This window comes from Archangium sp., assembly GCF_057119385.1.
This window is the reverse complement of the sequence record NZ_DBNGVP010000003.1, coordinates 115,344-171,980: the sequence shown is the minus strand read 5'-3', so window position 1 is coordinate 171,980 and position 56,637 is coordinate 115,344. Positions and strand designations below refer to the sequence as shown.

At 70.1% G+C, this 56,637-nt stretch carries 46 protein-coding genes (1 of these 46 cut by a window edge); 30 read left to right on the top strand and 16 right to left on the bottom strand.

Annotated elements, in window-relative coordinates; all coding sequences use genetic code 11:
• From AC16DP_RS01860 to AC16DP_RS01830, 7 genes are all read left to right on the top strand, one after another.
• Positions 1–1,604: RHS repeat-associated core domain-containing protein (locus AC16DP_RS01860; protein ID WP_483956604.1), on the top strand; the 1,604-nt coding region annotated here is incomplete at its 5' end.
• The gene (locus AC16DP_RS01855; protein WP_329725918.1) at positions 1,594–2,097 is read left to right on the top strand and encodes an SMI1/KNR4 family protein; all 504 of its coding nucleotides are present in this window, start codon (positions 1,594–1,596) and stop codon (positions 2,095–2,097) included. The genes AC16DP_RS01860 and AC16DP_RS01855, both read left to right, overlap by 11 nt.
• Positions 2,098–2,233: 136 nt before the next feature.
• Complete coding sequence (locus AC16DP_RS01850) at positions 2,234–2,542, top strand: hypothetical protein (protein WP_329725919.1); 309 nt, start codon at positions 2,234–2,236, stop codon at positions 2,540–2,542.
• Positions 2,543–2,828: 286 nt separating this feature from the next.
• Positions 2,829–3,377: a hypothetical protein gene (locus AC16DP_RS01845; protein WP_329725920.1), complete on the top strand. Its 549-nt coding sequence runs from the start codon at positions 2,829–2,831 to the stop codon at positions 3,375–3,377.
• 49 nt (positions 3,378–3,426) lie between these two features.
• Complete coding sequence (locus AC16DP_RS01840; protein WP_329725921.1) at positions 3,427–3,864, top strand: hypothetical protein; 438 nt, start codon at positions 3,427–3,429, stop codon at positions 3,862–3,864.
• 568 nt (positions 3,865–4,432) lie between these two features.
• The gene (locus AC16DP_RS01835) at positions 4,433–5,458 is read left to right on the top strand and encodes an NAD(P)H-dependent amine dehydrogenase family protein (protein ID WP_329725922.1); all 1,026 of its coding nucleotides are present in this window, start codon (positions 4,433–4,435) and stop codon (positions 5,456–5,458) included.
• A gap of 104 nt (positions 5,459–5,562) precedes the next feature.
• Entirely contained in the window at positions 5,563–7,041 is a 1,479-nt protein-coding gene (locus tag AC16DP_RS01830) for a potassium/proton antiporter (RefSeq protein ID WP_329725923.1), read from the top strand.
• A gap of 9 nt (positions 7,042–7,050) precedes the next feature.
• On the opposite strand, the gene kefC is transcribed toward AC16DP_RS01830, so the two are convergent.
• Complete coding sequence (gene kefC, locus AC16DP_RS01825; RefSeq protein WP_329725924.1) at positions 7,051–8,835, bottom strand: glutathione-regulated potassium-efflux system protein KefC; 1,785 nt, start codon at positions 8,833–8,835, stop codon at positions 7,051–7,053.
• 269 nt (positions 8,836–9,104) lie between these two features.
• Here kefC and AC16DP_RS01820 point away from each other — a divergent pair, with 269 nt between their 5' ends.
• From AC16DP_RS01820 to AC16DP_RS01795, 6 genes are all read left to right on the top strand, one after another.
• The gene (locus tag AC16DP_RS01820; protein ID WP_329725925.1) at positions 9,105–10,484 is read left to right on the top strand and encodes a sigma-54-dependent transcriptional regulator; all 1,380 of its coding nucleotides are present in this window, start codon (positions 9,105–9,107) and stop codon (positions 10,482–10,484) included.
• Between the two features lie 206 nt (positions 10,485–10,690).
• Complete coding sequence (locus AC16DP_RS01815) at positions 10,691–12,343, top strand: chemotaxis protein CheA (protein WP_329725926.1); 1,653 nt, start codon at positions 10,691–10,693, stop codon at positions 12,341–12,343.
• Between the two features lie 24 nt (positions 12,344–12,367).
• Entirely contained in the window at positions 12,368–14,062 is a 1,695-nt protein-coding gene (locus tag AC16DP_RS01810) for a methyl-accepting chemotaxis protein (protein ID WP_329725927.1), read from the top strand.
• Positions 14,063–14,074: 12 nt separating this feature from the next.
• On the top strand, positions 14,075–14,593 hold the full coding sequence (locus AC16DP_RS01805) for a chemotaxis protein CheW (RefSeq protein ID WP_329726041.1): 519 nt from the start codon (positions 14,075–14,077) through the stop codon (positions 14,591–14,593).
• Positions 14,594–14,668: 75 nt separating this feature from the next.
• A complete protein-coding gene (locus AC16DP_RS01800; protein ID WP_329725928.1) occupies positions 14,669–15,574 on the top strand; it encodes a CheR family methyltransferase in 906 nt (301 codons plus the stop codon).
• 3 nt (positions 15,575–15,577) lie between these two features.
• Positions 15,578–16,639, top strand: a complete 1,062-nt coding sequence (locus AC16DP_RS01795; RefSeq protein ID WP_329725929.1) for a protein-glutamate methylesterase/protein-glutamine glutaminase — start codon at positions 15,578–15,580, stop codon at positions 16,637–16,639.
• 83 nt (positions 16,640–16,722) lie between these two features.
• Here AC16DP_RS01795 and AC16DP_RS01790 read toward each other — a convergent pair whose 3' ends face one another.
• The 3 genes from AC16DP_RS01790 to AC16DP_RS01780 are packed head-to-tail and all read right to left on the bottom strand — an operon-like array spanning position 16,723 to position 17,830.
• Positions 16,723–17,064, bottom strand: a complete 342-nt coding sequence (locus AC16DP_RS01790) for a carboxymuconolactone decarboxylase family protein (protein WP_329725930.1) — start codon at positions 17,062–17,064, stop codon at positions 16,723–16,725.
• Between the two features lie 30 nt (positions 17,065–17,094).
• Positions 17,095–17,337, bottom strand: a complete 243-nt coding sequence (locus AC16DP_RS01785) for a carboxymuconolactone decarboxylase family protein (RefSeq protein ID WP_329725931.1) — start codon at positions 17,335–17,337, stop codon at positions 17,095–17,097.
• Between the two features lie 31 nt (positions 17,338–17,368).
• A complete protein-coding gene (locus AC16DP_RS01780) occupies positions 17,369–17,830 on the bottom strand; it encodes a carbonic anhydrase (RefSeq protein ID WP_329725932.1) in 462 nt (153 codons plus the stop codon).
• 139 nt (positions 17,831–17,969) lie between these two features.
• Between AC16DP_RS01780 and AC16DP_RS01775 the strand changes: the two genes are divergently transcribed.
• The 12 genes from AC16DP_RS01775 to AC16DP_RS01720 all read left to right on the top strand — a co-directional run bounded on the left by AC16DP_RS01775 (position 17,970) and on the right by AC16DP_RS01720 (position 38,613).
• Positions 17,970–18,677, top strand: a complete 708-nt coding sequence (locus AC16DP_RS01775; RefSeq protein WP_329725933.1) for a hypothetical protein — start codon at positions 17,970–17,972, stop codon at positions 18,675–18,677.
• Positions 18,674–19,240 carry a hypothetical protein gene (locus AC16DP_RS01770; protein ID WP_329725934.1) on the top strand — a complete coding sequence of 189 codons (567 nt, stop codon included), beginning with the start codon at positions 18,674–18,676 and terminating at the stop codon, positions 19,238–19,240. Before AC16DP_RS01775 ends, AC16DP_RS01770 begins: the two co-directional genes overlap by 4 nt.
• Positions 19,237–20,214 (top strand): hypothetical protein, encoded by a 978-nt coding sequence (locus tag AC16DP_RS01765; protein WP_329725935.1) that lies wholly within the window; start codon positions 19,237–19,239, stop codon positions 20,212–20,214. The genes AC16DP_RS01770 and AC16DP_RS01765 overlap by 4 nt, the downstream gene beginning before the upstream one ends.
• Before the next feature lie 115 nt (positions 20,215–20,329).
• On the top strand, positions 20,330–25,549 hold the full coding sequence (locus AC16DP_RS01760) for a hypothetical protein (protein WP_329725936.1): 5,220 nt from the start codon (positions 20,330–20,332) through the stop codon (positions 25,547–25,549).
• Between the two features lie 45 nt (positions 25,550–25,594).
• The gene (locus AC16DP_RS01755; protein ID WP_329725937.1) at positions 25,595–26,869 is read left to right on the top strand and encodes a hypothetical protein; all 1,275 of its coding nucleotides are present in this window, start codon (positions 25,595–25,597) and stop codon (positions 26,867–26,869) included.
• A gap of 124 nt (positions 26,870–26,993) precedes the next feature.
• Positions 26,994–30,149, top strand: a complete 3,156-nt coding sequence (locus tag AC16DP_RS01750) for a TonB-dependent receptor (RefSeq protein ID WP_329725938.1) — start codon at positions 26,994–26,996, stop codon at positions 30,147–30,149.
• 15 nt (positions 30,150–30,164) lie between these two features.
• Positions 30,165–30,875, top strand: coding sequence for a hypothetical protein (locus AC16DP_RS01745; RefSeq protein ID WP_329725939.1), 711 nt, complete (start codon positions 30,165–30,167; stop codon positions 30,873–30,875).
• A gap of 136 nt (positions 30,876–31,011) precedes the next feature.
• Positions 31,012–32,244: a TolC family protein gene (locus tag AC16DP_RS01740; RefSeq protein ID WP_483956603.1), complete on the top strand. Its 1,233-nt coding sequence runs from the start codon at positions 31,012–31,014 to the stop codon at positions 32,242–32,244.
• Positions 32,241–33,314 carry an efflux RND transporter periplasmic adaptor subunit gene (locus AC16DP_RS01735; protein ID WP_329725940.1) on the top strand — a complete coding sequence of 358 codons (1,074 nt, stop codon included), beginning with the start codon at positions 32,241–32,243 and terminating at the stop codon, positions 33,312–33,314. Before AC16DP_RS01740 ends, AC16DP_RS01735 begins: the two co-directional genes overlap by 4 nt.
• Positions 33,314–36,421, top strand: a complete 3,108-nt coding sequence (locus AC16DP_RS01730) for an efflux RND transporter permease subunit (RefSeq protein ID WP_329725941.1) — start codon at positions 33,314–33,316, stop codon at positions 36,419–36,421. Before AC16DP_RS01735 ends, AC16DP_RS01730 begins: the two co-directional genes overlap by 1 nt.
• 117 nt (positions 36,422–36,538) lie before the next feature.
• A complete protein-coding gene (locus tag AC16DP_RS01725) occupies positions 36,539–37,222 on the top strand; it encodes a response regulator transcription factor (protein ID WP_329725942.1) in 684 nt (227 codons plus the stop codon).
• Positions 37,219–38,613, top strand: coding sequence for a HAMP domain-containing sensor histidine kinase (locus AC16DP_RS01720; protein ID WP_329725943.1), 1,395 nt, complete (start codon positions 37,219–37,221; stop codon positions 38,611–38,613). The genes AC16DP_RS01725 and AC16DP_RS01720 overlap by 4 nt, the downstream gene beginning before the upstream one ends.
• Here the strand turns inward: AC16DP_RS01720 and AC16DP_RS01715 are convergent.
• Positions 38,596–39,276, bottom strand: a complete 681-nt coding sequence (locus AC16DP_RS01715; protein ID WP_329725944.1) for a hypothetical protein — start codon at positions 39,274–39,276, stop codon at positions 38,596–38,598. The genes AC16DP_RS01720 and AC16DP_RS01715 overlap by 18 nt on opposite strands.
• A gap of 58 nt (positions 39,277–39,334) precedes the next feature.
• Between AC16DP_RS01715 and AC16DP_RS01710 the strand changes: the two genes are divergently transcribed.
• On the top strand, positions 39,335–40,060 hold the full coding sequence (locus AC16DP_RS01710; RefSeq protein ID WP_329725945.1) for a hypothetical protein: 726 nt from the start codon (positions 39,335–39,337) through the stop codon (positions 40,058–40,060).
• A gap of 9 nt (positions 40,061–40,069) precedes the next feature.
• Here the strand turns inward: AC16DP_RS01710 and AC16DP_RS01705 are convergent, their stop codons facing one another.
• A complete protein-coding gene (locus tag AC16DP_RS01705; protein ID WP_329725946.1) occupies positions 40,070–40,723 on the bottom strand; it encodes an MBL fold metallo-hydrolase in 654 nt (217 codons plus the stop codon).
• Between the two features lie 135 nt (positions 40,724–40,858).
• Here AC16DP_RS01705 and AC16DP_RS01700 point away from each other — a divergent pair, with 135 nt between their 5' ends.
• Entirely contained in the window at positions 40,859–42,466 is a 1,608-nt protein-coding gene (locus tag AC16DP_RS01700; protein ID WP_329725947.1) for a lipase maturation factor family protein, read from the top strand.
• Positions 42,467–42,478: 12 nt separating this feature from the next.
• Here AC16DP_RS01700 and AC16DP_RS01695 read toward each other — a convergent pair whose 3' ends face one another.
• Positions 42,479–43,255, bottom strand: a complete 777-nt coding sequence (locus tag AC16DP_RS01695; protein ID WP_329725948.1) for a lysophospholipid acyltransferase family protein — start codon at positions 43,253–43,255, stop codon at positions 42,479–42,481.
• Positions 43,256–43,445: 190 nt separating this feature from the next.
• Between AC16DP_RS01695 and AC16DP_RS01690 the strand changes: the two genes are divergently transcribed.
• Positions 43,446–44,294, top strand: coding sequence for an Ig-like domain-containing protein (locus tag AC16DP_RS01690; protein WP_329725949.1), 849 nt, complete (start codon positions 43,446–43,448; stop codon positions 44,292–44,294).
• Between the two features lie 96 nt (positions 44,295–44,390).
• Here AC16DP_RS01690 and AC16DP_RS01685 read toward each other — a convergent pair whose 3' ends face one another.
• The 9 genes from AC16DP_RS01685 to AC16DP_RS01645 all read right to left on the bottom strand — a co-directional run bounded on the left by AC16DP_RS01685 (position 44,391) and on the right by AC16DP_RS01645 (position 55,792).
• On the bottom strand, positions 44,391–46,106 hold the full coding sequence (locus AC16DP_RS01685; RefSeq protein WP_329725950.1) for an OmpA family protein: 1,716 nt from the start codon (positions 46,104–46,106) through the stop codon (positions 44,391–44,393).
• Complete coding sequence (gene traA / locus AC16DP_RS01680) at positions 46,103–48,109, bottom strand: outer membrane exchange protein TraA (protein ID WP_329725951.1); 2,007 nt, start codon at positions 48,107–48,109, stop codon at positions 46,103–46,105. Before traA ends, AC16DP_RS01685 begins: the two co-directional genes overlap by 4 nt.
• Positions 48,110–48,246: 137 nt before the next feature.
• The gene (locus AC16DP_RS01675; protein ID WP_043412376.1) at positions 48,247–48,609 is read right to left on the bottom strand and encodes a helix-turn-helix domain-containing protein; all 363 of its coding nucleotides are present in this window, start codon (positions 48,607–48,609) and stop codon (positions 48,247–48,249) included.
• Positions 48,610–49,142: 533 nt separating this feature from the next.
• Positions 49,143–49,571 carry a hypothetical protein gene (locus tag AC16DP_RS01670; RefSeq protein WP_329725952.1) on the bottom strand — a complete coding sequence of 143 codons (429 nt, stop codon included), beginning with the start codon at positions 49,569–49,571 and terminating at the stop codon, positions 49,143–49,145.
• Positions 49,568–50,575, bottom strand: a complete 1,008-nt coding sequence (locus AC16DP_RS01665) for a hypothetical protein (RefSeq protein ID WP_329725953.1) — start codon at positions 50,573–50,575, stop codon at positions 49,568–49,570. Before AC16DP_RS01665 ends, AC16DP_RS01670 begins: the two co-directional genes overlap by 4 nt.
• 23 nt (positions 50,576–50,598) lie before the next feature.
• Positions 50,599–51,150 (bottom strand): hypothetical protein, encoded by a 552-nt coding sequence (locus tag AC16DP_RS01660; protein ID WP_329725954.1) that lies wholly within the window; start codon positions 51,148–51,150, stop codon positions 50,599–50,601.
• Between the two features lie 145 nt (positions 51,151–51,295).
• Positions 51,296–53,038, bottom strand: a complete 1,743-nt coding sequence (locus AC16DP_RS01655; RefSeq protein WP_329725955.1) for a GTPase — start codon at positions 53,036–53,038, stop codon at positions 51,296–51,298.
• 84 nt (positions 53,039–53,122) lie between these two features.
• Positions 53,123–54,424 carry a protein kinase domain-containing protein gene (locus AC16DP_RS01650; protein WP_329725956.1) on the bottom strand — a complete coding sequence of 434 codons (1,302 nt, stop codon included), beginning with the start codon at positions 54,422–54,424 and terminating at the stop codon, positions 53,123–53,125.
• A 3-nt stretch (positions 54,425–54,427) separates the two neighbouring features.
• Positions 54,428–55,792: a sigma-54-dependent transcriptional regulator gene (locus AC16DP_RS01645; protein WP_329725957.1), complete on the bottom strand. Its 1,365-nt coding sequence runs from the start codon at positions 55,790–55,792 to the stop codon at positions 54,428–54,430.
• 82 nt (positions 55,793–55,874) lie between these two features.
• Here AC16DP_RS01645 and AC16DP_RS01640 point away from each other — a divergent pair, with 82 nt between their 5' ends.
• Both AC16DP_RS01640 and AC16DP_RS01635 read left to right on the top strand, forming a co-directional pair.
• Positions 55,875–56,072 carry a thioredoxin domain-containing protein gene (locus AC16DP_RS01640; protein ID WP_329725958.1) on the top strand — a complete coding sequence of 66 codons (198 nt, stop codon included), beginning with the start codon at positions 55,875–55,877 and terminating at the stop codon, positions 56,070–56,072.
• Between the two features lie 15 nt (positions 56,073–56,087).
• Positions 56,088–56,637 carry the beginning of a thiol reductase thioredoxin gene (locus AC16DP_RS01635; RefSeq protein ID WP_329725959.1) on the top strand. Its footprint extends 587 nt past the window's final position, so only the first 550 of its 1,137 coding nucleotides appear in the window; its start codon is at positions 56,088–56,090; its stop codon lies beyond the right edge, outside the window.

Below are 56,637 nucleotides of genomic sequence, written 5' to 3'. Positions count from 1 at the left end.
AGGCGGAGAACGAGTCGGGGAAGGTGGCCCTGACGAGGGACTCCCTGGGACGGGTGGTGGCCGAGAAACAGGCGGAGGGGGAGGTGACGTCGCGCTACTCGCCTTCTGGCCACCGTATGGAGGTGGAGAGCAGCCTGGGCGCGCACCAGAAGCTGCTGCGGGACGCACTCGGGACGGTAAGGGGGGTGACGTACAGCTCACCCGGCAGGCCGGAGTGGGCGGTCCGCATGGAGCGGGACGCGGGCGGGCTGGAGGTGTCGCGGTGGATGCCGGGCGGGGTGGTAGCCACCTGGAAGCATGACGAGGCGGGCCGCCCCACGGAGCGGCGCACCCTGGTGGGCGGTGGGACGGTGGCCCAACGCACCTGGCGCTGGCGTCCCGAGGGACAGCTGGCGGCCATGTCGGACGCGGCGCATGGCCACACCGAGTACGTCCATGACGCCTGGGGACGGCTGGTGGGGGAGAGACTGCCCGACGGCAGCCTCCAGCACCGGGCCATGGACGCGGTGGGCAACCTCTACCGACACCCCGGGATGAAGGACAGGCGCTACGGCCCGGGTGGACGGCTGCGGGAAGCGGATGGCACCCGTTACACCCATGACGCCGATGGCAACCTGACGGAGAAATACACGCCCGAGGGCACCTGGCGTTATGGCTGGAATGGAGCGGGCCTGCTCTCCGAAGTGCAGCGGCCGGATGGCCTGCGCGTGCACCTGGAATACGACGCGCTGGCCCGGCGCACGAGGAAGGTGGTGCTGGGCACGGAAGCGGAGGATCGGCCAGTACCCAAGCGCGAGGTGCGCTTCCTATGGGACGGAGATGTGCCCCTGCACGAGGTGGCCTCCTCCGAAGACGTCACCACCTGGCTGTTCGAGCCGGAGAGCTTCGCCCCACTGGCCAGGGAGGACGCCACGGGGCGCTACGCCGTGGTGGCGGACCACCTGGGTGCCCCCACTGAGATGTATGACGAGCTGGGGCAGCTTGCCTGGCGGATGCAACTGGACGCCTTTGGTGTGGGCAAGGCCGACGTGGCCCTGAAGCCGTGCCCCTGGCGCTGGCCGGGACAGTACGAGGACGAGGAGACAGGCCTCCTCTACAACCGCTTCCGCTACTACGACGCCTACGCCGGGCGCTACATCAGCCAGGACCCACTGGGGCTCGCCGCCGGGCCCCGCCTCTATGGCTACCCCGTGGATCCGCTCTCCGCCACCGACCCCTTGGGGCTGAGTGAATGTGATAATGCCGCAAAGAAAGTAAAACCCTTCGATATCGTTCCGTATCGTCCCACCAACTCCGGCTTGGAGCACCACCATGGCGTACTGGATGTATGGGCCAGCAAAAACATTGCAGGCTATATCTCCAGAGCCAGCGACTCCGTTTCCATGGCCCTGACGAAGACACAACACGACGCCACAAAAGCCGTATACAGGGAGTGGCTATTCGAACGGACCGGAAAGCGCGTGGGAGGAGCCGTGGATTGGTCCAGTGTTTCACCACGGGAGGCCCAAGCACTGAGTGAAAGAATGTTTGATGCGGCTGGCGTTCCCGCAGCAGCGCGCTCCGAGTATTACCAGGCATTCAATAGGTATATCCATGGCCTCTGATCATCCTGAAATCGATGCACTCGTCGAAGCCATCCGAAAGAAAAATGATTGCGTCGTGCGTCCCCCCGCCGGACTTCCGACCCCTCGCGCCGACCATCAGGTCCCCGGCGATCTGCTCCACTTCTATAATCGGTGCGGCGGATGCATCCTCTGGTCGTCGGCGCCCTACTCAGTAGAGATTGTAGCGCCGGGCGGGGTAGCTCGAAGCAACCCGGAAATAATTGGCGAGGAAGCGCCTGATGACATCACCGATTCCTGGTACATCATCGGGCGAAGCAGCTCTGGGGAGGCCATCAGCATTGATCTGGCTTCCTCCAGGCTCGGCAAGTGTTATGACAGCTTCTGGGATCGGCATGGTGTGCCGGGAAGCTGCCCTGTCATTGCTCGCTCTTTCACGGAGCTCTTGCGTCACCTCCTTGATGCACGCGGGGAGCATTGGTATTGGCTTCGCCCGGATTTCACTCCTCTGGGTGACGCCTATGCCGAGCAGTGAGGGCCCGCCGCGCTCCAGCTTTGCGCTCCTTCCCAAGAGTCCTTTCTAGAAATCGCTCCAAGAACGAGCAACAGCAAGATTCAAGCAAACAAAACCGATGACAGTTCCACCACTCGAGGTATTCGGAAAGCTTTTGATGACGCGTGTTCGCGATGAATCCATAGAACAATGGGATGGCCTCATTGCCGGACAATTGAAGGGAAACACCGCCGCGAGAGTAAATGAACTACTCGCTGGCTGGAGCGATGAGCAACGGGCGGTTTTGAATGCCTTGGTACCCGCGATCGTCGACACGACATTGCATCACCTGCTCTGGACCATTGAACAAGAGGAGACGGTATCCTTATCGATGATCGAGGGACCACAGCTTCGAGATGTGAGTGATGGCCTTGCTGGCGATCTCATTGGCTGGAAGAAGCGATACAGCAAGCAACGAGACTTTTGAAACAGGCATCTACTGCCGCACGAGGAGTCCTCCTCCAAAAACGTCCCCACCTGACAGCTTGAGCCGGAGGGCTTCGCCCCACCGGCCAGGGAGGACGCCACCGGGCGCTGAGCCACGAGCAACGCGGACAATATGCCCTCACCGTATCACTGACGACCAGGGCCCCGAGTCTCGAAAGGAGACGCCCGGACGTATGGTGTAACGGAAGTCAGTTGAATGTTCCTATATCTTACTGTGAGAACAATGGGATGGCCCGACATCCCCACCTCTAGTTCCAGGATCTGCCATGCCACTCTTCACCATGTGCGGGCACGACAACGATCTGAGCTTCTTCAAAGATAGAAATGATGTGAAGCGATGTTCGTCCTGCGGATTATTGGTAGCCAAGTGGAAAGAGAACCTCAGCGTCGTATCTGTCCCGCGGCGTTTACGGTACGACGTGTCGAGCAGCTACGATGGTGTCGTTGTCGTGTCGCAGCGCTTCCGCGATGTCTATGAGCGTACCGGTCTGACGGGTCTGGAGTTCACTCCGCTCACCGGCGGCTACTTCGCTCTGCGGGCGACCCATACCGTGGTCTTCGACTCGGCCAGGCGCGGGACGCGATTCGTCAAGAAATGTGACGCATGCGGCCAGTACGAATCGGTGGCTGGCGCGGCCCCAGCGTTCTTGGTGGATGGCGAGGCGATCGGCGAACTGGCATTCGCACGCACGGACTTGGAGTTTGGGTCCGGAGATGAGAGGGCTCCGGTGTTCGTCTGCGGCGCTCGTGCCGCCGAGGCCCTCCGAGGGGCGAAGCTGAAGGGGATGGACTTGGAGAAGGTTGAAGGCACATGAACCGGACGCCTTCGTAAGCACTCAGCAACACCCTGTGGAGCTTCCCTTCATGAGAATTTCAATCGGGCAAATCTACACAAAACCCGGTGTGAGCTTTCCTTTTTCGCATCGAATGCAGCGTTGGCTGGGAGAAGAGTTGTCGTCTGCTGCCAACGCCGCCGCCGAGTTCGAAAAGAAGTATGGCACCGGCTTCAATCTCGTGGTTCGTGTCAGTGCGGACACACAAATATCGGACAATCAGATAAAAGGGCCGACCGTCTTCAAGAGAGACAAGGATGTAGAATTCACCGTGTTCCTTCCATTCGATATCATTGTCGCGTCGGCGGGAGGATGTCGCGTTGCCGTGGATTATCTTCTGGGTGGAATCCGCACAGTCTTCCAGCAGGCTGGTATCGGCCTCGAAAGGTTGGATGAGAAAAAGGCGTTCATCCTCGAGCACATCTGTTCGGATCCGACGATGCTCACCATGCCTTGGCCCCACGGTTGAGGACAGGAAAACGGCACATCCAGCCTACATTCCGCACATCGCGAAGCTGCTTTCGTACTGATTTCAAAGGCGGCTCAATCAGGGCAGGCCTCAAATAATCGGGCCTCCGCTTGAAGCTCGAAGCTCGTTGATGGAAGGAGGACTCCACGGGGCGCTACGCCGTGGTGACGGACCACCTGGGCGCTCCCACCGAGATAGCTGGGGCAGAGCGCCTGGCGGATGCAACTGGACGCCTTCGGCGTGGGCAGGGCCGACGTGGCCCTGAAGCCGTGCCCCTGGCGCTGGCAGGCTTGATTCAAAGTCCTACGATAGAAAGAAGTCATCCCACCCGGCCCTACGGGAGAAGTGTAGTCCCGCCTACAGGTGCCCACTGCGGCGAGCAGCCGCGGGCTGATCGCGTGGGAGAGCAGCGGCAGCAGGGGTTGAGAGCAGGGGCGGTCAGGTTCACGGGCCCCTGCCTCACGAAGGAGTGCGCCGGTGCACAGTCCAAAGCGTTGGCACCTTTCCTTCAGTGGTCATTCCCCTGTGGGCGCAAGATGCACCCCCGGAACCTTCATGGGGGACATGCATGAGCAAGAGACCGATCCGGATCATCCAGTGGGGTTGTGGACTGATGGGGCAGATCCTCATCCGCACCCTGCGCGAGAAGGGCGGCGAGCTGGTGGGGGCCATCGACCACAACGCGGCACGCCGGGACCGGGACGCGGGTGAGGTCGCGGGCCTCGGGCCCCTGGGCGTCCGCATCCACCCTCCCGAGAAGGCCGAGGCCGTCTTGCGCGAGGCCCGCGCCGACGTGTGCATCCTGTGCACGCGCAGCACCATGGCCGAGATGGCGGACGCCCTGCGCATGGCCGCCCGTCACGGCGTCAACGCCATCACCATCGGTGAGGAGGCGTTCTACCCCTGGACCACCTCGAAGGCGCTGACCGAGGAGCTGGACCAGTTGGCCAAGGCCAACGCCTGCACCCTCACCGGCTCGGGCTACCAGGACGTGTTCTGGGCCAACCTCATCACCGTGCTGGCCGGCTCCACCCAGCGCATCGACCGCATCGTGGGGCTGACCCAGTACAACGCCGATGACTACGGGAGCGCCGTGGCCCAGAAGCATGGCGTCGGGCTCGACCTGGACACCTTCGCCACGAAGATTGGCGCCAGCAGCGCGCCCTCCTACGTCTGGAATTCCAATGAGTGGCTGTGCGCCCGGTTCGGCTGGCGCATTCGCGACATGTCCCAGCAATTGCTGCCCACCACCCACACCGCTTCCCTGCGCTCGCCGAGCATGGGCCTCGAGATTCCCGCCGGGCATGCCACGGGCATGAAGGCGGTGGTGGTGACGGAGACGCACGAGGGCCCCGTCATCGAGACGCACTGCGTGGGCAAGCTCTACGCACCCGGCGAGGTGGACCTCAACGAGTGGACGCTCCGGGGCGAGCCCGACACCACGGTGACCATCCGCCAGCCGGCCACGCCCGCGCTCACGTGTGCCGTGGTGCTCAACCGGTTGCCCCAGCTGCTGTCCGCGCCCGCGGGCTTCGTCACCACCGACCGCTTCGAGCCCGCGCCCTACGTCACCCGCCTGGAGACGCCGGCGTAGCCCCCGCGCCAGCGGCTCGAGCCGTACGCCGGTGCACATTCCCGGGGGCGGGCGCGCTTCCGCCCCCGTGCATTGGCCCGGCTCCATGCTAGAGGCGTCCGGGAATGCAGCTCTACGAGCCCACGGCGACGGCCTTCCTGCTCACCGCGCTCGGTGTGCTGATGGGCGGGAGCGCGCTCTTCAGCCGTGCCGCCGGACGTTTCGGCGTCCCCGTGGCCCTGCTCTTCATCCTCCTGGGCGTGCTGGGCGGCTCCGAGGGCCTGGGTGGCATCGCCTTCGAGAACTACGGCTTCACCTTCCGGCTGGGCACCGTGGCGCTGGTGCTCATCCTCTTCGACGGTGGCCTCAACACCCCGCTGTCCGCGATGCGCCAGGGCCTCAAGCCCGCGGCGCTGCTGGCCACCGTGGGCGTCATGGGCACGGCGGCCGTCACCGGTGTGGCCGCGCACCTCTTCGGCTTCGAGTGGAAGCAGGCCCTGCTGCTCGGCGCCATCGTCTCCTCCACGGACGCGGCGGCCGTCTTCTCCGTGCTGCGCGGCAGTGGCCTGCACCTCAAGCGCCGGGTGGGCGTGACGCTGGAACTGGAGTCCGGCCTCAATGACCCCATGGCCGTCATCCTCACCATGGCGCTCACCGGGGCGCTCGTGAGCGGCGAGCCCCTGGGCTGGCACATCCTGCTGGAGGCCGCCGTGCAGATGGGGGTGGGCGCGGCCCTGGGCGTGGGCTTCGGCTACGCGGGCCGGCTCCTGCTCACGCGCGTGCACCTGGCCGCCGGTGGCCTCTACCCCGTGCTCACCCTGGCGCTGGCCTTCCTCGCCTTCGGCCTGCCCACGCTCTTCAACGGCAGCGGCTTCCTCTCCGTGTACGTCGCCGCCGTCGTCATGGGCAACCAGTCCTTCCCCTACCGCAGTGGCCTGTTGCGCGTGCATGACGCCATGGCGTGGCTCGCCCAGGTATGCATGTTCCTCATGCTCGGCCTGCTCGCCTTCCCCACCAGGCTCGTGGAGGTGGCCTGGGTGGGGACGGGCATGGGCCTGGTGCTGGCCTTCCTCGCCCGGCCCCTCGTGGTGATGCTGTGCCTGCTGCCCTTCCGCTTCCCCCTGAAGGAGTCCGTCTACGTGGGCTGGGTGGGCCTGCGCGGCGCGGTGCCCATCATCCTCGCCACCTTCCCCGTGCTGGCCCGGGCCCCGGGGGCCTTCTCCATCTTCAACGTGGTGTTCTTCATCGTGGTCGTCAACACGCTCGTCCCCGGCGCCACCGTGCCGTGGCTCACGCGCTGGCTGGGGCTCGTCTCGCTCGCGCCGCCTCCGCCCCCGGCCGCGCTGGAGCTGACGTCCATGTACCAGCTCGACGGCGAGGTGGTGCCCTTCTACGTGGACCCCGCCTCGGCCGTGGCGGGCGCCACCATCGCCGAGCTGCCCCTTCCCGGCTCCGCCGTGGTGACGCTCATCTTGCGCGGCAAGGAGCTGGTGCCCGCCAAGGGCGCCACCCAGCTGCTGCCCGGCGACCACGTCTACGTCTTCTGCAAGCCCGCGGAGCTGGCCGAGGTCCACCTCCTCCTCGGCCAGCAGATGGACGAGTGAGCCGGCCGCTCAGGCCGACTTCTTCTGTTTCTGCTCGTCCTTCTCGAAGAGCTCCTGCAAATCCTGTCGCGCCGCCTTCGCCAGCTCGGTGAGCTTCTTCACGTCCTTGTGGTGCATGTACGAGGTGCGCAGCAGCGCCTCGTCGTGCTCGCGGAAGCGGTCCATCGCCGTCTTGGCCTCCGACCAGGTGAGGCCCAGCTCCTGGAGGATGCCGCCCGTCATCTCCAGGCTGCCCGCGTACGTCTCGCGCATGACGTGGTGGATGCCCAGGTTCATCAACTGGTAGGCGTGCTGCCGGTTGCGGGCCCGCGCGAAGATGGTGAGGTGCGGGAAGTGCTGAATCACCGTCTCCGCCGTGCGCACCGAGGCCTCCACGTCGTCGATGGCCAGCACGAACACCCGGGCCTTGTCCGCCCGCGCCGCCCGCAGCAAGTCCAGCCGGGAGGCGTCCCCGTAATGGATTTTCGTGTTGCCGAACTTCTTGAGGAAGTCGATGTGCTCGGGGCTGGCGTCCAGGGCGGTGAAGCCGATGTGCTTGACGTGCAGCAGCCGGCCCACCACCTGCCCCACGCGGCCGAAGCCCGCGATGATGACGGGGTGGTCCTCCTCGGCCGCCACGTCGAAGTCGCGCTGCTCCTTCTTGTGGAAGCGCGGCCGGACGAAGCGGTCATACACGAGGAAGAGCACCGGGGTGACGGCCATGGAGAGGCTCACCACCACCACGAGCAGGTCCGCCAGCTCCCGCTCCATCACCCGGAAGCCCACCGCGAGCCCGAAGAGCACGAAGGCGAACTCGCCGCCCTGGGAGATGACCACCGCCAGGCTCAACGACGGCTCGTTGCTCTTGAAGGCCCACCGGCCCAGCGCGTAGAGCACCAGCGCCTTGGCCAGCACCAGCCCGAGCACCAGCGCCACCACGCGCACCGGGCCGCTGGCCAGCAGGCCGATGTTCACCGACATGCCCACCGCGATGAAGAAGAGGCCCAGCAGCAGGCCCTTGAAGGGCTCGATGTCCGCCTCCAGCTCGTGGCGGTACTCGGAGTCCGCCAGCAGCACACCGGCGAGGAAGGCGCCCAGCGCCATGGACAGCCCCACCTTGCTCACCAGCAGCGCGGTGCCCACCACCAGCAGCAGCGCCGTGGCGGTGAAGAGCTCCTGGCTGTGCAGCGAGGCGACGAAGCGGAACACCGGCCGCAGCACGTAGCGGCCTCCCAGCACCACGCCCGCCAGCACCCCCACCACCTTGAGCGCCGACACCCACCCGGGCTCCGTCGACTGCGCCACCGGCTCGCCCAGGAAGGGCAGCAGCGCCAGCAGCGGGATGACGGCCAGGTCCTGGAACAGGAGGATGCCGAAGGAGGCCCGCCCGTGCTCCGTGGTCAGCTCGTTCTTCTCCGCGAGCAGCTGCAGCGCGAAGGCGGTGGAGGACAGCGACAGCCCCAGGCCGGCGATGAGCGCGGTGGCCGGCTTCAGCCCGAGCGCCATGCCCACCGCCGCCAGCACCGCCCCCGTGGCCACCACCTGCACCCCGCCCAGGCCGAACACCGACTTGCGCAGCTCCCACAGGCGCGAGGGCTGCAGCTCCAGGCCGATGATGAACAGGAACAGCACCACGCCCAGCTCGGCGAAGTGCAGGATGCTCTCCACGTCGGAGATGAGCCCCACGCCCCACGGCCCGATGACCATGCCCGCCGCGAGGTAGCCGAGCACCGAGCCCAGCCCCAGCCGCTTGAAGATGGGAACGGACACCACCGCGGCCGCCAGGAAGATGAGCGCCTGTTGCAAGAAGGACATGGCCCCCTTCATGACATTGCCGCTCGAAAGAGGGCAAGGCGCGTGGTCGTTGAAAGGGGGCCCGGTGGAATGGCACCCGGGCCCTTTCCTGTTGGTTTCACCTCATACATCGGACCCGACCCATTCATGCCGCTTCATTCCTTCGACACACCGGGCCGCGGCCATCGTCCAATGTATCGTTCAGGAGCATCACGGCCCGGTCTCCGTGGGCAACGGACCCGAGGGTGGAGCCGGGGTCCGGGTATATCTCCCGGCCGAGGGGGAGCCGAGTGCAGCGCCGCATCCTGGTAGCCGATGACGAGCCGGCGGTCCGCTTCGGCCTCCGCCACTTCTTCGAGGCACACGGCCTGGAAGTGGTGGAGGCGCGGACGTGCCATGAGGCGCGCGAGCTCTTCCGCGGCTACCGGCCGGACCTGGTGCTGCTGGACTACCGTCTGGCGGATGGCACCGCGTTGGAGTTGCTCCCGGAGATGCGGGCGATGGACCCCTCCATCCCCGTGCTGGTGCTCACCGCGCACGTCTCCATCGAGACGGCCATCCAGGTCATCAAGCTGGGCGCGGAGCACTTCCTTCCCAAGCCGGTGGACCTGCCCACCCTGTGGGTGATGGTGGAGCGGCTGCTGGAGACCCAGCGCACCCGCCGCCAGCAGGAGGCCCTGGCCGCCAGCCGGGCCGAGGAGCTCAACCCCTTCCTGGGCACCAGCCGCCTCATCCGCGAGCTGGAGGCCACCGCCCGCCGCGTGCTGGACAGCGACCGCCCCGTGCTCCTCCAGGGCGAGACGGGCAGTGGCAAGGGCGTGCTCGCCCAGTGGCTGCACCTGCACGGCCCCCGGGGCGGCGGCCCCCTCGTGCAGCTCAACTGCGCCGGGCTGCTGCCGCAGTTCCTCGAGACGGAGCTCTTCGGCCACGAGCGCGGCGCCTTCACCAGCGCCGTCAGCCGCAAGCACGGCCTGCTGGAGGTGGCGCACCGCGGCACCGTCTTCCTCGACGAGATGGGTGACATGGACCTGCAGGTGCAGCCCAAGCTCCTCAAGGTGCTGGAGGAGAAGCGCTTCCGCCGGCTGGGCGAGGTGGAGGACCGCTCGGTGGACGTGCGCCTCATCGCCGCCACCCACCAGGACCTGGCCGAGGCCGTGCGCACGCACCGCTTCCGCGGCGACCTCTACTTCCGCATCAGCACCCTGCCGCTGCACCTGCCCGCGCTGCGCGAGCGGCCCGAGGACATCCCCGTCATCGCCCGGGAGCTGCTCGTGCGGCTCTCCCGCGAGCTGGGCCGCCCCGGGTTGGACCTCACGCCCCAGGCCGAGGCCGCCCTGCGCGCCTGGCCCTGGCCCGGCAACCTGCGCGAGCTGCGCAACGTGCTCGAGCGCGCCGTGCTCCTCGCCTCCACCCCCACCCTGCGCCTGGATGACCTGCGCTTCAACCACGCCATGGCGCGGGCGCTCTCTCCCTCGCCGCTGGAACCCCGGGGGCCCGCGTGCGAGGACTCGGAGTTGGAGCTGACGCTGCGGGAGGTGGAGCGCCGCCACATCGAGCGCGTGCTCGCCGCCGAGGGCGGACACGTGGAGCGGGCGGCCAGGCGGCTCGGCATTCCCCGCAGCTCGCTGTACCAGAAGCTCAAGAGCCTGGGCCTGTCGTCCAAAGTCTAGAATCCAGATTCCAGCGGGAGGTGCGGGCGGCCTCCCCTCGCTTGCTCCGCGTGGAGGCGAGGGGAGAAGCGGGGCGGCATGTCTGGATTCTGGAATCTGGAATCCAGCGGCTGGACAGAGCGCGCGAGGGGGGCGCCCCGGGACGCAATTCCAGGGAGTTGTCATCCGCCGAACAATGGCGTGGGGATTGCTGTTGACGCGGGCAGATGAATCCCGAGTTGGAGAAGGTTCACGCCGTCTTCCTCACCGAGACGGAAGAGCAGCTCGTCAGCCTGGAGCAGGAGCTGTTGGCGCTGGAGGCGTCTCCTGGACCGGAGACCTTGCGAGCGGTCTTCCGTACCGTCCACACCCTGAAGGGCGGTACCGCCGTCATGGGCTACACGGCGGCGGTGGAGCTGGCCCACACGCTGGAGGAGCTGCTCACCCGGCTGGAGGCCGGGGTGCTGGTGTTGCACTCGGGGCTGGGGACACTGCTGCTGCAGTCGGTGGACGCGCTGCGCGAGCGGGTGGGCCTGCGGCCCGTGACCGAGCCGGACCTGCGCCTGCCGGCCAGTGACGTGCACAGCCTGCTGGCCTCCACGGTGGCGGCCTCGCGGCCCATGGGCCAGGGTCCGGCGTCCGGGGGCGCGGAGTGGCACGGGCCCGGGGCGTCCGCCGGGCCCGCCGAGCCGTCCCCGGCCCGCGAGCGCACGCTGCGCGTGGGGTTGGACCGGCTGGACCGGATGTTGGATCTCACCGGGGAGATCGCCATCGCGCGCGGGCGGCTCGCCACCCTGCTGGCCCAGGCGCACCGCTACACGCCCGAGCAACTGCTGGAGGCGCACCGCGAGGCGGATGCGCTCTACCTGGACCTGCAGGAGCTGGTGATGAAGGTGCGGATGGTGCCCATCGGCCGCACCTTCCAGCCCTTCACGCGCACGGTGAGGGACTTGTGCCTGGCCACCGGCAAGCGGGTGCGGCTGGAGATGAGCGGCCAGGAGGTGGAGGTGGACACCACCGTCACCGAGCTCATCCGGGATCCGCTCACCCACCTCATCCGCAACGCGATGGACCACGGGATGGAGACGCCCGAGGTGCGCGAGGCGCAGGGCAAGGAGCCCACCGGCACGCTCGCGCTGCGCGCCTGCCACGAGGCGGGCAACATCATCATCCATGTGTCCGACGACGGAGCCGGGCTGGACCGGGCGCGCATCCTGGCGCGGGCGCGCGAGCGCGGGCTGGTGGGCCCGGAGGAGACGCCGGAGGACGACGCGCTCTTCCGCCTCATCTTCGAGCCGGGCTTCTCCACCGCCGAGCGCGTCACGGAGCTGTCGGGACGCGGCGTGGGCATGGACGTGGTGAAGCGCAACGTGGAGCAGCTGCGCGGCACCATCACCGTGGACACCGCGCCCGGCAAGGGCACCACCTTCGGCCTGCGCCTGCCGCTCACCCTCTCCATCATCGAGGGCTTCTCGGTGGGGATGGGGGAGGAGACGTACGTGATTCCGCTGGAGCACGTGGTGGAGTGCGTGGAGCTGCCGCCCGGCGAGTGCCGCCCCGGCCGCACCGGCGTCTTCAACCTGCGGGGCGAGCCGCTGCCCTACCTGCGCCTGCGCGAGCACTTCTCGCTCGGGGGCGAGCCGCCGCCGCGCGAGAGCATCGTCGTCATCGGCTATGGCCGGCGCCGGGCGGGCATCGCGGTGGATACGCTGCTCGGCCAGGGCCAGACGGTCATCAAACCCCTGGGCAAGCCGTGCCAGGGCCTGCCCGGGCTGGCCGGCTCCACGCTGCTGGGCGATGGCCGGGTGGCCCTCATCCTGGACGTGCCCGCGCTCCTGCAACAAGCATTGAAGGCCGTCCCCGCTGCCGCCGTGGCCTGAACCTCGCTGCTCTCCGGAGTCGCCATGACCTGGTTCAACAACCTGAAGATCGCCTCCAAACTGCTCGTCGCCGTCCTCCTGCTGTGCGTCAACGCCGCCGTGCTGGGGACGGTGGCCATCCAGCAGCTGGAGCAGATACGCCTCGCGTCCGAGGAGGTGACCCAGAGCTGGTTGCCGGGCATCCGTTTCATCTCGGATGCCAACACCCACCTCGGCGCGCTCCGCAACACGGAGCTGCTGCTCCTCTCCTCGGCGGATGCCGCCCAGAAGGACGGGCTGGAGCGGCGGATGCGCGAGGCGGACGAGGCCCTCCGGCACGACTTCGAGCAGTACGCGCCGACCATCGTGCTGGAAACGGATCGCCGCTTGTTCGAGGAGGCCCGGGCGCGGTTGCGGGACTACAGGGCGGAGCACGAGAAGCTCGTCCTCCTCGCCCAGCAGGGGACGGACACCGCGGAGCGGCTCCTCGGCGCCAGGGAGCGCACCCGGGTGGCCTATGACGCCCTCTCGGCGAAGCTGGATGAGCTGGTGGCGCTCAACCTCCAGGCCGGAAAGGACGCCACCGGGCGCGCCAACGCCGCCCATGAGGAGATGAAGCGCTCGATGTTCTTCATGTGCGTGCTCTCCGGCGTCCTCTTCGTGGTCATCGGCGTGATGCTGTCCCGCTCCATCTCCCGGCCGCTGAGCGACGCGGTGGGGGTGGCGGACCGCATCGCCGGCGGAGACCTCTCCGTTCACATCGACGTGCGGCGCGAGGACGAGGTGGGGCGGCTGCTGGCCTCCATGCAGCGCATGGTGCAGAAGCTCTCCCAGGTCATCGGCGAGGTGCGCGAGGGCGCCAACGCCCTGGCCTCGGCCTCCTCCCAGCTCTCGGCCTCCTCGCAGAACCTGGCCCAGGGCAACAGCGAGCAGGCCAGCAGCGTGGAGGAGACCACCTCCAGCCTGGAGCAGATGACGGCCAGCATCGGACAGAACCGCGGCCACGGCCATCAGATGGAGCAGATGGCCGTGCAGGGCGCCAGGGACGCGGAGGAGGGGGGCCGGGCGGTGCGGGAGACGGTGGAGGCCATGGGCTCCATCGCGGAGAAGATCTCCATCATCGAGGAGATCGCCTACCAGACGAACCTGCTGGCGCTCAACGCGGCCATCGAGGCGGCGAGGGCGGGAGAGCACGGCAAGGGCTTCGCGGTGGTGGCCACGGAGGTGCGCAAGCTGGCGGAGAGGAGCCGGACGGCGGCGAAGGAGATTTCCGGGCTGGCGACGAGTAGCGTGCAGGTGGCGACGCGCTCGGGGCAGTTGCTGGAGGCGCTGGTGCCGTCGATTCGCAAGACGGCGGACCTGGTGCAGGAGGTGGTGGCGGCGTCGGCGGAGCAGACCAGTGGCGTGACGCAGATGAGCAAGGCGATGCAGCACGTGGGAGCGGTGACGCAGCGCAACGCGTCGGCGTCCGAGGAGCTGGCGTCCACGGCGGAGGAGGTGTCCTCGCAGGCGGAGGCGCTCCGCGAGCTGGTGTCCTTCTTCCAGCTCGAGGCGGACACCGAGCGCTCCTGGCGCCGGGTGTCCCCGCCTCCTTCCACCGGGCGGCCGGGTGGGCGGGTTGCCTCCGCGGGGCGTGGGTTGAAGGCCGCGGCGGAGGGCCTGGGCTCCATGACCCCGGCCACCCGGGTTCCCGTTCCCTCCGCGCTCCCGGACGAGGACCGCGAGTTCAAGCGTTTCTAGAGGCCCACCGTGATGAAGACACAGACGCCCGCCGCCTCCACGCAGTACCTCAGCTTCATGCTCGCCGGAGAGGAGTACGCGCTCGGCATCCTGCAGGTGAAGGAGATCATCGAGTACGACACGGTGACGCGCGTGCCGGGGACGCCCTCCTGGGTGAGGGGCGTGTTCAACCTGAGAGGCAGCGTGGTGCCGGTGGTGGACCTGGCGGTGAAGCTGGGCATGGCGCCGTCCACGCTCAGCCGGTGGAGCTGCATCGTGGTGGTGGAGGTGAAGCTGGGCGGCGAGCGCGTGGTGCTGGGACTGCTGGCGGACGCCATCGGACAGGTGATGGAGCTGGAGCCCTCGGCGGTGATGCCGCCGCCCTCCTTCGGCACGCCCGTCCCCGTGGACTACCTGCTGGGCATGGGAAGGTTGGGCACGGGCAGGAAGTTCGTCCTGCTGCTGGACATCGACAAGGTGCTCAGCAGCCAGGAGGTCCTGGCGGCCAGGACGCTCCGGGCCCCGGTGGATGCTTCCTCCAGCACCTCCTGACGAGGCACTTCGCACCATGACCTGGTTCCGCAACCCGAGGAGCTCCTCGAAGCTGCTCGTCGCCTTCGGTGTGGCATGAGCGAGGCGCAGCGGGAAGAGAGCACCTTCGTGCTGCCTCGTGAGTTCGCGCCGCCCACCGAGCGGGAGTTCGCCGGGTACCAGCGGCTCGTCTACCGCGAGGCGGGCATCTGGCTGTCCGAGGCGAAGAAGGCGCTGCTGGTGGGGCGGGTGTCGCGGCGGCTGCGCGAGCTGGGAGGGATGACCTTCGGCGCCTACCTGAAGCGGGCGGAGGAGGACGAGACGGAGCGGGTGCGGCTGCTGGACGCGCTCTGCACGCACGAGACGCACTTCTTCCGCGAGCCCCGGCACTTCGAGCTGCTGGAGCGCGAGGTGCTGCCCCGGTGGCGGGCGCACGGGGACACCGGCACGGGCGAGGGGCGCCGCGTCCGGGTGTGGAGCGCGGGGTGCTCCTCGGGTGAGGAGCCCTTCTCGCTGGCCATGGTGCTGCGCCACCACCTGCCCCCCGAGGAGGGCTGGGACATTCAAATCCTGGCGACGGACCTGTCCACGCGCGTGCTGGAGCGGGCGCGCCAGGCGCTCTGGCCGGTGGACAAGGCGGAGGAGATTCCGAAGCCGTACCTCCGGGCGTACATGCTGCGCGGGGTGGGCAGCCAGGAAGGGAAGATGAAGGCGGGCCCGGAGCTGCGCTCGCTGGTGCGCTTCCAGCGGGTGAACCTGAATGACGGGCGGGGCGTGGTGGGGCGCTTCGATCTCATCTTCTGCCGCAACGTGCTCATCTACTTCGACACGGCCTCGAAGACGCGGGCGGTGGAGCGGTTGCTGAGCCACCTGTCTCCCCAGGGGTTGTTGTTCCTCGGACACTCCGAGAGTCTCACGGGCCCCGGTTGGGGTGTGCGCACGGTGATTCCCACCGTCTATGCGCCGAGGCCCTTGACCCGGGATGCCACCCGGCGAGGGTGAGGCATGGCTCCCGTGTTGCGAGTGCTCGTGGTGGATGACTCGGCGGTGGTGCGGCAGGGCGTGCTCTCGCTCCTGCAGCACGTGCCGGGCATGGTGGTGGAGGTGGCGTCGGATCCGCTCATCGCGAAGCAGAAGATGAAGAGCCAGCGGCCGGACGTCATCCTGCTGGACCTGGAGATGCCACGCATGGACGGGCTGACGTTCCTGCGCGAGCTGATGCGGGAGCAGGAGCCGGTGCCGGTGGTGGTGTGCTCGGGACTGGCGGGGCCGGGGACCGAGACGGCGGTGCGCGCGCTGCAGGAGGGCGCGTTGGAGATCATCCCCAAGCCGCAGCTGGGTGTCGGCGAGTTCCTGCGCGAGTCCCGGGCGCGGCTGGTGCGCTCGCTACGGGACGCGGCCCGGGCCCGCTCGCGGCTGGTGCGGCGGGGGACTCCGGTGAAGGAGGAGCCGGAGCGGCCACCGCCCTCGATGCTGACGGTGACGACGGACCGGGTGGTGGCGGTGGGGGCCTCCACGGGCGGCACGGAAGCGCTGCGGCAGTTGCTGGAGCGGATGCCTCCGGACTGCCCGGGCATCGTCATCGTGCAGCACATGCCGGAGCAGTTCACGTCGGCCTTCGCGAAGCGCTTGCACCAGCTGTGCCGCATCGAGGTGAAGGAGGCGGAGCAGGGAGACCGGGTGCAGCAGGGCCGGGCGCTCATCGCGCCGGGCAACCGGCACCTGCGGGTGCGGCGCACCGGCGGCCACTACCAGGTGGAGCTGATGGACGGAGGGCGGGTGTCCGGCCACAAGCCGAGCGTGGACGTGTTGTTCCAGTCGGTGGCGCGAGCGGCGGGGGAGAACGCCATCGGCGTGTTGCTGACGGGGATGGGCGAGGACGGCGCGGACGGGCTGCTGGCGATGAAGCAGGCGGGCGCGGACACGCTCGCCCAGGACGAGGCGAGCTGCGTGGTGTTCGGCATGCCGCGGGCGGCCATCCAACGGGGCGCGGTGGACGAGGTCGTCTCCATCACGGGGATGACGGACGCGGTGCTGCGCCGCGCCCGCCGCGTCCGCGTGCACTGATTCATGACGACGACTCATGACGACACCGCGTCCATTTCCCCTCGCCCTCCGGGAGAGGGGATATTGAGGGGATATGGGTCAGCTCAAGGACCCTTCTTGTCTCCAGGCGCCGGGGGCGCGACATAGCCCCCCTTGGAGAGCCGCTCGGCGCTGCGCTCGTAGACCTCGGCGGGGTGCTCGCGAACGCCCGTGGCATCCGCCCACCGGTTGTAGAAGTTGAAGAGCGCGCAGACGGTGATGGCGTCATACACGGCCTCGTCCGTCCAGCCCGCCGCCTTCACGGCCTCCACGTCCTCCTGCCGGATGTGCTCCGGCTCGCGATTCACCTTCTCCAGGAAACGGAACAGCACCCGCTCGGCCTCCGGAATGGGAGCCGTGTCGAGGTTCTCCAGGATGGCCTGGACCTTCTGCTCATCGCCCAGCATTCGCGCCGCGACCGCGGCGTGGGAGTTCGTTCAAAACACACACTGGTTGCGCCGCGAGGTGAAGGCGGCGATCAGCTCGCGCATGCCCGCGGGCAGCGGCGAGGGCCCACGCATCGCCGCCTGGGTGAACTGCGCCAGCGCCTCCGTCATCTCCGGCTTGAACGCGAACAGGTACCAGAGCCCGGAGGGCGCCGCTCCGCTGCCGCGCGCGCGCCGGATGAGCTCCGAGTAGGAACCCGTGCCTTCGTGCGTCTCGACGTCCTTGAGGAACATGCGCCCAGTGTACCAGAGCGGCCCGGAAGCCTCAGTCCTCCTGGATGGGCTCGAAGCGGATGGCCGTGCCGTGCGGGCGCACGAAGTAGAGGTGCACGGTGACGGTGGGGAAGGCCTTGCGCAGCTCCGAGGCGGCGGTGCGCAGGTCCGTGAGCTGCTGCTCGGCGACGAAGTCCGCACCGAGCGAACCGTGGCGGGTCTGGTAGTAGCCGCAGCCGGCATGGGCCAGCAGCAGCACCTCGGAGATGTGGTGGCCGCGGATGAGGAAGTGCGCCGCGCGCGTCACCATGTCGCTCTCCAGGTAGTCGGCGGACCACCGGTTGAGCAGCCCGGGGCCTCCCGGGAGCGTCAGCGTGTCGATGCGGTCATGGCCCAAGTGCTTCGCCAGGTCCTCCACCGCGTCCGTGAAGCGTCCGTCCGAGCAGTAGACGGCGAGCACGTGGGGGTGGGTGGCCTCGTAGGGGACGTGTGAGATGAAGGGCGGAGCGGACATGTCCCCAGGCTACTCCGGGCCAAGCCGCCCGCCAGCCAACCAGGATGGACTCTGACGGCCCCAGCCCTGTTCATGCCATGGTCCTGTCCGCTGCTGCTGCCGAGTGGAGTCCTTCTGGCAGGGAGGGTGGAGCACGGGAATGGACGAACAGGCCATCTTGCAAAAGGTTGAGCACTGGTATCGGACAGGAGCCGAGCAGGCACTTGCCGAGGTTCTGCCCTGGCTCGAACGCTGGCTTCCCATTCCCCAGGGAGTCGTATGCGCTCTCGGTGCCGCGGAGGTGGAGGCCCTGCGCATGGAGGTGCTCGAGGAATTGTTGGTGGGTAATCCGGAGCAACCCCCCCGGTTGTTGGGGGCGGAACGGCCTCGTGCCTTCGCCCGGGTCGTCTTCAAGAATCGTCTGTGGGATGCCCTTCAGGCACAGGTGCGTGAGCCGGACGTCCGTGACTCCGGTATTGCCGCCGAGATCGCCGCACGGACCCATGCGCGAGGCCCACCAGATATCGAACTCCTGCTGGAGGACAGGGAGGAGCAGTTGCGACTCCAGCATGCCGTGGAGGCGCTGGCCTCGTTCCGGCTCGATGAGCGTGCGGCGCTGCTGCTCTTGCACTCGCCCGACCGGCTCTCCAATGCGGACTGGGACGGTCTTGCCCTCAGGCACCCACCGCCTCCACCCGAGCGGCCAGAGCAGGTGCTCGACCGGAGTGAGATTGCCACCCTGCTCTATCCCCAAGCCCCTCCTGAGCAGGCCTACGAGCGCACGGGAAAGCTCATCCAGAGGGCTTACGGCAAGCTGCGCCGCGTGCTCGGCGTACCCGACGAGGCCGAAGAGAAGGAGATGCCATGACCGCACCCGCCAGGCTACCCGACAATGTCCATGCCCTGCGGCGGGGCTGGCAACGGGAGAAGCATGTGCTCAAGCACCTGTATCGGTGGACCGAGCGCTGGGACTTCATCGTCGAGGGCTTGCCTTCCCACCTGCGTGAGCGAGCCCTCCAGGCGGGGTGCTCCCTCATCGACCGCGTGCAGCGGGGTTCGGAGCGCCGTGAGCTCGTGGCTCCCTCCTGCAGGCAACTCCTGCAGAAGGACCATGATGCATTCTACATGCCCACCTACATGCGCTCCGTCGACACGGCGCGTGCCAGAGGGCGTGCCAAGTCCCTGGGTCCCTCCAGTGGGCGGCTTTTCCTCGTGGGCGACAATGGGGTGCTGGTTGTCGTGACGGAGGGTTTCGATCAACGCCCATCCCGGGTGCTCTCGGCCTATCGCTACCACGGCCTGCCTCCCGAGCAGCACCGTCCCGAGAAGTTCGTCGAAGCGGCCGTGGACTACTGGCGGGACAAGAAGGTGCTGTCCGAGGGCGCCCTGGCGAAGGCGCGGGCGCTTCAGGATGACGAGGAGTCCCCATGAGCACGACTCATCCCTGGATTTCCTCCGCCCAGGAGGAACTGCTGGAGCTGGAACTGCGGCACGCGGCGCGAGGGCTCGAGCCTCGTGCCGCCTACCGGGTGCTCGTTCTCGAGGCACGCCTCGCCCAGGCCCGTGCCGCTGGATGGGAGGCCGGGCTTCGTCGCGGCCAGGAGGAGCTGGCGCGTCTTGCCGCTTCGGCCGCGGCGCTGCCCGACCCGCGTCTGCTGCTCGAGCGCCTCGAGGCGCTCCTGCTCGGCGACGAGGACCCCTTCGGGGAATTGATGGATGCCCTGCTCGACGTGGACAACGCGGCAACGGTCGATGATGCCCTCGGCCGCACGCAGGCGGCTCGCGAGCTGGTGCTCATGGCGGATGCACGGGTCTCGCTTTGCCCGGCCCGTGTTGGCGCGTTGGGAGAGCTGGCCGAGCAGCGTCTCGAGACCCTGTCTGGACAGGCGAGTGTCTGGAGCCTCTGGCAGACGGTCGCGCAGGCGGCCGTTCAGGCCGTGGCCGAGGTGTTGCCTCCTGTCACCCCGGCTCCGGACTCGCTGTCCCGCAGCCGCCTGCTCGCGCGGCTGCGCAAGGCGCGCATCGTGGAGGATGTGTCGGCGGCCCCCCTTCTCGCGCCCCTGTTCGCCGTGGCGGCGGCGGAGGGGCGTGAGCCTGGCGTGGAGACATTCTCCCAGGGGGCGGTGGACCTCTACCTGGAGGACGGAGAGGTGCGTGTGCTGGTGGCGCTGCCCCGGGGGAAGAAGCCCGTGGGAGACGTGGCGCTTCGCGTGAGCATGGAGGAGCGCTCCATCACCTGGAGCTTCCGTATCTGGAACTGGTCGAAGTCGGCCGTCATCGCGCGCCTCGGGAAGGTCGAGGAGTTGCGCGAGCGGCTGCGGCGCGAGGGCTTCTCCGCGCCCCTGACACGGCTCCAGTTCATGGTGAGCCTGGCCCTGGAGGACGTCCGCGATGATGACACGTGAGACGTGGGCGCTTGCCCGCGCGGTGCTAAGAGGCGAGGGCGGGGCTCCCAGGATTCCTCCTCTGCGGGTCGCGCTCGCGTCGGCCCTCCCACGGGTCGCCGAGGAGCTCCGATGCATGGAGAAGTCACCCGGAGCGGCCGCTGCCCCGGGGCTCACCGCGCTCTGGTTGTCGCTCGAGCCCGATCAGTTCGACGACGAGGGCTTCGGCACCCCGCAGCTGGGCGCTGGCTGTCTCGAAGCGGCCGAGATCCTCGGCATCCAGCTTCCTCCCCGGCCGTTGCCCTCGCGGCGGGCCTGGTTCAAGGAGTCCCAGGAGCGCTTCGCCGACTTCCGGAGCCACCGGCGGAGTCTGGCCTGGCCGCGTGTGTTCGCCCCGGTCGTGAATGCTGCTCCCGTCAGGGTGTTCCACGCGGTCCTGCCAGGAGCGCCTCGCGAGGAGGATGACGCCATCCGCGAGACGGCCTCGCTCGTGCAACGCTTCCTCGGTGTCGCCACTCCCTCCTGGGCTCTGGAGGGGGACGCACCCGGCCCGTCGAAGATGGCAGCGCTCTTCGTCCGTGCGCTCCTCGAACGGTGGCCCGAGGCGGGAGGGGTGCTGGCCTCGGGAGCGCCCGGTGGCCTGGGGGAACTCCTGGATCTCGGCATCACAGGCGCGCTGGATGCGCGGGGGCTCGCGGTTCCGGTAGGGGGGCTGGAGGACAAGGTGCGGAGCTTCTTCACGCGGTGCCCCGAGGGCCGCCTCTTCGTCCCCGCTTCGCAGTGGCGGCAGGCGCGTGCCTACCTCGACCAGCGCTACCCTCCAGAGAAGGAGGGGTCCTCTGACGAGCAGTCGATGCGTGGGTGGCGGCTCCAGCCCTTCCGGAGCGTGCTCGAGCTGCTCATACGCCTGGGGCTTTCGACGCCCGCGCTACCCGACACCCAACTCTTCGAGAAGCTCCGTCAGGCTTCCCAACGCATCCCGCTCTGGAACAGGGACATGCGAGCGGTCTCGGAGACCCTCGAGCTCCAGCTCGTCCGCCATGGCGAGAGGCCGCGGACCCGGGGGGCGACTCCGGGAGTCCGAGAGGCGGAACTGCTGGGGGAGATTCGTGAGCACACGCTCTGCGAGCGCTCGCGCACCGCCTATATCGAAGGAGGCCCCGGCAGTGGGAAGTCCATCGTGCTGCGCAGGCTGAATGCCCGGCTGTACCAGGAGGACAAGCTGCTCGGCCCGGCCTTCCGCATCGAGGCGCGCCCGCTCGTCAGGGCCGGTCTCTCCCTGGACGTGGCGCTGCATGGCGCGCTCAAGAGCTGGCTTCGTCTCGAGGAGTGCCAGCGGCTGCTGGAGCTGGCTTGGTCACCCGAGCTCGCCGGGAGTGTGTGGTTGCTCATCGATGGGCTCGACGAGGTGCCTGGAGACGAGCGAGGTGCCATCCGCGAGTTCATCTCCCGGTGGCCCGGTCCGTCCATCCTGGGCTCGCGGCCCCTGCCCAATGAGGTGTCGGGTTCTCCTCACGTTCGCGTTCAGCCCCTCGACGAATTCCAGCAGAAGCAGCTCTTCGAGATGGAGGGCAAGCCAGGGCACCTGGATGTCCTCACGGGCAAGCAAGCCCTCCGGACGCGAGACCGGCGCAAGGAGATGGTCGCCGACCTGTGCTCGACTCCGCTGGGAGTCTCGCTGCTGGCGATGCTCTCCGAGGAGGAATTGGGAGAGCGCCTGGATGTCCCCGCGGTGCTCGAGCGGTGCATCGCCAGACTGATCGAGCGCGCGCAGTCCGCCGGACGCATCTCGAAGTCCACGCGGCTGACGGTTCTCTCCCAGGGGGGGCTCGGCATCCTGGGCGCCGCTGCCTGGTCGATGATTCGCAGGGGTGATGGCACGCTGACCCTCGAGGACCTCGCGGCCATGAAAGGCCCCAAGGAGACCCGGGACGCCGTCTACGAGGTGCTCGAAGACAGCGACTTCGTCCAGCGAGCGGGTCCGGACCTGTACCAGTTCTCCCACAAGAGCTTCGCCGAGTTCTGCGCGGCCTACCACCTCATCGGGCAGCCCGCGGCGGAGGAGGAGCTGCTCGCCCTGGTGGGGGAACCGGGGGCGGAGGCCGTGGCCTTCCACTTCGGAGCACGGCTCTCCGAAACCGGGCGGCTGACGCGCTTCATCCAGCGGCTGACGAACAATCCCCGCCGTCCCATGTCCTCGCTCGCGCTCGCGACGAGGCTGCTCGTCGCGAATGGTCCGGACCGCGTCGAGGTGGGGGCCGCGCTCGAGACCCTCGGACGGCGCCTGCGCGTGGTAAGCCATTTCGACACGCCAAAAGGACACGGTCTCTTGCTCCCGGGAGAGCTCGAGGAGGATGGCGAGCTGTGGCTTGCGCTCGAGCGGTGGGGCGGAGCGCTGCGGCCTCATGCCGATGCGTTGATCGCGGTCTGCCCACCCGCTGTTGGACGGTTCCTGCGCGGAGAGCTCCCCCCGCTGCGGTACGTGCACGAAAATTTCTATCAGCGGCAGAGCGATGAGCATGCGGCTGCCTCCCTCGCGGAGGAGCTCGCCACGCGGCTGGGCCTGGAGCCGCCACTGCCGGTGCTCATCCGGTTCGGATGCGCCGAGTCCCTGCTGCTCGCCAGACCTCCAGGCCCCTGGCTGCTCGAACTCGAGTCGTTGTTCGAGGCACCCCAGGATGAGGCTCGTGACGACGTGGCCTTCAAGGCGACCTCGGTGTGGGCCCGGCGAGCTTCCGAGCGGCATCTCGAGTATCTGGAGGCGTTGTCCCGGTGCATCCCGGCCGCGGTGGCGCCTGTCCTGGAGACGGTGCGGCGCCAGGGCACCTGGGAGCAGAAGCGCGAGGCGCTCCTGCGTGCCGCCCTCAACTCCCTCGAGCTGGGGGAGACGGACAAAGAGGGAGACTGGATGGCCAGGGTGCGCTTCGCCCGGCAGGCGACGGGGATTCCCGCCGAGCGGTGGTTGGCGCAGTGGGAGCTGCTCTGGACCTGTGGGCTCGTTGGGGACACGTCTCCACGAAGCAAGCTCCTCGAACCGCTCTACGCGGAGTTCATCGACGATGCGTGTGGCCCCGCCCGGTGGCGCGCCCTCATCGCCCGGGCGAACCTCCAGGGCTCCGTTGACGTGGAGTTGCTCCACAAGTCGCTCCACGATGGGTTCCGCGCCGTTCGAATCGCGGCGATTCGCCAGCTCGTACGCCAGGGAGAGGCCCTCGGCGTGGACGACGTACGGCTCGCCCTCGTCTCGCTGGATGATCATGAGCGTTGGGTGGCCTTCGAGGCCATTGGCGCCGGGAAGACGGCTCCGATCGAGCTGCTCCTCGCGGTGCTCACGCGAGAGAAGCCGCCACGCCCCGAGCCCCAACGCTACGAGGCCTGGCTTCCAACGGAGACGCCGTGGGAGTTGGCCGTTAGCGAGGGAGGTGAGGAAGCGCGCAGGCATCTGCTCCAGGAGGTCGTGCAGCGGGTGCGGGAACGGCCCTGGCCGCAAGCGCTCCTCGCCATGCTCGACGGTCCTTACGCCTCCGTGGCCGAGGAGGTCTTTCCCACGAGCAGCATGGACGCGCCGCTCATGAGGACGCTGTTGGAGGGGGGCAGCCCGAGCCAGCGCCGGTTCGCCGTCAGGCACCTCCCCTGGGGCGAGGAGGAGCTGCTCGCTCCCTATGTGGAAGACGCGGATCCGGAGATCGCCAAACGGGCACGTGAGCTGCTGGAGCGCAAGCACAAGTCCATGCGCTCGCAGTCCGAGTCGGACATCCATCGGTCCGAGGAGCGCGAGCGTGACAAGAAGCAGCGGGCCAGGGAGACCCGTTCCTTACTCTCCCTGGACAGGGTGGCACGCACCGGATCATTCGAGGAACTCTGGGGCCTCCTGCCGCTGCACCGGTTGCCCCTCTACTCGGAGTCACAGAAGGCCTACTTCGCCGACGAGAAGAAGCTTCGGGCGGAGGGCGAGGGGCGCTGGCCCGTCGAGAGCATCTCCGACCGGCAGCGCAAACCCATCCTGCAGCGGCTCCGTGAGCTCTACCGGCCGCATCTCCAAGCCCTGCTGCTCGAGGGACTGAAGGATGAGGACTTGAAGCCGTTCTCCATCTCCCTGCTGCGGGACAACCCGTCCGGGGAGGAAGTGCTTTCGCTCATTCCCGCCGGAGGCGAGTCGCTGGAGAGTGCTGTCAGGATTCTGGGCGGCACGAGCCAGTCCTCCACGGCCGCCCAGCGCCTGCGCGAGCTGCTTCTGTCCGGACGGCTGCGGCCGAAACCCGTGAAAGGGGAGCCCTGGCATGATCCCGTGGCCCAGGCTCGTCATGAGAAGGAGCGTTTCCAGGGGGACGCATGCCTTCAACTCGCGTCACTCGATGGCGTCATGGGGTTGCTCCCGCTCCTGGAGCCGGATGTCCCCAAGGACTGGCGGACCAGGGCCCTCAACCACCTCTCCGTCATGCTCTGCCATTGGGAGCGCCCACCCGCGCGTGGGCACGAGGCGCTCGACTGGGCCCGCAGGGGCGCGGTGAACGCGGGGGATGAAGTGCTTCGGGAGCAGGCCTTCCGGTTGTTGGCGTTCTTCGGGGATGCTGAAGATGCGGCCCGATGGCGCCCCGCCTTGGAGCAACGGGAGCTGCCGCCCCGCCACCTCGCGGCTGTCATCCGGCTCGTCGCACGGTTCGGAGTGGAGTCGGAACTCCCGGTGTTCAGGTCGCTGTTGGAGCATTCGACCGAGGCGGGCACCGAGGCGGGAATCGCACTGGCGCGGGTGGGAGGCGCGAGCGTGGTCGAGGAGCTCGTCCAGTTGCTGGAGTCACCGCCCTCCACCTTGCGCTCCGAGTGCCACCCGCTCGAGGTCCCCAGATGGCATTCGGCCGCGGCGGAGACCGTCATCCGTTTCGGGGATGGCCCGCAGGCGAAGCGCTGTGCTCGGGTGCTCGCGAGAGATCACGGAGTCTGGCACGTGGCCGCCCGCCATCTACGGCTTCCCGAGCACCTGCTGTTCTTCGCCGAGCATGTGGGCTCCAAGGATCCTGGCGCGGACCATGATGACGGCTATGACGATGCGGAGCGCTTGTTGAAGCGCATGATCGCACGGGTCGGCGCCGGGCCTGCCCACCGCGTCATGCTCGAAGCCTGTCTCTGGGGACATCCTTTCAGGAGCGCTTTCGAGGACTTCGTCGAGGAGAAGCTCCAGGCCAGTGATGGCGAGCTGCTTCTGGAACGGCTTCGAGAGCAGCCGGATCATGGCCTCATCCTGCTCTGGTTGAAACAGCTCTCGGTGGAAGAGGAGTTGATCGATGCGGTGTGGCGGGAGAAGGCCGTCCCCTGGTGGCTCCCCGTACCTGCCTCCGATTCCGCTCCCCCAGCGTGACCAGGGATTCAATGGAGACCGCCAGCTGGTGCAAGCTGCGCCGCCATGAACCCTACCGCCACGGTGTTGATGTTGTCGCTGCTGGGCGCTCCGCCCGCTGCTCCCCAGGATCCGCTCTGCGCGAAGCGCGCGCCCTGCCGCGTCGTGGAGACGCTCGACGCGGGCAAGGACGCGCAGGGCCGCGCGCTGCAGGTGAAGGCCCTGGAGCTCGGGTGGGCGGACGCGGACACGTCGGCCGAGTTCGTCGGGCGCAAGTTCGGCCCGAGTGGCCGCAAGGAGGATGGCTCCCGTGAAGAGGGCCTGTGCGAGGCCCGGGAGTGGTGGCTGATGCGCCCGTCCCAGCCCGCCCAACTCCTGCTGTCCGTGTGCAATGACGGCTATGGCTCCGCGGGCGTGGGCGAGGACCTGGTGACGGTGGCGGACAACCGCTTCACGCACGAGCAGAGTGGCGGCAGCCGCCAGCGCTGGTCCGTCTCGCGCACGTTGCAGCTCTCCCCGCTGCGCCTCGTCATCGAGGGCCACCGGAGCACCGATGGCATGGACGCGGAGCAGAAGGAGAGCGGGGACTACTGGGACGCCGAGCAACTGCGCGGCGAGGTCGTCCGGGCCGCCCCCGAGTGCGAGGCGGGGCAGACCTCGCTGGGAGAGCGGACGCTGCCGTTCCTCCCCCAGGTGCAGGTGGACAAGGCGTACCTGGAGGGCGGGTGGAAGCAGGCGGGGCTCGGCGCGTGCGGCTTCGAGGCGGGCAACTTCCTGCTGGGCACCCAGGACGATCCGAAGGACGCGGGGCTGAAGGCGCTGCTGGTGGCGCCGGACACGCTGCTCGTCGAGGTGCGGGACAACAAGTGGACGGGCCCGAGCGCGAAGTGGCTCAACGATGACCACGTGGAGCTCTGGCTGGCGCCGCAGCCGCCCCAGGACCTCACCGGTTGCGGCAAGCCCTCGCGCGAGCAGCTGCCCTCGCAGTGGGGCATCCGCGTCGTCGATGGACAGGTGTTCCCGGCCTTCGGCTCGCCCAAGCAGACGCTCCAGGTGGAGCGCGCCGAGCTGCCCGGCAAGAAGGGCTACCGGATGAAGCTGAAGCTGCCCACGCCCTTCCAGGCCATCAGCGTCGTGTACAGCGACAGCGACAGCGGGAAGAAGCAGGAGCGGATGCTCGCCACCAGCGCGGTGAAGTTCGGCCGGCCCGAGACGCTCAACCCCATCCGCGTGGTGCCTCCGGCGGAGGCCACGTGCGCGGTGAAGAATGGAGCGCTCACCGTGGTGCCCGGGCCGGCGAAGAAGACGGAGCCCGACGTCGCCGTCCTGCGCATGGAGTAGCGCGGCCGAGCCTGGAGGCGTTGGAGGCGCCCATCTTGTCTTTCCGTGGAATCACAGTGTAGCACGGAAGACAGTGGCGCTGGCCCGCATGCCGTGGGCCGGCGCCCGACAGAGGGCCCTTCCTTTGAATCGACGTCTCCAGACAACCCAGGCGCGCGTCCTCGTGGCCGCGCTGATGCTGGGCGTGTGCATGTGGATGCCACCCGCCCTGGCGCAGCAGAGCACCTCCGTGCTGACCGGCACGGTGGTGGACGCCAGCAACAAGCAACCCGTCGCGGACGTGGTGGTGACCGCGACCTCTCCCTCCCTCCAGGGCGAGCAGCTCGCCGTCACCGACGCCACCGGCCTCTACCGGCTGCCGCAGCTGCCTCCCGGCGTCTACACCCTGCGCTTCGAGAAGGAGGCCTTCCAGGTCCTCGCGCGCGACAGCATCACCCTGCGCCTCAACAGCACCGTGCGCTTCAACGCGGAGCTGCTGCCCGAGGGCATGTCGGTGACGGTGGACGTGGTGGCCGCCGCGCCCGCCGTGGACGTGGGCTCCACCCGCACCGGCGTGAGCGTGGACACGGAACTGATGAACCGTCTGGCCGTGGTGCGCCCCGGCTCCAAGGGCTCGGCATCCCGCTCCTTCGAGAGCCTGGCCGAGCTGGCCCCCGGCGCCAACGCGGATGCGTATGGTGTGTCCATCGGAGGCACCACGTCGCCGGAGAACGGCTTCCTGGTGGATGGCCTGTCCACGGGCAACCCGGCACTGGGCATCCTCGGCACGCCGCTGTCCGCCGAGTTCATCCAGGAGGTGAACGTCATCACCGGTGGCTTCATGCCCGAGTTCGGCCGCTCCACGGGTGGCGTGATGACGGCCGTGACGAAGTCCGGCTCCAACCAGCTCCACGGCTCGGTGTTCGGCAACCTCGCGCCGGGCTTCCTCGAGGGCACGCCTACCCGCATCGCGCGCGAGGGCACCGTCATCACCACCCGCCAGCAGCTGTGGAACCTGGGGGACTTCGGCGCCACCCTGGGCGGCCCCCTCGTCCAGGACAAGCTGTGGTTCTTCGCGGGCGTGGCGCCCTCCTTCACGCGCCGGGTGCTCGACCGCGGCCTCAACGCCTTCGTGCTCGGCGAGGACGGCACGGTCCTCAAGGGCGAGGACGGTTTCTCCCTCACCACGCCCATCCCCAACGGCGCCACCCGCTACTTCGCGGACCAGCGCTCCGTGCAGTACCTCGGCAAGCTCACCTGGCAGCTGCACACCGACCACAGCCTCTCCCTGTCGGTGTATGGCACGCCGGGCAGCTCGGGCGGCAACGGCCGTTTCGGCTACAACCTCGACAGCGGCGCCGTCGAGGTGGAGAACATCAACGGCACCTACGAGGCGCTCGCCCACAGCTATCAGCAGGACGCGCGTGACATCTCGCTCAAGCTGTCCTCGTCCTTCCTGGACAAGCGCGTGCTGCTGGATGCGAACGTGGGCTGGCACCACCAGTACGACAACACGATGCCCGTGGACGGCAGCGGCATCGGCAATGCCGCGGGCCTGTCCGGCACGCCCCAGTTCGAGATGCGCCGCACCGGCACCCGCGCCGCGCCCAACTACTACTCCATCAACGACTTCGAGCAGCTGGCCGACCCGTCCGTGTGCGACCCCGCCGGCACGACGAACGCCGTGCGCTGCCCCGTGGCCAACTACTTCCTGGGCGGCCCCGGCTTCCTGCTGGACCGCACGGTGAACCGCTACCAGGCCAACGCCGTGGGCACCCTGCTGCTCAACGCGATGGGCCACCACGTCATCAAGGCCGGTGTGGACGCCGAGGTGATGACCAACGTGGACGCGCGCGCGTACTCGGGCCGGCGCCTCATCCAGGAGGCCACGGATGGGAAGACCTTCACGGACTTCCGCGCGTTCGGCTACCTGCTGGGGCCGGACCAGGTGGAGATCCAACCGCAGGTCAACACCTCCACCCGCGCCGACGCCGTGGGCGCCTTCCTGCAGGACAGCTGGAGCATCCTGGACCGCGTCACCCTCAACGCGGGCCTGCGCTACGACACGCAGACCATCTACGGCACCGGCGGCGACGTGGCCTTCGAGCTGCCCAACCAGCTCTCCCCGCGCGTGGGCGTCGTCTACGACTTCACCCAGAAGGGCCGCTCCAAGCTCTTCGCCAGCTACGCGCGCTACTACCAGAACGCCGTGCTCGCCATGGTGAACTCGCAGTTCTCCAACATCACCCGCATCCGCGCCACGCGCAGCCGCGCGCCCCTCGGCGGCGGTCCGGGGTGTGATCCGCTCACCCAGGCCGCGCCCTACACGGAGTGCGCCGACACGCGCAACATCATCCCCAGCGGCGGCAGCACCACCATCAGCCGCCTGTACAACCAGACGTTCGCCATCAACAGCCCGGTGGATCCAGACCTCAAGCCCCAGTCCTCGGACGAGTTCGTCGTGGGTGCCGAGTACGAGGTGATTCCTCGCGGCACGCTGGGCGCCAGCTACACCCGGCGCTACATGAACGACGTCATCGAGGACATGTCCACCAACGAGACGACGAACTACTTCATCGGCAACCCGGGCCGGGGCATCGCCGAGGCGTTCGACAAGGCCGTGCGTGACTACGATGCCGTGTCCGTCTACTTCAACAAGGCGTTCGCGGACCTGTGGCTCGTGCAGGCCAGCTACACCTGGTCCTATCTGCGCGGGAACTACTCGGGCCTCTACCGCCCGGATGCCAACCAGCTCGCGCCCAACGTCACGTCGGACTTCGATCTCGTCTCGATGATGCAGAACAAGGAGGGCCCGCTGCCGTTGGACCGCACGCACGCCATCAAGGTGTTCGGTGCCCGCGAGTTCGTGTTCTCGCCCACGACGAGCCTCGACGTGGGCCTGTCGTACCGGGGGACCTCGGGAGCGCCGCTCAACGTGCAGGGCGCGCACTCCATCTACGGCGTGGGGTTCAGCTTCATCCTGCCGCGCGGCAGTGGTGGCCGGCTGCCCTGGGTGCACAACGTGGATGCCCACGTGGGGCTCAACTACAAGCTGGGCCGGGGACTCACGGGCTCGCTGACGCTCGACAGCTTCAACCTGTTCAACTTCCAGGCCGAGACGTCGCGGGACCAGAACTACACCTTCGACACCGTCGACGCGCTGGTGGGTGGCAAGCCCGCGGACCTCGAGACCGTGAAGAACCGGGGTGGCAGTGCGGTGACCCTCAACCCCAACTACGGAAAGCCCACCTCCTACCAGACGCCCCGCAGCATCCGCTTCGGCGCGCGCGTCTCGTTCTGATCTGGAGTCCCCATCATGAAGACACATCGAGCCCTTGTATGGATGGTGCCGCTGGGATGCGCGGCCTGGCTGGGAGCGTGCGGCGTGGAGCAGCCGGCGCCGCAGTGCACGGTGGGCCGCGGCGACCATGCCGTGCGCTACACACTGAAGACGGGAACGGGTGCGTGCGCCCGGAAGACGGCGGAGATCGTCGGCGCGCAGGTGTTCCGCGAGCCGGGCTCCGGCGTGCCGCCCTCGCTGGTGCTGAAGCCGAAACCGCTGGCGGACAACGAGGGGAAGGACGCGGACCCCACGCACTCCGTCACGTCGTTGGGAGACTTCACCACCGAGTACCCCACGCAGGAGCGGGTGTGCGAGGTGCCGGAGATGACCGAGGCGCGGCAGGTGGTGAGCCCGGAGCCCGGGACGACGGTGGAGGTGAGCTACCGGTGGAGCGGCCTGCGCATCCAGGGGCAGGCGGCGATTCCGGGCACGCAGTGGACGGCGGAGCTGACGTACACGGAAGGGGACTGCACGGCCACGTACGAGGCGGTGGGCCTGTTCCCGGCCATCAAGTGCGAGCGCCAGGAGAAGGACGCCGATGGGAAGACCATCACCGTGCGAGACCCGCGCATCTGCGAGCAGCCGCGGCCGGGCTTGTCGATCGACCCGGCGTTCCCCGTCAGCTGTGACGAGAGCACGAACCTGTGCGTGCTGGACGGCCAGCCGCCCGTGTTGAAGCCCTGAGCCCATCTCCCCTCTCCCCTCGGGAGAGGGACGGGGTGAGGGTGCCCGTCACCCGGGTTCCCACCCCGAGCGAGAACCGTGACTCTGAGAAACCTCTCAGAGTCCTCTCAAGCGCCCCTGACGCGAGGCCTTTACGGTGCGCGTCATGGTTGCCGTCCTCGCCGCGCTCCTGTTGGCCGCTTCGCCCCCGGAGGTCACTCCGCTGACCTTCGAGGAGGCGCTCGCGCTGGCCGGGCGCACCCCGGGTGCCGAGAGCGCCGCCCGTGCCGCCGAAGTCCGCCGTGCCGAAAGCGCGCGGCTCTCTCCGTTCGTCTTCAACCCTCAAGTCACCGTGGAGCCCGGCTACCGCCAGAGCGCGGGCGCGCGCGGTGCCGACTTGCGCGTGGGGGTGAGCCAGACCTTCAGCCTCTCGGGGCAGACGGGCGCGCGGGACACCACCGTGCGCGCCGAGCAGTCCGTGCTCGACGCCGAGGCCCGCGCCGTCCTGCTCGCGCGCCGGCTGGCCATCGCCGAGGCGTGGCTGCGGCTCTGGGCGGCCGAGCAGGCCAGCGCCCAGAGCGCGCAGGAGCTCCAACTGGCCGGGACCTTCCGCGAGGCGGTGCGAGGGGCGGCGAAGCTGGGGGCCTCCACGAAGCTGGAGGAGGCCGAGGCCAGTGCGTACCTCGCGGAGGCGCGGCTCGCCGGGCTGGACGCGGAGGGCCGGGTGGCCGAGCGCCGGGTGGAGCTGGCGAGGCTGCTCGGGAAGGATCCATCCCAGCCCCTCCAGGCCACGGGCGAGCTGCCCGAGGTAGAGCTGCCCCCGGAGGCCGAGTGGGCGCCCCTGGTTGCGCGGGCCTCCCGGCTGCCGGAGGCGGAGGCGCGGAAGCTCGAGGCCTGGCTGGAGCGGGCACGGGCGGCCGAGGCCCACGCTTCACGGGGCACCCTGCTGCAAGTGGGCGTGGCCGGGCTGCGCGAGTTCGACGGGGCCGCGGGAGGGGCCCTCACGCTGACGCTCACGCCGTCCCTCTTCGAGCGGGGAGAGCGGGACCGGGGCACGCTGCTGGCCACCGCCGAGCGGCTCGAGGGCGAGGCACGGGACGCGGGCCAGCGCGCCGCGGCCGGGCTGGTCCTCTCGCTCCATGAAGTGGAGCACGCGCGCGAGGTGTTGGCGGCACTGAAGGGCGAGCTGCTGCCCGCCGCCGAGGAGGCCGCCCGGTTGCGCGAGCTCCTCTTCCGGTCCGGGGACGCCACCGTCCCCGAGGTGGTGCTGGCGCGCCGCGCGCTGGCCGCCGCCCGCATCCGTCTGGGCCACGCTCGCGCCGAGGAGGCCCGGGCGCGTGTGACGGCCCGCTTCTTCCTCGACACCCTTTCCGGAGTCCCCACGCCATGAGCCGTTCCGCGCTCCTCTCTTCCGTCCTCCTGCTGGGCGCGGCCCTGGGCTGCTCCTCGCCACCGCCCGCCGTGCCCGCGGCGCCCGCGCCCGCGCGGTCCAGCGCGAGCAGCGCCTGGGTGCACCCGCGTCCTCCGCGCGGCGTGTCCCTCACCGAGGCCCCGGCCCAGGTGCTCCCGCCTCCCGAGGGCGCGGCGGCGCTCGGCCTGCCCTTCCGGGGGAGTGTCGCGCGCATCGCCGTGCGGCCCGGCCAGAAGGTGCGCAAGGGCGAGGTGCTCCTCGAGGTGCTCCTGCCCGAGGTGGTGCGGGCCGCGGGGGACTACGAGGCCGCCTCCCTGCGCCGCGAGGCCTATGAGCGCCGCACGGCGCAGCTGAAGGCGCTCCAGGAGCAGGGCATGGCCCGCGTCTTCGAGCTGGCCGAGGCCGAGGCGAATCTGGCGGAGGCCCGTGCGGCGCAGCAGAGCGCGCGGGCCCTGTTGAAGGTGGCGGGGCTGGAGGGCCCGGCCGCGGCCGGAGTGGCGCAGCGGGGGACGGTGGCGCTGCGCAGTCCGGTGGACGGCGTGGTGACGGAGGTGGAGGCGGTGCTGGGGCAGACGTACGAGGCGGGCGGGGCGCCTCTGGTGCGCGTCGCGGGCGAGGGCCCCGCGCGCCTGGAGGCCCGGCTCTCGCTGGCGCTGCCGGAGGACACCGCCTTCGAGTTCTCCGCGCCGGGCCTGGAGGCCGTGCCGGTGCGGCTGGTGGGGCGAGCGCCGTCGGTGGACGCGCGGGATGGGACGCTGGCCGCGTGGTTCGAGCCCGAGCCGGTGCGCTCCCTGCCGGCGGGCCTGCGGGGGACGCTGCGGGTGAGGGCGGACGGGCTGCCGGAGGTGAAGGTGGTGCCCGCGCGGGCGCTGGTGCTGGAGGGCGGCGAGGTGGCGGTGCTGGTGCGCGAGGGCGAGGGCCACCGCCGTCAGCCGGTGAAGGTGGTGGGACAGTCCGGTGTGGACGCGCTGGTGCACGGGCCGTTGAAGGAGTCGGACGCGGTGGCGGCGGATGCCGCGCGCGTGCTCATGACGGGAGGGGAGGGGTGATGATGGAGCGGCTGGTGAGAGGCTCGGTGAAGCACCGGGGCTGGACGCTGGGGCTCACGGCGCTGTTCGCCGTGCTGGCCTCCCTCGTGGCGGCGAGGATGGAGCTGGACGCGCTGCCGGACATCTCCACCAACCAGGTGCTGGTGCTCACCCGCGCTCCGGGCATGACGCCCGAGGAGGTGGAGCGGCTGGTGACGCGGCCGGTGGAGACGGCGCTCGGAGGCATGCCGGGCCTGGAGGGACACCGCAGCCTGTCTCGCTACGGCATCTCCTCGGTGACGGCCGTCTTCGGGGACGGCGTGGACCCGTACCGGGCGCGGCAGCTCGTGCAGGAGCGGGTGAACGCGCTGGCCGGCGCACTGCCTCCGGGCGTGGAGGCCCCGGAGCTGGGGCCCCTCACGGGAGGCCTGGGGGAGATCTTCCACTTCACCCTCAGCTCGTCCCAGCGCACGTCGGCGGAGCTGCTGGAGCTGGCGGAGCTGCGGGTGGCGCCGCTGCTGCGCGGGGTGCCCGGCGTGGTGGAGGTGAACAACTGGGGTGGGCAGCAGCGCACGCTGGAGGTGCGGGCGGACCCGGTGAAGCTGGCGCAGCGCGGCCTGACGCTGGAGGCGCTGCGGCGGGCGCTGGAGGACGTGTCGGGGAGCGTGCCCGGGGCGAGCCTCGCGACGGGGGACCGGCAGGTGCTGGTGCGCGCGGTGGCGCGGCCTCCGGGCCCGAGCGAGCTGGGGAGCGCGGTGGTGGAGGGCGCGAATGGCCAGACGGTGCGGCTGGCGGACGTGGCCGAGGTGGTGCCGGGGGCGCTGCCTCGCATCGGCACGGCGGTGGCCAACGGCCGGGGCGAGACGGTGTACGTGATGGTGCAGATGTTGCGCGGGGCCAACGCGCTGGACGTGATGGAGGGCCTGCACGCGCGGATGGAGCGGGTGCGCGAGGTGCTGCCCGAGGACGTGCGGGTGGACGAGGTGTACGACCGGAGCACGCTGGTGCGCGGCACGCTGCGCACGGTGGGGAAGAACCTGCTGGAGGGAGGCCTGCTGGTGGTGGCGGTGCTCTTCCTGCTGCTGGGCAGCTTCCGGGCGGGGCTGGTGGTGGCCTCGGCGATTCCGCTGTCCATGCTGGGCGCGGCGGTGGGCATGGTGCTGCTGGGGATTCCGGGCAACCTGATGAGCCTGGGGGCCATCGACTTCGGCCTGCTGGTGGACGGCGCGGTGGTGATGGTGGAGGCCGTCTTCCACCATGTGGGGCACGAGCGGACGGACCGCAAGGGGTGGCGGGAGAAGGTGGCGCACGTGACGGGCTCGGTGGCGCGGCCGGTGTTCTTCTCGGTGCTCATCATCCTGCTCGTCTACGTGCCGGTGCTGGCGCTCAGCGGCGTGGACGGGAAGATGTTCCGCCCCATGGCGATGACGGTGATGCTGGCGCTGGCCACCTCGCTGGTGCTGTCGCTCACCTTCATTCCGGCGGTGGCCAGCCTGGTGCTGCGGCCCGAGGACATTCCCGAGCACCCACCCCTGCTGGTGCGCTTCTTCGACAGGGTGTACCGGCCCGTGTTGGACCACATGGCCCGGGTTCCGCGCCGGGTGGCGCTCGCGGCGGGGGTGCTGCTCGCGCTGGGCGTGGGCCTCTTCCTGCGCGCGGGCAGCGAGTTCGCCCCGCAGCTGGACGAGGGGGACATGGTGGTGCAGACGACGCGCGCGGCGGACATCCGCCTGGAGGCGGCGGCGCGGGAGGCGGGGCACCTGGAGGCGGTGCTGCTGAAGCACATCCCCGAGGTGACGCAGGTGGTGTCGCGCGTGGGCAGCCCGGCGGTGGCCACGGACATCATGGGCCTGGAGCAGGCGGACGTCTTCGTGCGGCTGAAGCCCCACGCCACCTGGCGGCCGGGCCTCACGCGCGAGGCGCTCATCGAGGAGATGGCGGCGGTGCTGGAGGCCGAGGCTCCGGGGAGCGAGCCGGCCTTCACGCAGCCCATCCAGATGCGTTTCAACGAGCTGCTGGGCGGCACGGTGACGGACGTGGCGGTGAGTGTGTACGGGGAGGACCTGGGCGAGCTGCGGCGGCGGGCCGAGCAGGTGGCGGCGGAGGTGGCGCGGGAGCCGGGAGCGGCGGACGTGCGGGTGCTGGCGCCGCCGGAGGTGCCGATGCTGGAGGTGGTGCCCCGCGCGTTGGACGCGGCGCGCATGGGCTTCAGCGTCCGCGGGGTGCTGGAGGCGGTGCAGGCGGTGCGCACGGGGCTGGAGGTGGGGGCCACGTATGACGGGGCGGTGCGGGTGCCCATCGTGCTGCGGCTGTCGGGGGCGGAGGGGGCCTTCTCGCTGGCGGAGCTGCCGTTGCCGGTGGCCTCGGGAGGCACGGTGCCGCTGTCGCGGGTGGCGGACGTGAAGCTCGTGTCAACGCCCGGGCTGGTGAACCGGGAGGACGGACAGCGGCGCCTGGTGGTGGGCTTCAACGTGCGCGGCGCGGACCTGGGTACGGTGGTGGCGCATGCGCGGGCGCGGGTGGCCTCGGCGGTCCGCCTGCCGGACGGCTATCGCCTGGAGTGGGGCGGCCAGTACGAGACGCTGACGGAGGCGGCGCGGCGGCTCTCGCTCGTCATCCCCGCGGTGCTGGTGCTCATCGTGGCCGTGCTCTGGTTGACCTTCCAGCGCCTGCGTCCGGCGCTCATCATCTTCACCCACGTGCCCTTCGCGTGCGTGGGGGGCGTGGTGGCGCTCGTGCTGCGGGGGATGCCGGTGTCCATCTCGGCGGCCATCGGCTTCATCGCCCTGTCGGGCATCGCGGTGCTCAACGGCGTGGTGCTGATGTCGAGGCTGCTGCACCACGAGGCCGGCGGCCTGCCGGTGAAGGAGGCGGTATTGCTGGCGGCGCGGGAGCGCTCGCGGCCGGTGCTGATGACGGCGCTGGTGGCGGCGCTGGGCTTCGTGCCGATGATGCTGGCCACCGGCGTGGGCGCCGAGGTGCAGCGCCCGCTGGCCACCGTGGTGGTGGGCGGGCTGGTGACGTCCACGCTGCTGACGCTCGTCCTCCTCCCGTCGCTCTACCCGTGGTTCGCGGGCGCGCGGGCCGGGAAGACCCGTCTGGAGGACGGTGTCCTGGTGGAAGTGTAGCGACACCCCTCAGTGACTCCAGCCCGCTCGCCCGAGGTGCGGGCCGCCGCGCCGTTACCGCTTGGAATGGGGAGGGCGGTAGGAGACGCTGACGGGCCGTGTGAAGGAGGCCCGCGCATGAAGCTGCTGCTCGTCGAGGACGAGGAGAAGATGGCCCGGCTGCTCCAGCGGGGCCTGACGGAGGCGGGGCACCAGGTGGACGTGTGCCAGCGGGGCGAGGACGCGCTGGAGCAGGCGCTGCAGATTGCCTACGACGCCGTGCTGCTGGACTGGAACCTGCCGGACCTCGACGGGCTGGCGGTGTTGCGGCGCTGGCGCCAGCAGGGGCTGCGCACGCCGGTGTTGATGCTCACCGCGCGGGGCACGGTGGGGGAGAAGGTGGTGGGCCTGCGCGCGGGGGCGGACGACTACCTGGTGAAGCCCTTCGCCTTCGAGGAACTGCTGGCGCGGCTGGAGGCGCTGCACCGCCGGGGAGATGCGCAGGGGCCGGCGCAGCAGGTGGGCCCGCTGGTGCTGGACTCGAGGCGGCGGGTGTTGCGGCATGGAGAGCGGGAGCAGGTGCTGACGGGGCGGGAGTTCGCGCTCTTCGCCGAGCTGGCCAGCCACGTGGGCGAGGTGCTGGCGCGCTCCACGCTGCTCAGCCACGTGTGGGGTGACAGCTTCGATGGGCCGCCGAACATCGTGGACGTGTACGTGGGGTACCTGCGCGGGAAGCTGAAGAAGCTGGACGTGGAGCCCGGGGTGTCCATCCAGTCGGTGCGAGGCGTGGGCTTCCGGCTGGTGGTGGAGGAGCGCGGGTGAGGCTGGCGACACGGTTGTGGCTGCTGGGGGCGCTGGTCCCCATGGTGGGCATCCTGTTGACGCTGACGCTCGCGGGGGAGCTCTTCGAGGCGTGGTTGGCGCGCTCGGTGGACCGGGGGTTGCTGGCGCAGGCGGCGGTGGAGTCAGTGAGTCTGCTCGATGGACCGGGAGGCCAGCCGCACCTGCACATGCTGAGCTCGCCGCTGGAGCACGATGTGCGCCCCTTCGCGCCGGTGGCCGAGGTGTTCTCTCCGGAGGGCCAGCGGCTGGTGTCCTATCCGTCCACGGAGGAGGGAGCACATGGGCCGGCGCCCGCGCCGCATCCGCCGGGAGAGCCGCCGCGCTTCGAGACGGTGCGGGACGTGGAGGGCGAGCGGTGGCGGCAGCTCACCCTGGGCATCCGGGCTCCGGCGGGTGGGGTGTACACGCTGCGGCTGTCGGCGTCGCTGGCGCAGCAGGACTCGGCGGTGCGGGCCTTCCACGCGGTGACGCTGGCGGTGGCGGCGCTGCTGGGGGTGGTGCTCTTCGGACTGCAGACGTGGCAGGCGCGGTGGCTGGCGGGGCGGCTGAATCAACTGCGGGGGCTCATCGGCCGGCTGCGCGAGGGCGAGCTTCCCGCGGGCGCGAAGGAGGGGCGCGGGGGAGACGAGGTGTCCGAGGTGGAGGGGGCGTTGCGGGAAGCCTCGGCGCGGCTCCACGAGGCGCGGGAGGGGCAGGAGCAGCTCATCGCCCGGGCGGCGCACGAGCTGCGCACGCCGCTGGCGTTGATGCGCACGAGCCTGGACCTGGCGTTGTGGAAGGAGCGGGACGCCCAGTCATTGCGCGAGGCGCTGGAGGAGACGCGGCGCGAGGTGGAGCGGCTGAGCGCGCTGGCGGGGAACCTGCTGGACCTGGCCTCCTTCGGGCGAGGGGGTTGGGAGGTGCGAGCGGGAGACCTGCGCGAGGTGGTGGAGGACGCGGCGGCGGCGGCGCGTGCCGAGGCGGAGGGGCGGGGCGTGTGGATGACGGTGGAGGGGCCGGAGCCCGCGCCGTGTACCTTCCATGCGGCGTCGGTGAGGCAGGCGGTGGACAACCTGCTGTCGAACGCGCTGCGGTACGCGCCGAAGGGGACGGAGATCTCGGTGCGGCTGGAGCGCGAGGGGGCGAGGTGGAGGCTGTCGGTGAGGGACCAGGGGCCGGGCATTCCGGCGGAGCACCGCGAGTCGGTCTTCCGGCCCTTCCACCGGGTGGAGCCGAAGGGAGGGGGAACGGGCCTGGGACTGGCGGTGGTGCAGGAGGTGGCGAAGCGCCACGGAGGGCGGGCCTGGGTGGCGGACACGCAGGGCCCGGGAGCGGAGGTGGTGCTCGAGCTCCCGGTGGAAGGCCCGGGTACCTCAACCGTTGCCGCGTGAATCCCCTCTCCCGAGCACCACATCCAGCCGGCAGTGCACCTGGAGAGACAACCCCACCTCCTCGAGGGACACGGGGGCCTGCTCCACGGCGCCCGCGGGAGCGCAATCCACCACGTGAAGCGGAGCCTCGGCCGAGCCCAGGGCGGAGGCCACCTCGCGAGCACGCTCGACGAAGCGGCGGAGCAGCTCGGCGCGATGAAGCTCGGGCTGCGAGACGAAGGCCTCCACGGAGCCGAAGCCGAAGCGGGGCTGCTTCTTCGACTCGCGGCTGTCGCGCTCCATCTCGTGGCACACGCGCACCAGCGAGCCCACGCGGGAGCTGCGCGCCCAGAAATCCAGCTCGGCGGGGAGGGGGAGCACCAGGAGCCCATCCACGGCGACGAAGGTGCGGTCCTCGTCCTCGGGGAGCGACAGCTTCTTCGGGGCCGAGCGGTTGAAGCGCGTGTCCCTCGGCCGGAGCGTCACCTCGGTGCCGGTGGCCTCGCGGGCGCGGCGTTGGAGCTGCTCGCACGCGCGCTGCAGGAGGGGCAGGGTCTGCTCGATGCCCTCCGACTCGAGGGAGACGGTGAAGGCCACGCGCAGCTGGTCTGGCCGGACGACGAGCTCGGCGCGGAGGGGGGCGGGCTCATGCAGGGAGGGCGCGTACTTCTCTTTGTAGGACATGGCGGACGGCGAGCCTACCTGCTGGCAAGCTGCGCGGCACATTCCACTGGAGTCCCTCATGCAATTGCGTCACCTCGTCTTCCCCGGTTGTGTGGTGCTCGTCTGTCTGTGGACCTCGTGTGGCCGCTCCTCGGTCTCGAGCGCCGTGGCCAGCTCGTACGAGCCCGAGCCCGTTCCCCCCCTCGCGGCGGTGGAGGAGGGCCTGAAGGTGAGGCCGGACGTGCTGCGCGTGTCCTTCGCCTTCCGGCAGGAGTCGGAGTCGCTGGAGCAGGCGGTGCCGAAGCTGAAGGCGGCGGTGGAGCGGTACGTGCGCGCGGCGGCCGAGGCCTCGAAGGTGGAGGTGGCGGTGAAGATGAAGGACGTGGGCCTGGACTCGGGCGGCAAGCGGATGGCTGGAAGCGGAAGCGACGGGATGGCGCACGGGGTGCTGGAGGTGGCGCTGCCCGAGGCGCAGGACTTCTGGGCGCGCACGGCGCTGGTGGCCACGCTGGTGAAGGTGGGGAGCCAGGAGGCGGCCGCGGCGGAGAAGGCGAACACGGGCCTGCGGGCGTCGTTCGGCTTCCCGGTGGCGCAGGTGCGCGACCCGGAGGCGCGCCGGGACGAGCTGATGAAGCGGTGGGTGGAGCGGGCGCGGGGCTTCATCGCCCAGGCGCAGTCCGAGCGGGCGCCGTTGCAGCTCGCCGCCTGCGAGCCCCCGGGCGCGGTGAAGCAGGAGCCCGAGTCGGTGGATGAGGTGGTGCTCTCGTTGGCGGTGAGCTGCCGGCTGGACGCGGTGGCGAAGTAGCCGCTCCGCTCAGCGGGGCTCGGGTGGGGCGGGGGCCTCGGTGTCCTCGTCCAGGGCGCGCCGGAGGGCGGAGGCGCCGTCCTGGAGGATGGGGCGGCCGTGCGCGAAGCAGAGCACCTCGACGGGCAGGTGGTCGAGGATGCGCTGGATGCTCAGCCGGGTGCGGCCGGGCTCGTCCTGGTACTGGCTCTCCACGAAGCGCGGCGTGCCGTTGTCGACGTGGGTGAGGAGGTCCGAGAGGAAGATGACGCTCCGGGGCCGCTCCATCCAGAGGGCGAACATGGACTCGACGGGGCCGGGGGTGTGGTAGGCCACGAGGCCGCCGGGGAGGTTGTCGCCCGCGTCGTAGGTGGCATCCGGCGAGTCCTCCAGGCCGTAGGCGTCGCGGGGGGCCCACACGGGAGCGCCGAAGAGCTTGCGGAAGTGCCAGGCGGCGCGCTGGTGGTTGCCGGCGGTGAGGACGATGGCCTCTACCCGGCCGAGCTTGCGCAGCGCCTTGTCGTCGATGGGCAGCGGGTCGATGAGGGTGACGGAACCATCCTCGGCGACCACGGCGTAGGCCTCGCTCTCCACGCCGCCGATGCGGTCATCCTTCACACTCCAGCGGTGGATGCCGGGGAGCACCTGCACCGTCCGGTGGGCTCGTTCCTTGGGCTCGCTCATGCGGCAAAGCTAGGCACCCGCGTACACGGCGCGTGGAGGCCCGGCCGCTCGGGCCCTTCCGGGGCGAGGGATTGGGCTCTCCCGGCACGGGCCTTCCGCTGCTCCCAGCTTTGACGAGAGAAGGAGGGGAGCCCCATGCGTGCTGTCCGCCCCCAGGGCGCCAAGGCGTTCTTCCGGATGCTCCGTGAGCTACCCGCCCGGCGGCCGGGCAGGCGTACGCGAAGACGCGGGGACGGGCTGCTCGTCAGGCTCGCCGAGCGCTCGGTGGCGCCGCCGCGGCACCGGCTCGTGCGCCAGGTGTTCTTCCGGGCCCTGGGCGGCATCTACCTCATCGCCTTCACCTCGTTGGCGCGGCAGGTGCGGGGCCTCTATGGCTCGCGCGGCATCCTGCCCGTGAAGGATCTGACCTCCTCGCCCCGGATGACGGCGATGGGGCACGAGCGGTACCTCTGGTACCCCTCGTTGTTGTGGCTGGATGCGTCCGACCAGACGCTGGTGCGCGGCCTGCGTGCGGGCCAGGTGCTGTCGCTGGCGGTGATGGCGGGCGTGGCGCCCCAGGTCTCGCTGACGGGGCTGTGGGCCCTCTACCTCTCGTACGTCTCGGTGGGGCGGGAGTTCCTCTCGTTCCAATGGGACGCGCTGCTGCTGGAGATGGGGCTGCTCGGCCTGCTCACGGCGCCGATGGGACTGAGGCCCGGGCCGGGCCGGTACGAGCCCACCGCGGCGCAGGTGTTGCTGTGGCGAGCGCTCCTCTTCCGCCTCTACTTGGGCTCCGGGGTGTCCAAGCTGAAGTCCGGCGACGAGACGTGGCGCCAGCTCACCGCGTGCGACTCCTACTATGAGACGGCGCCGCTCCCCACGCGCGGCGGCTGGTACGCGCACCACCTGCCGCACCAGGTGCAGCGGTTCTCCACGGCGGCGGTGCTGGCGTTGGAGACGGTGGCGCCCTTCCTCGTCTTCGCGCCGAGGCAGTTGCGGCTGCTGGGTTTCTGGCTCTTCACCGGGCTGCAGGGCGTCATCATCGCCACCGGCAACTACGGCTTCTTCAACGTGCAGTCGCTGGTGCTCGGGCTGTGGCTGCTGGACGACGCGTCGCTGCGGCGCTTCCTGCCGGCCCCGCCGCCCGCGAGGCCGAGGCCCTGGTGGCGCACACTGGGTGCCTGGCTCCCCGCCGTGCCCTTCCTCGTCCTGGGGATGAATGAAATCCTGGCCCGCTTCAACCGTCCCCGCGGCGCGCCACGGTGGCTGGAGTGGCTGGAGATGCGGGCGCGTCCGCTGCGCGCGGTGAATCCCTATGGCCTCTTCGCGGTGATGACGGTGCGCCGGCCGGAGCTCGCCATCGAGGGCTCCGACGACGGCGAGACGTGGCACGAGTACACCTTCCGCTACAAGGTGAGCGACCCGGAGCGGCCCCCGAGGCAGGTGGCCCCCCATCAGCCGCGGTTGGACTGGCAGATGTGGTTCGCGGCGCTGGGCTCGCCGCCCGTCTGGCTGCTCGCCTTCATGCTGCGGCTGCTCGAGGGCTCGCCGGACGTGCTGAAGCTGCTCGCCATCAATCCCTTCCCCGAGCACCCGCCGCGCTACGTCCGCGCCACCCTGTACGACTACCGGATGACGGACCGGGAGACGCACCGGCGCACGGGGGCGTGGTGGAACCGCGAGCGGTTGGGGCTCTACCTGCCCCCGCTGAGTCTGGCCCCGGGGGGGACGGCGAGCCGGTTGCAGTGGCACGCCGGGGAGTGAGCGAAGGGGGGCTCAGCGGCCGGGCTCGGGGGGAGGGGCGTGGGCCGCCGGGCGCTCCACGGGGGCGGGGGCCTCGTCCTCGGCCTCGGGGGCGGGGCCGGCGTAGACGCCGCGGTACTCCGGGGGGAGCAGCCCGGCCACGCGCCGCATCATCGCGTCGGTGAGGGCCTGGCGCGGGTCCTCGGCACCGGCGGCCTCGGCCTCGAGCTCCTCGAGGAGGAAGGGCGTGCCGAAGCGGACGGTGAGGTGGGCGCGGCGCACCTGCTCCCGGCCCATGTCCCGGTCATCGATGGGCATGAACTTTTCCGTCCCGGTGAGCGCCACGGGGACGATGGGGACACCGGCCCGGCGGGCGATGAGGGAGGCGCCCTTCTTGGCCCGGGTGAGGGCGCCGGTCCGGCTGCGGCCGCCCTCGGGGAAGATGAGGACGGAGTGGCCCGCCTTGAGCGTCTCGACGGCGCGTTTGATGGGCTCGATGTCCGAGGAGTTGGGGCGGATGAAGATGGTGTCCACGGCCTCGGTGCCGAGCCGGGTCATCACGGTGCCCTGCAGTTTGATACCGGCCAGGAAGTACACCTTCCGGGGCCGCAGGGCGCGGACGAGCGTGAAGCCATCCGCGTTGGACAGATGGTTGCAGATGAAAAGGCAGGGCGGGGGAGGGAGGTTCTCCCGGCCGAGGACCTCCTCGGTGGTGCGCAGGTGCCAGAGGGAGTCCATCAGCGTGCGCACGGCGGCCCGGCGAGGGCGTGCGGGCAGGACGGAGAGCAGCGTGAAGACGTTGTGGATCAAGGCCGGTGACCCCCTGGCTCGAACCTCCTCGTCCAAGATGTGCATTCCAGCGTCGGGTACCCGGCGGAAGGGGGCAACCGGGCGGACGGGCGCACTTGCAAATCATTGCGAACTGGCCGTATCGAAATACAGTCATGCGCGCCGCTGTTCGTGAGGCACGCTCGTACGCCCGCAAGCCCCCCTGACCTCCGTGAAGACCCCGACGTTCACCCGCTCGCTGCTCCTGTCGTCCGCGCTGCTGCTCGGTGCCTGCCGTTCCGCGCCCGAGTCGCTCACCCTCTCCATGCCGGAGAACCGGCCGCTGCATGCCCATGGGGAGTCCGTGGTGCTGCAGGCGGTGGCGCTCGATGGAAATGGCCAGCCGGTGGAGGACCCGAAGCTGAGGTGGGTGAGCTCGGCGCCGGAGGTGGCCACGGTGGAGAACGGGGTGGTGGTGGCGCGCAAGTCCGGCAAGGCGAAGATCTCCGCCGCGGCTGGAAAGGCGCGGGCCTCGGTGGAGGTGCAGGTGTCCATCCCGAGCCTGGTGGACATCCGGGTGGATGGGGCGGACTTCCTGCTGGCGGGCAACTCCATCGCCATCTCCGCGGTGGTGAAGAACGAGCTGGGCAAGCCGCTGGTGGACGTGCCGCCGGTGTGGACGACGAGTGACCCCACGGTGGCGCGGGTGGAGAACGGGCGGCTGATGGGGGTGGCGCCCGGGAAGGCGACCATCACGGCCACGGTGCCGCCGCTGAGCCGCAACCTGCAGGTGCAGGTGGTGCGCTCGGACTTCGCGCGGGTGGAGGTGGATCCCACGCACCTGGTCTTCGCGAAGGTGGGCCAGAAGTTGCAGCTGCGCGCCAAGACGTTCAACAACCGGGGCGTGGCGCTGAGTGACGTGCCCGTGACCTGGTTCAGCTCGGACTGGTCGGTGGCGACGGTGTCGGCCACCGGGCAGGTGACGGCGGTGGGTCCGGGGCGCACGGTGGTGACGGCCACGGCAGGCAGGCGCAAGGCCGCCGCCGAGGTCGTCTTCGAGGTCAAGACGGCCCAGCGCTGAGCCGTCGCTGCCTGAATCCACTTCTACGCGCGTAGAAGTGAAACGGAGCATGGAGGCTCTTCCACGCTCCGTTGGGAGGCTTGGGGTGTCTGGCTGCTACCGCCTACCCTTGGTCCCCTTGACGGGCAGCACCTGCTCGGCGGCGGGGTCCGGCGGGCAGGGCGGCATCACCGTGCCCTCGACGGGGGGCATGATGGTGAACTCGACGCGGCGGTTGAGGGCCATGTTCGACTCGGAGTCGTTGGCGGCCAGCGGGCGGCTGCGGCCGAAGCCCGCCGAGCACAGGCGCTCCACGGCGATGCCGCTGTCGAGCAGGAAGTTCATCACGCTGGCGGCGCGGCGGCGCGACAGGTCGTAGTTGTACGCGTCCGTGGCCCGGGCGTCCGTGTGGGCCTCGACGAGCACGCGCTGGATTTCCAGGTGCTTGAGCAGCTGGTCGGCCACCTCATCGAGGATGGGGAAGGACTCGGGGAGGATGACGTCCTGGTCCGTGGCGAAGTGCACCTGGTCGAGGATGACGATCTTGTTCCCGTCGATGCGCGTGAGCGGGCAGCCGTCGCGGCCCTTTTGGCCCTGCGGGTGCTCGGGGCAGCGGTCGAGCCGGTCCGCCACGCCATCGCGGTCCTGGTCCGATTCGGGGCAGCCCCCGTTGTCCTCGAGGCCGGGGGAGGTGGGGCAGCGGTCGAGCCGGTCCACCATGCCATCACGGTCCTGGTCCGTATCGGGGCAGCCCCCGTTCTCCACGGGGCCGGCGATGGACGGGCAGACATCGCCCTTGCCGATGACGGAGTCGCCATCGGGGTCCACGGGGGGCTCGGGAGGATCGATGTAGCGCTGGATGGCCGCCGTCTCGGGGCCGGGGGCCCAGAGGAGGGAGGTGAAGAGGCGCAGGGTGGGCGCCGTCAGCGAGCAGCCGCAGCCGCCGCCACCGCCCACGGTGACGTGGAGGCCGAGCGCGGTGTTGTACCAGCGCAGGCCGACGAGCAGCTCGGCGGGAATCTGCTGGGGGTCCTCCGGGAGCTTCTTCAGGGGCGTGCTGCCGGAGAGCATGCCCACGGCGTTGATGCCCCAGCCGCGGATGAGGGGCAGCTCGGCGCCGAGCCCGAAGGTGGCGGCGCTGCCCCACTGCACCCCGGCGAACTCGTAGTCCGGGCGCAGCCACAGGCCGGTGTTGAGGGCCAGCAGGGCGCCCGATTCGAAGCGGTAGTCGAAGATGAGCCCGAGGTTGCCGGTGACCGCGCCGTCACTGGCGAAGGCTTCCTGGAGACCGGTGGGGAAGCCCAGGCCGAAGGTGAGCGCGGAACCGAACCCCGCGTCCTCGGGCTTGCCGCGGCGCAGGCCGGGGACGGCGACCTTGCCGTTGAGGCGCAGGTCTCCGGGCGTGAAGGACTGGATGAAACCCTCGGTGCCGATGGCCTCCAGGTTGTCACCGGCCTGGGCGAGCACCAGGGGCATGTCCACGCCGAGCTCGGCCCAGCCGAAGAGGCCCACGGAGGCCACGGCATCGAGCTGGAGGCGGTTGCCCACCACGCTCATGACCTTGGAGTTGGTGCCCGCGGCGACGAGCACCAGCGGATCCAACGCGAGGTTGAAGAAGGCGCCGCCGGAGACGGCGATGCTCTTGTCCAGCTCGAGGGGGCGGGACGGGTCGTAATCGCCCATGGGGCGGGACTGGCCGACGATGACCAGGTCCCGGGGCGCGCCGACGGGGCGGAAGGCCTGCACGTCGAAGCGGGTGTCCTGGGCGGAGGCGTTCCCGGAGGCGGCGAGCCCCAGGGCGAGTCCGAGGGCGATGGGGGCGGAGTGCTTCACGCGGAGCCTCGCGAGCGGAGGGCGAGGAAGGCGGCCAGGAGGAGCAGCAGGCCGAGGCCGCCGGGAGTGCTGTCCGCGGTGGTGCCGCAGCAGAAGCCGCCTCCCTGGGGCTCGGTGCCGGGCATGCGCCGGCCGCGCTCACACTGCTGGGTGTTGGCCGAGCAGTGCTGGACGCCGAGGCAGTCGTTGCTGTCGACGCAGGAGGTGGTGCAGACGTTGAGGGCGGTGTCGCAGGTACCGCCGCAGGGGCAGTGGGCGTCGGCGAAGCACTGGACGCAGGCGTCGCCGTAGCACACGGTGCCCTCGGCGCAGCTCACCGAGCAGGTGGAGGCGGAGCAGGTGCGCGTGGTGGGGTCGCACGTGCCGCCGGGGCCGCAGTCGGCGTTCTCGCGGCAGCCCACGCAGGAGCTGCCCCGGGTGGTGCCGTCCGTGAGGCAGAAGGGCTGCTCGCCGGGGCAGGACTCGCAGCGCTCACCGCAGCGCCTGTCCGTGGTGCAGGAGGCACACTCGCCACTGACGCAGAACTTGCCGTCACCGCACTCGAGGTCCGAGCGGCACTCGACGCACACCTGGCCGTCCATGCAGTAGGGCCGGTCCGAGGGGCACTTGACGCACTGGGAGCCGCAGCGCTCGGAGGTGTTGCACTCGGCGATCTGCTCCACGCAGCGGCCGTTGGCGATGTCGCACTTCTTGCCGCCGGAGCAGTCCGCGTCGCCGGTGCACTCCACGCAGCTGGGCGAGGCGCCGGGGGAGGCCGCAGCGCACTGGAGGCCGCCGGGGCAGCAGTTGCAGGAGGTGCCCGCGCAGCTGTCGTTGGTGGAGCAGGGCTGGCAGGTGTTGCCGGCGCAGGTCTCTCCGCGAGGGCAGTGGTCGTCGGTGACGCACTCGTGGCACTCGTTGTCGGCGCCGCAGAACTCGCCCTTGGGGCAGTGCGCGTCGGTCTTGCAGCCACGGCACTGGTTGGTGTCCGGGTCGCAGCGGCCGTTGGGGCACTGCGTGTCGTTGTCGCACTGTGCGCAGGTGAACGTGCCGTTGCGGTTGAGGCAGAGCGGGGTGGACGCACCGCACGGCGAGCAGCTGGGGCCGCAGAAGATGGAGGAGTCGCAGGGCGCGCACAGCGCCGCGCCGTTGCAGTAGTAGCCTGGACCGCACCCGTTGTTGCCAGCCGTGTTGGCGTACTGGCGGTTGCACTGCTCGCACTTTGCAGGATCCGAATACGACGGGCGCCCGCTCTCCGTCTGATAGAAGGCGGTGGGCTGCATCAGGGTGAAGCCGTCGTCCTTCAAGCTGATGATGGGTAGCTGCGTCGCCTCGTGGTCAATGTCCGCATACGTGCCGATGAAGGTGGACAGCTCCAGGGCCGAGTCACCACCCAGAGCCGCGTACAGGAGCTCGACGGGATAGAGCCCCGGCTTCTTGAAAGTGACGCGATTTGTGGTGTGCCAGCTTGAGAAGCCTCGGATGGGCGTCCGCTCGATGACTCGGTGGCCGGTCTTCTGGTCGTAAATGACGAGCGACACGCCGTCATCTGTGTAGACGCCAAAGTGGAGCGGCTTATCCACCAAGTCTGGCGTGACGTTCAGGTAGCCGCGCAGACGGGTCCCGAATGGAGTGCTGGTATCATTCCTGTAGAAGGGACACCCGCCCGACGCGCACCCGGCAACGGCATCGGTGAAGTCGCCAAAGCTCTGCCGCTGCACGCTCTCCAGGTTGTTGTTCGATAGATCGAACGTGGTGCGGAGCACGGAGGTGGCCGGCTTCATCGCACCCGTGTCCATGAAGACGTTGAAGTAGTAGCTGTAGCTCGACGCGTCGCTGCGGAAGTCGGCGTCTGGACTCGAGGACACCTTCGATGCGGTGCAGAGACCTGTTCCCGGCAGCTTCGGCGAGGCCGCGACCGGGTCTCCATCAATCACCACGGCGGGCAGCGGCTGCGGCTTGCGGCTCTGGGCATGTGCCACCCCCGCCAGCGTCACCAGCAGTGCCACCAGCAGGACGGCCATTCTTCGGAAGGGATGTAGGTACACGGGGGCACACGCAGCATCCCCCGGCCTACTTCTGCGGTCAAGTTGAAGGCCGGGGTCACTGTATAGAGGGAACCCGACTCTACCCCGGCTCCCGGTGGGCCTCCAGCGGCGGCCTACTCCTTCTTGAGCGCCACCGCGAGCCGGCCCAGCAGCTTGATCTGCCCGGAGTCGAGCTGCCGCAGCACACGCAGCACCGCCCGCACTTCCGGCTTCTCACCCTGCTCGCTCGGCGGGTCTGCGAGCCGCAGCGAACCATCCGGCCCGGCCAGCCCCAACAGCTCGTCCGCTGAAATCCTCAGCGCGCGGCACAGCCGCAGCAACGTCGGAACGCTCGGCACCATGCCGCCGCGCTCGATTCGTCCGTAGACCTCTGTCACGAGATCCACCATTTCCGCCACATCCGCCTGGGTGAGCTGCGCACGCAGACGGGCCGTCCGGGCGGCCTCTCCAATCGTCTTCGCCAGTTTCTTGTCCATACCTGAACCCACCCTGAAATGTAGGCAAGGCGGAATACGACGCATCAGGTTGTCGGAACAGGACTGCAAAGGTCATTTCTTCAACCCTATTTTTGAAGTCACCCTGTCCTGCCCTGGTTCCCGTGAAGGCCGGCCCCTGCCGCCTTCTTCTCCAGCGTCCAACCCGCTCATCCCTCTGGGAAACCCATGTGCGACGTGTCCCTACCCGCCTCGTGTGGTCCGCGAGATGCGGTTGGACCCACTGTGCACGAGGGGTCTGACACGGTGGGCGTTCAGGAGGAGATGCGGCAGGTCGTCCCGGCTGCGCGGAGCCGTACGGGACCGGAGGTCGGGCCGACCGGGCGGATCGGGTCGGGCGGACGTGAGGCCCGGTGGGGTGCCACCTTCCTGGGCGCGGGCCGGGGAGAAAGGGTGGCGGTCGCTTCGGCACCGTTCATCCAGGGGCGGGGGTGCATCACGCGCCGGGCCGCAGACGCGGGCCTTGCACCGTGGAGGAGCCGGGAGCGGATGGAGACAGCGGAGCCGAGGCGGGCTCAGGCGTCGGCGGGCAGGTAGACGCGGTGGTCATGGGGCAACTGGCCCGAGCCGGCCAGCTCCAGGTACTCCTCGAGGCTGCGCACGGTGGCGATGACCTCGGGGACGCCGTCGCGCGTCACCAGCACCGCGCCGATGGTGCCGGGCCCGGCGGCGAAGATGGCCGAGAGGGCGGCCTTCTGCTCGGGGCTGGGTTGGGCCCGGACGTGCTCCGCGATCATCACCACCAGACCCATCAGCGCGGTCGCCACCACGACCACTCCTGGCCAGTCGATCTTCCAGGGAGAGCCCGGATGGTAGGTGCTCCGGCAGTACTCAAAAGCCGTGACGAGCCCGAAAGCGAACGGCCATACCCTCAATCCGAGCCGCCACAACGAAAGACGCTTCTTGCCGCCCATCAGTCCCAGCACCTGGCCTGCTCCCTTCATCGCCCGCCACGTGAGGGGCGATCCAGGGCTCGGCGGACCCCTTGCTCCACCTGCTCGCCCGTGAGTGCGTCCACGACATAGTACCCGGCGAAACCGACGATGAATCCCACGGCGTTGCCGAGCAGGGGAACCTCGGAGCCCCACAGCGCGCCCACGAGGCCCGCCGCGACCGCGGAACTGAGGCTACCTGAAATGAAGGCCCGCGTTCCCGTGGCGACGTAGTCCGTGCGGCTGTGCTCCTCGTCATCCAGCGCCAGCGACGCCAGCGTGAAGACAGAGGCGGCCACGGCACCTCCCGCGAAGCCACCCATGGCCCTGCCCGCCCCCGTCGCCCACCGGGTGTTCATCCCCTGGCCCATGAGCTTGCGCGACAGCTCACTGCCCGCCTTGGACGTGACCAGGTTCTGGGTCGCGCCGCCTACCAGGCCTGAAGTTCCTCCGGTTGCTCCTGCCTTCAGTACGGGCACGATGAAGTCCGGTCGTTTCTCGTAAACGATATGGCCGAACTCGAAGAGGACGCTCACCACGGCACCCCCTGCCGCGCCGCGTCCGCCCGCGATGGCAGCGGAGACGGCATGTCCACGCACGCCGCCGCCATGGCGGGCCACCATCAACAACTCCGGGAAGACCCACCGGTCTATCTGCGCGGGAGTCATCCGCGGATTGGCGGTGGCCACCTGCTGGCGGAAGCGCTCCAGGTGGATGAGGTGCTGCGTGGTGAGCCCATTGCTCTGCACCCGGCTGGCGATCTTCTCGCGCAGGGCGCGCAGCGCGTTGTCGGCCCGCTGGCGCACCGGGCCCGGAGTCCCCGTGCTCCTGCGCGCGTTCTCCAGCGCCTCGTACGTGCGGTACACCGTCCCGTTGAGCCGCACCGGCTCGTGCTCCAGGAACCTGTCGGCTATCTCCCGGTAGGCCTGCTTGCGGTAGTTGTTGGCGTCCCGGAGCGCGTCCTGGAAGGGCTTCACGTCATCCGCGTTCACGGAGATGTACCCGTTGCGCAGCAACAGGGCCTCGCCCGCGGAGGGCGTCAGGTGGGGATACAGGGCCGCGCGTGCCCTGGCGTAGGCGGCCGGCGCAGGCCCACCACGTCCCGTAGCCCCCGCAGGTAGGTGGCGAAGGCTTCCCCGCCGTCTTCCGAGCGCACGCTCGTCTTCACCGAGCTCAGCCCGCCCAGGCGGTTGCGCAGGTCGAAGATGGGGTGGTTGTAGCGCAGCGCGTTGAGGTCCTGCTGGGCAACGAAGCCGCCGTGCTGAGCCGAGAGCTCGCCGAGCCTGCCGCGCCAGCCGCTCCGGGAGAGCGGAGTCAGGCCTGGGCTCTGGGAGAAGGCGCTGGGGGCATGACTCTCGAAGCCGGGGAGGTGATGCAGGCTGTTGATGTATCCGGACAGGGCCGAGGACGTCACCTTCGGGATGGAGTGACGCCACGGCCACTCCTCGAGCTGTTGCCGGGTGAGGACTTCGCCCGAGGAGCACGGGCGCTCGCCGGGCGGCACCTCGACGACGGCGAGGGCTGCTCCGCAGGGGACGAACTGGAAGTACTCCCCCGTCCGGCTCATTCCACCCTTCGTCGGAGCGCCCATGTGCTGCCCTCCCGGAACACCGGTATCCCGAGGCCCCCATCCTGGCCGCAGCCGTGCTCCAGGGACAAGGGGAGGCGCGTCCCGGGTTCTCCATCGGGCATCGCACGCATTCAGGGCTGTACGAGGGGTCTGACACGGCGGGTGCTCAGGAGGAGATCCGGCAGGTCGTCTCGGACAGGGTGGAGGCGGTGCGCGCCCAGGAGGAAACCTGGGTGTCCAGGTGCTCGAGGAGCCCGGCGAAGAAACGGCGCTCCAGGGCCTGGGCGAGCGTGGCGCCGTGGGCATCGGCCCACTTCTGGGTGAGGCGCTCGCGGATGTCCGCGCCCAGCGCGTCCACGAAGCGCTCCAGCAGGGGCGTGGACAGGAGCGTGCCGGCCCAGATGACGGCGTCATGGCCGAGGCCGCCGGTGGCCACCGTCACCACCGCGGCGGCGCCCGAGGGCACCGAGTAGACGAGCGTGGTGAGCGTCTGCAGCACCTCCTCGCGCAGGCCGCCCTGCAGCTCGTGGCCCACCAGTCCCCGGCAGAAGGCGTAGAGGCTCTCGCGGTCGGCGGTATGGGCTTGAATCGCCTCGAGGCCCAGGGGCTCCTCCAGGCGGGCCAGGGTGGGCGGGCCGAAGGACTCGGAGAGCAGCTCGCGCGTCCGGGCGTCTCCGTGCCAGGCGGCCACCTCGGGGGCGAAGAGCTCCACCAGGCGCCGCACCCCATCGCGCAGGGTGTCCTCGGTGAGCTGGCCCGCGGGGGCCGGAGTGGGCTCGGGGCCGGTGAAGGAGCGGCGCACCTGGCGCGAGAGGAAGGTGAGGGCGGTGGCCAGCCCCCGGAAGGGCAGGCGCACGTAGCGGTGGAAGGCACTGCGCGCGTCCAGCTCGTCGCGGAAGGCCTCCACCAGCACGTCCGCGGGCACCGCCTTGAGGGCCGCGTGCCGGCCCACTCCGAGCAGCTCGTGGCGCAGCCGCTGGCGCAGCCGCTCCGGCTCATGGGCGGCGCGGGTGGCGGCCCGGGCCAGTTGCTCCATCTCCGCGCGCGCGTCCCGCAGCGAGGCGGCCAGGGCGCGGGCCTTGAGGGCCTGGGCGTGCTCGGCCTCGCCCAGCAGCGCGGTGAGCGCGGGGGCCGCGTCCAGCGGATTCGTGGCGAGCGGTTTCTCCCCGGCCTCCACCTCGGGCTGGTGCGGGGCGAGGTAGCGCGCCAGGGGCGGGTGGCCCACGTCCGAGGCCAGCTTCTCCAGGTGCCCGCGCGCCACCTCCTCGCGCGTGGCCTCGTTGTAGACGAGGAGGTAGGGGCGGCCGTGGCCCACGCCAGCGCGCAGGAAGTCCACCAGCGCGGCGTTCTGGTACGTCTGCCGGCTGACGACGAAGACGAGCACGTCCACGGTGACGAGCAGGGCCTCGGCGCGCTCGCGGTTGTCGCGGTAGACGCTGTCGAAGTCCGGCGTGTCCATCACCACCAGGCCCCGGGGCACGGCGCCGGCGAGCACGAGGTAGAGGCGCCCGGCGGGCCCGGGCTGGTCCACCGGCGCGGCCTCGCCCGAGGCCACGGGGACGATGTCGTAGCGGCTCGTGAGGAAGTCCTTGAGCGAGCCCGTCCAGGTGTCCGGGTGCGCGGCGGCGAGGCACTGCTTGGTGAGGCCTCCCTCGGGGCGGGCCGGGGACAGGGGCGTGCCCACCAGCGCGTTGAAGAGGGTGGACTTGCCCACGTTGTTGGGCCCGGCGATGGCCACCAGCAGCAGGGGGGCGTCGGCGCCGCCCAGGCGGGGCAGCAGGTCGCGCCGCAGCCGCTCCACGAGGCGTCGGGCGGTGTCCGCGTCGGAGGGCTCGGGGAAGCGCTCGGGGGGCGGGAGGGCGTCGCGGGCGGACTCGAGGGCGGTGCGCAGGTGGGCGAGGTCGTTCATCCGGAGGCCGGAGGACAGCACGTGGCGGGCCGGATGCCCACGGAAGACGTGCCAGGTCTGTCGGCCCTGGACGAATGCGCCCCCTCAACGGCGCGAGCGCAGGGCCCGGCCCACCTTCCGGGCCAGGTCCGTGGGGTCCAGGGGGAGCGGCACGTAGTCGTACACGCCGCTCGCGACGGCACGGGACATCAACGAGAAGTCCTCGCCACTGCCGCAGAGCAGCACGGGCGGCGCGTGGGGCCGGGTGGCCAGGGTGCTCGCCAGCGCCAGGGCTTCCTCCTGGGCCTGATCGCTCCGGGGTACCACCACCAGGGCGTGGAGGCCCTCCAGGGAGTCGCCCTCGCGGCAGGGCACCACCCGGTAGCCGGCCACCGCCAGCGCGGTGCCGATGCCGTGGGGCGGGGCGGAGCCCTCCGGCTCGATGACGCCCACGGGCCGTGCGAGCACCTCGGGCGTGGGCGCGGGAGGTGGAGCGGGTGGAGGCTGCGTGCGCTCCTGCTTCTTGCCCTCACCGCGCAGGGGCGGCGGAGCCAGCGACTCGCGCAGCCGGGCGGCCAGCTCCCGCGCGCTCGCCGGACGCTGGGCCTTCGTCTTGGAGAGGCACGCGAGCACCAGCTTCTCCAGGGCCTCGGGAATGCCCCGCTCCGGCCGGAGCTGGCGCACGGGCGGAGGCGGGCGGTAGAGGTGCCCGCTCATCACCTCCACGGCGGGCGACTCTCCGAAGGGGGGCTGGCCCACGAGCAGCTCGTGCAGCAGGCACCCCACGGAGTACAGGTCCGCGCGCCCATCGGGCGGCTCCCCGCGGCAGTGCTCGGGAGACATGTACGCGGGCGTGCCGAGCACCTGTCCGCTCCCGGTCAGCCGGGCCTGTGGCTCCTCGTGCACGAGCGCGGCCAGCCCGAAGTCGAGCACCTTCACCGTGGGGGCGGACAGCTCGCCCACCCGCATCACGTTGGAGGGCTTGAGGTCGCGGTGCACCATGCCCAGGCCGTGCGCGGCCTCCAGCACGTCCAGCACCTGCGCGGCGAGCTCCACCGCTGCCTTCACCTCCAGCTGGCCATGGGTCTCCAGCACTTCGTCGAGCGGGATGCCGAACACCCGCTCCATGGCGAGGTAGAGCACCTCCCCGTCGGCGCCGTGGTCGAAGAGGTGCACCACGCCCGGGTGCTTCAGCCGGGCCAGGAGCTGCGCCTCGCGCTGGAAGCGGGCCACGGCGCCGGGCGTCTTCGCCACATGCGGGTGCAGCACCTTCAGGGCCACGTAGCGCTCGAGGCCCAGCTGCTCGGCCTCGTACACCGTGCCCATGCCGCCCTGGCCAATCTTCCCCGTCACCTGGTAGCGCCCGGCCACCACCCGGCCCGGCCGGAAGTCCCCCGCCCCCGCCATGGGCTACTCCCCCGAGCCCTTGATGCGGTCCAGCTTGCGGTAGAGCGTCTTGCGGTCCAGCCCCAGAATCTGCGCGGCGAGCGACTTGTTGCCCTTCACCTCCTCCATGACGCGGAGGATGTAGCGGCGCTCGACCTCCTCCAGCGTGGTGAGCTCCGAGGGGTCTCCGCTGGCCACCACCACGTGCGAGGCGCGGTAGGCGCGAATCTTCTCCGGCAGGTCCTCCACCGTGAGGCGCTCGGCGCCGGTGACGGCCACCGCGCGCTCGATGCAGTTGCGCAGCTCGCGCACGTTGCCGGGCCAGCTGTAGCTCATCAACCGCTCGGCCACGGCCTCGTTGAGCCCCGTCACCCGCTTGTCCGCGCGCGCGGCGAAGTGCTCGATGAAGTGCTGGGCCAGCAGCAGGATGTCCCCTCCGCGCGAGCGCAGCGGCGGCAGCTCCATCTGCACCACGTTGAGGCGGTAGTAGAGGTCCTCGCGGAAGCGGTTCTCCTCCACCATGCCCTCCAGGTCGCGGTTGGTGGCGGCCACCAGGCGCACGTCGAAGGACACCTCGCGCTCCCCGCCCACCGGCCGCATCACCCGCTCCTGCAGGGCGCGCAGCAGCTTGGGCTGCAGGCCCAGGGGCATCTCCCCCACCTCGTCGAGGAAGAGCGTGCCGCCGTGGGCCTGCACGAAGAGGCCCGAGCGCGCCGCCTTGGCGTCGGTGAAGGCCCCCTTGGCGTGGCCGAACAGCTCGCTCTCCAGCAGGGCCTCGGGCATGGCCGCGCAGTTGACGGCCACGAAGGGCCCCGAGGCGCGCCGGCTCTTCTCATGGAGCGCCCGGGCCACCAGCTCCTTGCCCGTGCCGCTCTCGCCGTTGATGAGCACCGTGGCGTCCGAGTCCGCCACGCGGCCGAGCAGGTCATACACCTTGCGCATCGGCGGGCTGGAGCCGAGCAGGCCGCCCAGGCGCTGGGACTCGGTGACGACCTTCTTCAGGCGCACCACCTCGCCCTTGAGGTGATGGTGCTGCACGGCGCGGGCGAGCGTCAGCGCCAGCGCCTCCAGGTCCACCGGCTTGGTGATGAAGTCATAGGCGCCGGCGCGGATGGCGGCCACGGCCGTCTCCATGCTGCCGAAGGCCGTCAACACCACCACCGGCAGCTCCGGCAGGTTGGCCACCACGCGCTCGCACAGCTCCGTGCCGCTCAGCCCCTGCATGTTCAGGTCCGTGAGCACCACGTCGAAGGGCTGCTCCATCAGCAACGGCAGGGCCGCGTTGGGCTCGCCCAGCGTGGTGACGGTGAAGCCGCGCCGGGTGAGGCGGTTCTGGAGCATCTCCAGCATGCTCGGGTCGTCGTCGATGAGAAGGACTCGGCCGCTCATCGGGGCACCATATCCCACTCCCGGCACCGCCGAGGCGCCTTGCTTTCTCCCCTGCCCGCCCCCGGAGTAGGGTACCGGGCTCATGAGAACACACCTCTCCAGCCTGCTCGTGGTGGGCCTGCTGGCCTGCTCCGCCGCGCGCACCTCGGCCGTGTCCGAGCCCGCGGCGTCGCATGCCCGGGCCTCCCTGCCGTTCATCGAGGATGACTACTCGCGCGCCCTGTCGGAGGCGAAGTCGAGGGGATTGCCCCTCTTCGTCGATACCTGGGCCCCGTGGTGACACACGTGCCGCTCGATGCGTGCCTTCGTCTTCACGGATGAAGCGCTCGCGCGGCACGCCGGACGGTTCGTCTGGCTCGAGATCAACACGGATGTTCCCGGTAACGCGCTGTTCCAGGAGAAATACCCGGTAGAGAACTGGCCCACCCTCTTCATCATCGACCCGCGGGAGGAGAAGGCCCTCGTGCGCTTCGCGGGCAGTGCCACCGTGCCGCAACTCGAGAAGCTCTTCGAGGACGGTGAGCGGGCGTACCGTGGCGTCGCCCAGGGTCCCGAGGCGCTGCTGGCGCGCGGCGATGCCCTCTATGGCGAGGGCAAGGAGGCCGAGGCGGCGGACGTGCTCGCCCAGGCGCTGGCCGAGGCTCCGGCGGACTGGTCCCGCCGTGGCCGCGCGCTGGAGTCCACCCTCATCGCCCAGTACGGCGCGAGCCGGCACGAAGCCTGTGCCCGGACGGCGCTGGCGGAGCTGCCCAAGGTGCCGCACTCGGCCTCGTGGGCGAACGCCGCGGCGCTCGGGCTGTCCTGTGCGTTGCAGGTGCCGCGGGGCACCCCGGATGCGCAGGCGC

Coding starts and splice junctions, on each gene's coding strand:
- AC16DP_RS01855 (WP_329725918.1), top strand. CDS start 1,594: ATGGCCTCTGATCATCCTGAAATCGATGCACTCGTCGAAGCCATCCGA.
- AC16DP_RS01850 (WP_329725919.1), top strand. CDS start 2,234: ATGACGCGTGTTCGCGATGAATCCATAGAACAATGGGATGGCCTCATT.
- AC16DP_RS01845 (WP_329725920.1), top strand. CDS start 2,829: ATGCCACTCTTCACCATGTGCGGGCACGACAACGATCTGAGCTTCTTC.
- AC16DP_RS01840 (WP_329725921.1), top strand. CDS start 3,427: ATGAGAATTTCAATCGGGCAAATCTACACAAAACCCGGTGTGAGCTTT.
- AC16DP_RS01835 (WP_329725922.1), top strand. CDS start 4,433: ATGAGCAAGAGACCGATCCGGATCATCCAGTGGGGTTGTGGACTGATG.
- AC16DP_RS01830 (WP_329725923.1), top strand. CDS start 5,563: ATGCAGCTCTACGAGCCCACGGCGACGGCCTTCCTGCTCACCGCGCTC.
- kefC (WP_329725924.1), bottom strand. CDS start 8,835: ATGTCCTTCTTGCAACAGGCGCTCATCTTCCTGGCGGCCGCGGTGGTG.
- AC16DP_RS01815 (WP_329725926.1), top strand. CDS start 10,691: ATGAATCCCGAGTTGGAGAAGGTTCACGCCGTCTTCCTCACCGAGACG.
- AC16DP_RS01810 (WP_329725927.1), top strand. CDS start 12,368: ATGACCTGGTTCAACAACCTGAAGATCGCCTCCAAACTGCTCGTCGCC.
- AC16DP_RS01805 (WP_329726041.1), top strand. CDS start 14,075: ATGAAGACACAGACGCCCGCCGCCTCCACGCAGTACCTCAGCTTCATG.
- AC16DP_RS01800 (WP_329725928.1), top strand. CDS start 14,669: ATGAGCGAGGCGCAGCGGGAAGAGAGCACCTTCGTGCTGCCTCGTGAG.
- AC16DP_RS01795 (WP_329725929.1), top strand. CDS start 15,578: ATGGCTCCCGTGTTGCGAGTGCTCGTGGTGGATGACTCGGCGGTGGTG.
- AC16DP_RS01790 (WP_329725930.1), bottom strand. CDS start 17,064: ATGCTGGGCGATGAGCAGAAGGTCCAGGCCATCCTGGAGAACCTCGAC.
- AC16DP_RS01785 (WP_329725931.1), bottom strand. CDS start 17,337: ATGTTCCTCAAGGACGTCGAGACGCACGAAGGCACGGGTTCCTACTCG.
- AC16DP_RS01780 (WP_329725932.1), bottom strand. CDS start 17,830: ATGTCCGCTCCGCCCTTCATCTCACACGTCCCCTACGAGGCCACCCAC.
- AC16DP_RS01775 (WP_329725933.1), top strand. CDS start 17,970: ATGGACGAACAGGCCATCTTGCAAAAGGTTGAGCACTGGTATCGGACA.
- AC16DP_RS01770 (WP_329725934.1), top strand. CDS start 18,674: ATGACCGCACCCGCCAGGCTACCCGACAATGTCCATGCCCTGCGGCGG.
- AC16DP_RS01765 (WP_329725935.1), top strand. CDS start 19,237: ATGAGCACGACTCATCCCTGGATTTCCTCCGCCCAGGAGGAACTGCTG.
- AC16DP_RS01760 (WP_329725936.1), top strand. CDS start 20,330: ATGGAGAAGTCACCCGGAGCGGCCGCTGCCCCGGGGCTCACCGCGCTC.
- AC16DP_RS01755 (WP_329725937.1), top strand. CDS start 25,595: ATGAACCCTACCGCCACGGTGTTGATGTTGTCGCTGCTGGGCGCTCCG.
- AC16DP_RS01745 (WP_329725939.1), top strand. CDS start 30,165: ATGAAGACACATCGAGCCCTTGTATGGATGGTGCCGCTGGGATGCGCG.
- AC16DP_RS01735 (WP_329725940.1), top strand. CDS start 32,241: ATGAGCCGTTCCGCGCTCCTCTCTTCCGTCCTCCTGCTGGGCGCGGCC.
- AC16DP_RS01730 (WP_329725941.1), top strand. CDS start 33,314: ATGATGGAGCGGCTGGTGAGAGGCTCGGTGAAGCACCGGGGCTGGACG.
- AC16DP_RS01725 (WP_329725942.1), top strand. CDS start 36,539: ATGAAGCTGCTGCTCGTCGAGGACGAGGAGAAGATGGCCCGGCTGCTC.
- AC16DP_RS01715 (WP_329725944.1), bottom strand. CDS start 39,276: ATGTCCTACAAAGAGAAGTACGCGCCCTCCCTGCATGAGCCCGCCCCC.
- AC16DP_RS01710 (WP_329725945.1), top strand. CDS start 39,335: ATGCAATTGCGTCACCTCGTCTTCCCCGGTTGTGTGGTGCTCGTCTGT.
- AC16DP_RS01705 (WP_329725946.1), bottom strand. CDS start 40,723: ATGAGCGAGCCCAAGGAACGAGCCCACCGGACGGTGCAGGTGCTCCCC.
- AC16DP_RS01700 (WP_329725947.1), top strand. CDS start 40,859: ATGCGTGCTGTCCGCCCCCAGGGCGCCAAGGCGTTCTTCCGGATGCTC.
- traA (WP_329725951.1), bottom strand. CDS start 48,109: ATGGCCGTCCTGCTGGTGGCACTGCTGGTGACGCTGGCGGGGGTGGCA.
- AC16DP_RS01675 (WP_043412376.1), bottom strand. CDS start 48,609: ATGGACAAGAAACTGGCGAAGACGATTGGAGAGGCCGCCCGGACGGCC.
- AC16DP_RS01670 (WP_329725952.1), bottom strand. CDS start 49,571: ATGAAGGGAGCAGGCCAGGTGCTGGGACTGATGGGCGGCAAGAAGCGT.
- AC16DP_RS01660 (WP_329725954.1), bottom strand. CDS start 51,150: ATGGGCGCTCCGACGAAGGGTGGAATGAGCCGGACGGGGGAGTACTTC.
- AC16DP_RS01655 (WP_329725955.1), bottom strand. CDS start 53,038: ATGAACGACCTCGCCCACCTGCGCACCGCCCTCGAGTCCGCCCGCGAC.
- AC16DP_RS01650 (WP_329725956.1), bottom strand. CDS start 54,424: ATGGCGGGGGCGGGGGACTTCCGGCCGGGCCGGGTGGTGGCCGGGCGC.
- AC16DP_RS01645 (WP_329725957.1), bottom strand. CDS start 55,792: ATGAGCGGCCGAGTCCTTCTCATCGACGACGACCCGAGCATGCTGGAG.
- AC16DP_RS01640 (WP_329725958.1), top strand. CDS start 55,875: ATGAGAACACACCTCTCCAGCCTGCTCGTGGTGGGCCTGCTGGCCTGC.